Origin of the sequence: Candidatus Chloroploca mongolica, assembly GCF_004762035.2 — a bacterium.
In the GTDB taxonomy this organism is placed as follows: domain Bacteria; phylum Chloroflexota; class Chloroflexia; order Chloroflexales; family Chloroflexaceae; genus Chloroploca; species Chloroploca mongolica.
In genome coordinates this window covers 43117-100787 of record NZ_SIJK02000010.1, presented here as the reverse complement: position 1 = coordinate 100787, position 57671 = coordinate 43117, and the positions used below count along the sequence as shown (strand labels likewise).

The following is a 57671-nucleotide window of genomic DNA, read 5'->3' as shown; positions in this document are numbered from 1 at the left end:
CCCACATGTGCAACAATTCTGGATCGCTTTCACGTTGCGCAGCAGGTAAACGCTCAAGCCAGGCGCGAATACTATCACGGCGCGGCGTATCAATTAGCGGCCACGCCCGCCGACGCAAGGCACCCACCAGCGCCTCATCATTGCCAGCCACCGCATAATGGCTCATCGCGGCTTCAAGCATGCCCAGGCGCTCAAAGGCTTCTCCATACCGTTGATGCAGTGCCGCAAGAGTCTCGGGAGCAAAAAGTTGCTCGGCACGCTCGCGCAGCAGCATGCGCCACAAGGGATGGAACCGATAGGTATGCGTCGGCATCGCATGTGGCTCTACCTCAGCCAGCGGCAAGCCCATCTGCACACTTCGCTCAAGCAGATCCTGAGCATCAGTACGCTCTAATACGTCATCCAGCAGATGCACATCAAACTGTTCTGTCAACGCGGCGCGCGCAAGAAAATCGATCACCTCCGCCGACAGACTCCCAAGCACCTCAGACGCCAGGTAATCAAAGAGGCTGCGCTGATTGCTGTCAAGGTTGGTGAGATAGATCAGGCGTTGGGCTGGAGCCTGGCGTACCAGGGTACGCACAGCCATCTGGACACTCAACACCCAGCCTGCAGTCCGTTCAAGCAAGAGATCAAGTTCTTCATCGCTCAACGTCACCCCGACCCGCACCGCCAGTTCCGCCGTCTCGTCCCTGGTCAACAACAGATCACTCTGTTCAACCTCAACCAGCGCCCCTTCGGCACGCATCCGTAACAACGGGGGAATTTCAATCCGACGGCGCGAGGCAATCACCACATGCAGTGACGGAGGAGCCGCTCGAAGCAGATAGGCAAGCAGGGCATTCGTAATCGGGCCAGACGCAATCTGATGATAATCATCGATCACCAGAAAGCTCGGCATCGTCAGGTGATTCTGGAGATCACTCAACAACGCCCCGGCCACCAACGGCCAGTCGCGTTCCAGATCAGCCGCCGAGTGCAGAATACGCCACGACTCTTCACCAACATTGGGCAAGAGTCGTTGAAACGCCCGCACAAGATAGGCCAGCAACATCGCAGGGGCCTGATCATCGGTCTCAAGCCCCAGCCATGCTACCGCAGCCCCGGTTCGCCTGAGATCAGCAATCCACTGGGCCAGGAGCGTCGTTTTGCCATAGCCCGCCGGGGCCACCACCAGCGTCACCGGGCGCAAGCGCACCTCGGCAAGCAGCGCCTGAAGATCAGGCCGTAACAACGCGTGACTCCGTGGGGTAGGGGCGGTCAATTTCAGCGGGAGCAAAGCCATTCCAGCTGCAGCAGCTTGTTGAATATAGGCTACCTGGATCATATCTGTGTCACCCCACGCATCAGCACAACACCACCACTATCCAAAGCCCGAGCAGTTTATCCCACCAGCACCCTAACCCACAAATGCATCACGGAAACGCTCAAACCGTCCGGTATCATAGAGCACAAAAATACTACTCCCCCCGGTTGGCCGGTAATCAGGGGTCCAGATCATCAAGCCACGGTCAAAGAATTGGATCACCCCCAACTGACTACCTTTTAACTCCAACTCAGGGGTCGTTGGTATACCAAGTTGCTCGCGCACACCGCTCTTATGGAAATAGACCCGCCCAAAGCCGCGCACCGGCTGATTCGGGTCAGTCCCAGGGGTTGGTTCTGGCCCAAGATCAGCAACTTCCTGTGCCGACAACTGGGTATAGTTGCCCCCATTGCTACCATAAAAGACAAAAATATGGTCCCGCTTTATATCACGATTCGTGAGATCCCAGTAATACATGGTACCAGACTCAAAGAATTGTTGGGCAGCAATCCCGGCACTTTCAGGGGCAACTGGACAACCAAGCCCGGTGCGCACCCCTACATTCTCGGCATACAGTTTACCAAAACCCCTCACTGGCAAACCATTCGGGCAATCCGCCAGCGGTGTTGGCTCAACCTCAGTCGGCGTTGCGGGAACGTCGGTTGGTGTTGCTGGCACCTCAGTTGGAACCGGCGTGATCGTCGGCAGCGGCGTTGGGAGTGGCACCTCAGTCGGTGCCGGGGCAGGCGTTGGCTCGGGCGCACCGGTAGCCACAGGCACGCCTGTTGGCTCAGGCATACCCGTGGGCGCAGGCACGCCTGTTGGCTCAGGGGCCTCGGGCGATGGTTCGGCGGTTGAGGCAGGTTCCGTCACCGTTGCGAAGACTTCTGCTGTCGCCGCAGGAAGGGACGTTGCTTCACCAACAACTGGTGGCAGCGGGGGAGGAGTTCCCTGATCGGTCTGGGCAAAGACCGCCCAGAAGGCAAAGAGCCCCCCTCCGGCGAGCAAGGTCAGCATCACGACCAGGAATACCAGCAGCATCGCAGCCAACGAACCACGCGCCGGTGCCCCTGGCGGGCGCGCAACCCGCCGCTGCGCCGAGGGCCGCGTCAAGGCAATGCCCTGAGCATCGTCGCCTGTCCCCGATCCAGGCCGCGCATCCTGGTTCGGTGCCCGCTGTACGCCTGGGGCAACGAGCGTAGCCGCTTCACGGTCAGACGAGGCCAGCGGGGGCAGCCATCCAACTGGCGAGCCTACTCCGTCTCGTGGTGAAGCGCCACCGAACGTCGGTTGGTCAGACGCCAGCAAAGGCACAGCCAGAGCTTGTTTCAGGGCGGCAAAGAGCAATTTAACCGAAGCAAAGCGTTGCGCCGGGTCAGTTGCGGTTGCCTGGGCAACCACAGCATCAACCGCAGGCGACAACGCAGGATTCAAGCGCGAAGGGGCAGGCACCTGACCATAGAGATGGCCCATCAACACATCCTGAGTCGTCCCTTCAAAAGCCCGACGTCCCGTCAAGGCCCGAAAGATCACGATCCCAAGGGCATAGACATCAACCCGCACGTCAACAGCACGCCCAGCGATCTGCTCGGGGGCCATATAATCGGGCGTACCAAGCAACGTCCCGGTGGTTGTCAGACCAGGGGAGTCAAGTTGTCGTGCAATGCCAAAGTCAGTCAAGACCGCTCGCTGGCCTTCGGGTGTCGTACTAAGAAAAATATTGCCTGGTTTGATATCCCGATGGATCACACCACGCCGATGGGCATAGTCGAGGGCATCAACAAGCGGTTCCAGCAGTTGAACCAGCGTAGGCAGATCGACCGTACCAACTTCTTGCAGATACTCTTGCAGCGTACGCCCGGTCAACAACTGCATCGCAATATAGGTCAGCCCATTATGCTCACCGACATCGTACACCGCCACAATGCCAGGATGTTCCAGGCTCGCGGCGGTAACCGCCTCACGCGTAAAACGGGCCACCAGAGCCTGATCGTCGCCATACTGTGGATAGAGTAGCTTCAGCGCAACATCACGCTGCAACAGAGTATCGGTTGCACGATAGACCGCCGCCATACCCCCGCGGCCAAGCAACGCTTTTGTCTCATAGCGCCCAATGCGCTGATAAAGCAGTGATCCTACCATCACTGTACCTACCACTTGCCGGGCTATCGCCCTGCAACTCTGTGTTTGTGTTGAGGGCCTGCGGCCTCATACGAGTGAAGATTTTTGGGGCCTGCGGCCCCCAAACCCATCCCCACATACGTGGGGATAGAGGCGTACTCTATGTTACAATGAGAATTGTAACATAGAGCTTTCTATCCTATAATGAACGGTCTGATACATAAAGATTCGACAGACCTTTTCATCAGACAATCCTCATTGACAAGGTTCCCTCTATCCACGTATAGTGCGTAAGAGGGGCTATATGTGCCCTGACTATGGCTCAGGAGGTTTTGGTGTCGGTTGATTTTCCTTCATCCTCGCGTTCAACAACTGGTGATGGCCAGGATCAGTTGTATCGTATGACCGCCATTCCTGAGGGGGCCGACTGGTCGGCTGACCCTCAGGTGACAGCGCCGGAAACCAGAACCCGGCCAAAAGCCCGACCACCCCGTCGCCGTGGCCGAATGCTCATCGTAGCCCTGGTAGGCGTCTTGTTGCTTACCATTATTGGGACGAGCACCGGGCTTTATTTCTTGAATCAGAGCTACGACGGGCGCATCTATCCGAATGTCAGCATTCGTGGGGTGCAGGTCGGTGAATTGACTGTCGCAGAGGCTGAAGAGGTGATCCAAGCACGGTTTGCCTCGTTCCTGGCCCAGCCTGTGGTGCTTACCTATGGCGATCAGGCGTGGATGCCTACGATGGCCGAACTAGGTGTTCGCCTCGAGACAGAACGAGCCGTTACTGAGGCGATGGCACTTGGCCGCGATCAAGGGCTTTTTACCAACGTACGCTCTATCCTGGCGATCTATGATCAAGGTATGGAACTGCCGCTCCACGTGACGGTGAATCAGTCCAGGATGCAGGAATACCTGCTTGCTCGCGTCGCCGAGGTTGAGCAACCTGCCATTGATGCAACCCTGACCCTTAATGGAACGACCCTCGCGACCGAACCTTCAGCGACCGGTCAACAGGTACTGGTAGGAGATACGCTGCAAGAGATTACCGCAGCAATCCAGGCCCTTGATCCCCAGATGATCGCCCTGCGTACACGCACGCTCCAGCCAAGTTTGAGTGACGTAGCGGTGCAAGAGGCTCAGGCAACTATTGATGCATTGCTCGCTGCACCTTTGACCTTGACGGTTGAAGGATGGTCAACACCATTTGTCTGGTCACGCGAAGATATTGCGCGCCTGATTCGCATTGAACGGGTGAATGGGGCTGAAGGTGACACGCTCGTCGTTTCCCTCGATCAGGATCTCATCAAGGCGTCACTCGAGCAGATTGGCGCGACGACCGAAAAGCTTGGCCGCTATCCGCGGGTAGCCTGGAATGGTGGCGCTCTGCGCATTACCCGCGAAGGGACGAGTGGACAGCGCCTTGATACGGTGGTAGCGCAAGAAATGGTCACGAGTGCCTTGTTCAAGGCCGATGAGCAGCGCAATCTGAACCTGCCGATGCGCGAAACAGCCGCGCCAGTGACCGGTGCTAATCTTGGACAACTGGGCATTCGTGAGTTGCTGTCAGTTGGACGCAGTGATTTCAGTGGCTCGGCGGCCTACCGCATTACCAATATCCAGGCCGGGATGCGTCTGCTCGATGGGGTTCTGGTCGCCCCTGATGAAGAGTTCTCGTTCAATAAGACGATCGGGCGTATTGATGCCTCGAATGGTTTTGTTGAAGGCTATGCGATTGTCCGCAATCGTACGCAACTTGAATGGGGCGGCGGTATCTGCCAGGACTCGACCACGATGTTCCGGGCCGCCTTCTGGGCCGGCTTGCCCATTACCGAGCGCTGGGGCCATTCGTTCTATATTAGCTGGTATGACAAATACGGCTTCGGTGAGTATGGCAATGGACCAGGGATGGATGCCGCGATCTTCACCGGTGCCCTCGATTTCAAGTTCATTAACGATACAGGGAACTGGATCTTGATCCAGACCAATGTTGATACGAGCCGCTCGCTGGCCGAGGTGCGTATTTACGGCACCGATGACGGTCGCACGGTGCGTATGGCTGGCCCCGAAATTACGGATCGCCTGCCAGCCCCAACCGAGCCTGTCTATGTTGCGGTACCTGAACAACCACGGGGCCGCATGCGCCAGAGCGATACCGCACGCGGTGGCATGACGATTAACTTTACCCGCATTATCGAGCGCGATGGCGAGACCCTTGAGCGCCGTACGTTTGAAACGAAGTTCCGGCCCTGGCCTAATATTTTTGAAGCCAATCCTGCCGATCTTGGCCCGGATGGTCGTCCGCTCCCACGCGAGACGCCAACGCCTGAGCCCGAGGAGGTTCCCCCACCGCCGCCGGGCGAAGAGGTTCCCCCACCACTAGAACCGGCACCGGAACCGGCACCAGAACCTCCGCCAGCGCCAGAACCTCCGCCAGCACCAGAACCAACTCCCCTGCCCGAAGGATAGAAGGACAAAAAGAAAGGCTGCCGAGATGATCGTCTCGGCAGCCTTTCTTTTTGTCCTTCGGCTTGCTGTCTTACTCTTCACACAACTTCAACACCAGACGATAGACATCGGTTTCGCTGATAATGCCAACAAGCACATCGCCCTCAACCACTGGTAAACCACTCAGGTGTCGCTGAAGCAGGATTGACACCGCTTCTTTCATCGAGGCATCAGCAAGAACACTGACTGGTTGCTTTGTCATCACTTCCTCCACCACTGTGCCGGCCAGAGCAAAGCGTGCCTCGTGCCAACCTTTCTCGCTGCGTTGAAATGAGACAGCACCTTCGATATCGCTCCGCGTGATCATGCCAACAAGACGACCATCGGACTCAACCACCGGCAAGCGGTGAACGTTATGATCGCGCATGCGTTCGTACGCCTCGACAGCTGAGGTATCTGGCGCAACAACGATCGGTTGCTTTGTCATCCAATCGCGCACATATGACTTGTGGGCTTCCACTGACCACTCCTTTCAGTCTGTTGACACCATCATAAGTGTAGCACAAGGTGCGCTAGCTTCAGGCTTACACCGTCGTAAACTTATTTTTTCGGGTGAAGGTCGAAGTTGGGACGTCCACCGGGTCGCATCTGGAAGCTGCCCCGGCCTCGCCTGGTAACAGGTCGGGCGCTACGTACAGGTTTCCGGCTCTCACGCTGATTATCCTGTTGCAACGATCGATCCTGCTGCTGTGCTGGAACCTCGGGTGTATCTTGCCGGGATTGTTGAGGCGCGTGTTGTTCACCTGACGAGACGGTTGCTCGTTCAAGGTTCTCCGTACGCTCACTATATGCCTGCTTCCGCTCGTTACCACGCAACTCGGGACGAGGCTCGTTTGGCGCGGAGGCACCGCGCTCGTTCCGTCCCGGGCCACCGTAGCTCCGCTCACTCCGCTCGTATCCACGGCCACCACGCTCATCACGCCCGGCACCGTAACTGCGTCCGCCGCGCTCCTCGCCGCGTCCGCCGCGCTCGTCACGTCCCGGGCCACCATAACTGCGCTCGCTCCGCTCGTACCCACGGCCACCACGCTCATCACGCCCGGCACCGTAGCCGCGCTCGTCACCGCGTCCGCCGCGCTCGTCACGTCCCGGGCCACCGTAACTGCGTCCGCCGCGCTCGTCACCGCGTCCGCCGCGCTCGTCACGCCCCGGGCCAGCACCATAACTGCGTCCGCCACGCTCATCACGCCCCGGGCCACCGTAACTGCGTCCGCCGCGCTCCTCGCCGCGTCCGCCGCGCTCATCACGCCCCGGGCCAGCACCATAACTGCGTCCGCCGGGTTCGTCACGTCCCGGGCCACCGTAACTCCGTCCGCCACGCTCCTCGCCGCGTCCGCCGCGCTCATCACGCCCCGGGCCAGCACCATAACTGCGTCCGCCGGGTTCGTCACGTCCCGGGCCACCGTAACTCCGTCCGCCACGCTCCTCGCCGCGTCCGCCACGCTCCTCGCCGCGTCCGCCACGCTCGTCACGTCCGGGGCCACCGTAGCTCCGCTCGCTGCGCTCGTACCCACGACCGCCGCGCTCGTCACGCCCGGGGGCGTTGCTCCGCTCATCGCCGCGTCCGGGGCCACCATAGCTCCGCTCACTCCGCTCGTACCCACGACCGCCGCGCTCGTCACGCCCGGGGGCGTTGCTCCGCTCATCGCCGCGTCCGGGGCCACCGTAGCTGCGCTCACTCCGCTCGTACCCACGACCGCCACGCTCGTCACGCCCGGGGGCGTTGCTCCGCTCATCGCCGCGTCCGGGGCCACCGTAGCTGCGCTCACTCCGCTCGTACCCACGACCGCCACGCTCGTCACGCCCGGCACCATAGCCACGCTCATCGCCGCGTCCGCCGCGCTCATCGCCGCGTCCAGGGCCACCGTAGCTCCGCTCACTGCGCTCGTACCCACGGCCACCACGCTCATCACGCCCGGCACCATAGCCACGCTCATCGCCACGGCCGCCGCGCTCATCACGCCCAGGGCCACCGTAGCTCCGCTCGCTCCGCTCGTACCCACGGCCGCCGCGCTCATCGTCACGTCCGGGGCCACCATAGCTGCGGGCATCGCGCTGATCGCGACGAGCATGAGGCGAAGTCCGATCATCGTCATGCCGTTTGGCGGCACGATCTTCACGATCGCCAGAAACTTTCTTCACGCCAACCACACCCGCCGCACCCGCCGCAACCCCCGCAGCCGCACGACGCGATGAACCGGTCTCATCAGAATGCTCGGCCTCACGGTGCATCGAACGATCTTCCGCACGCGCCTCATCAGCAAATGATGTCGGCGGCACATGGGTGCGCAACTCGGCAATTTCTTCATCGGTAAGGGTACGATACTCACGGATGGGCAAAGTACCAAGAGTGAGTTTACCTTCGCGCACACGGATCAGGCGTCGCACCTCGTAGCCCAGCGTTTTTGCTGTTTCACGGATCTGACGTTTACGGCCTTCACGAAGCACTACAGAATACCAGACACCTTCCTCGGTTGTTTCGGCGAGAGCGACCTTGGCCGGAGCGGTCATTTCGCCCTGAAGCAACAACCCATTCCGCCAATCGCGGAGGGCAACGGTCTCGAGGGGACGATCAAGCAGAACGCGATATTCTTTCTCAACCTCAAAGCGGGGATGCGTCAAATGATGGGTTAGTTCACCATCATCAGTCAATAATAACAGCCCCTCACTATCAACATCAAGGCGGCCAACTGGAAAGATCCGTGCAGGCACTTGCACCAGATCGATTACCGTCGGGCGACCGTGGGGGTCTTCCACGGTTGAAACCACCCCGACCGGTTTATGTAACAACACATACGTACGACGACCGGGCTGCCGTACCGGCTCGCCATCAAGCATAATCACATCCTGTTCTGGATCAACCCTCAAACCTGGCTCTTGCACTACACGACCATTAACGGTCACCCGTCCGGCAGCAATCAACCCTTCGCTATCGCGACGCGAAGCAATGCCAGCACCCGCCAGCACTTTTTGCAGACGTTCTGCACCCAAAACACACCTTCTTCCGACCTTTTCAGGTCACGTCAAGAACGTGCTGGCCATCGCCGCGGCCTCACGCCGGGGCGCTCAGGCGAGCACACAGAGACATTGCTCTTTCTGGTTCGTTCGCAATGTACAATGTAGTATAGCATACTCATCCTGTTCCAGAAGAAGCGACCAATCCTCTGGTAGAGGAGGAAAAGTCAACCTGTATGAGCAACGACGCAATACCACTGACACTGAACTCCTTTCTCTCGACCTGGCTCTCCCAACAGCTTGCCAGAGGCCGGGTTCAGCAAGGTATGGTCGTTTCCACACAAGCCACCACCCTCTATGCCGATGTGAGCGGGTTTACGCAACTCACCAGTGCCTTTGCCGATCAACCCGACGGGGCAAGCCAACTGCATGACACGTTGAACCAGTATTACGCGACCTTGATTGACACCATCGGGGCTTATGGTGGGGATGTGACCTCAATTGCAGGTGACGCGCTGACCGCCTGGTGGCCTGAGATAAGTGATCGCGAACTCGGATGTACCTGTGGAAAAGCCTTACTCGACACGATCACGCAGCTTCCCGCGATCATAACGCCACATGGTTCGATCAAGCTACACCTGCGCATCGGCGTAAGCACGGGCTTGATCAACGGCCTCGTGGTAGGAACACCTGAATATGGCTGTCATTTCCTGCTGGCGGGGCCAGGACTCCGCGCTGCAATTGAAGCCAGGCAGACCTGTCCACCCAAGCAACTCCGGTACGCCCTTGCCCCGGAAGAAGCCGGTGAAGCCGAGCTTTCGCCCGAGTCAACAACACCCAGCATCGCATGGCACCACTTTCTGCCACGGCCAATCGCGCAACAGTTGGCTAGGAATCAACTCGTTGCAGGCTATCGCCGTTGCCTTCCGGTGTTTGCGGCCTTTGAAGTTCCCCCAAAGCTCGGCAACCTCCATCTGGTTGTGCGCGACGTTCAGGTCGTCGTTGCACGATGGGGTGGGGAACTCAACGAAATTGAGCTTGGGGATAAAGGGCCAATTTTTGTGCTCCTGTTTGGACGCAACGGTCTCCCCGAGCAAGGATCGTGCCAGGCGGTAGGATGCTGCCTTGAGTTGCGCCAACGCGGTCTGATTACATGCGCAGGCATCACGCTTGGGCAACTCTTTGTTGGGGCGGTGGGGAATACACGGCGGCGTGTCTATACGGCGCAGGGTGAAGAGATGAACCTGGCAGCCCATTTGATGCAACAGGCTCGCTCTGGTGACATTTTCGTTTCAGGACGGGTCCGTAGCGATATGATGGGTTGTTATCCGACCAGTGAGCCAGAGATGATCAGGACAAAAGGTCATCGTCAAGGCATTCCTGTGAATCGCGTTCTTGCATATGTGTTACCCTAAAAGTGAGAAGATTCTTGGGATGAGAAGATGAAAACATTACGTGAATTACTCGCCCATGTTGCGGTCGTCCAGATCATTGGCTCACTGGATCTCCCCATCGCTGGGTTGGCCTATGACTCGCGTCAGGTGGTGCCAGGAGGCCTCTTTGTCGCCATCGCAGGCCACCATGTTGATGGGCATGCCTACATTTTACAGGCACTTGCCCGTGGGGCGCGGGCTATCGTCGTTGATGCACGTCATCAGAGTGAGCATGCCTTGGAGGGTGCCACTCTGATCAAAGTGATTGATAGTCGGGTGGCCCTGGCACCCCTGGCAGCGGCTTTTTACGACTATCCCGCAACCCGGTTGCGCACGATCGGAGTGACGGGAACCAAAGGCAAGAGCACCACCACCGATCTCGTAAGTCAGCTACTTGATGCGTGTGGCAAGACGACCGGGCTCATCAGTACGGTTGATTTCAAAATAGGGAACCGCCGCTGGGCAAATACTACCCGTCAGAGCACGCCCGAGGCCCCTGATGTCCAGGCATTATTGACCGAGATGGTAGCGAACGGGTGTGATACAGCGGTCATCGAGGCAACGTCTCACGCCTTGTCAGCCAGTTGGAACCGCCTGAGCGGATGCTATTTTGATGTGGCTGTCTTTCTTAATCTCAGCCACGAGCACCTCGATTATCATGGCACGTTTGAGCAGTATCGCGCCGACAAAGCCCGCCTTTTTGCCATGCTCGATGAACCAGAGGTTGGAGAGACCCGATCCACGAGCCTGTCCTGGGCCATTGTCAATGCTGATGATCCACAGCACCAGTTTTTCCTTGAGGAGGCTCCGGCGAAGGCACACCAACTCACCTACGGCATCCTCAAACCGGCTGAGGTCAAAGGCACCATTGTGCGCAGTGGGCCGACCGGCTCGCTCGTACACGTGTGTACCCCGTGGGGTGAAGGCGAATTGAGTTTGCGGTTACCGGGCACCTTCAACATCAGTAACGCGCTAGCCGCCCTCAGTGTCACGCTCAGTCAGGAGGTGCCCCTGGAACAAGCGCTGGCCGCCCTCAGCACCACCCATGCCCCGCGTGGGCGCATGGAACCAGTTGAATTAGGCCAACCATTTGAAATCATTGTTGATTATGCGCACAGCCCAGGTTCGTTCGAGCAGGTGATGGGCATGCTCCGCCCCCTCGTGACGGGGCGGATGATTGCGGTCTTTGGCAGCGCTGGCGAACGTGATATCGCCAAACGTAGCCTCCAGGGCGCGATTGCCGGGCGTTACTGTGACCTGCTGATCCTCACCGATGAAGATCCACGTGGCGAAGACCGCGAAGCAATCATCGAAGAGATTGCCGCAGGGGCCCGTCAGGCGGGTCTGCGCCCCAATGAAGGGTATCTGAGCATCCCCGATCGTGCGCAGGCGCTGCGTACCGCGCTGGCCCGAGCATGCCCAGGCGACCTGGTTTTGCTGCTTGGCAAAGGACACGAAGGTAACATTATCTACGCCGATCATGCCATCCCGTGGCATGAAGCAGCCGAGGCACAGCAAGCGCTACGCGAACTTGGGTATGGACTTACTGAAGCATGAGAGGGAGAAACGCGTTGATCGAATACCGTTTGCTGGGCCGCACCGGGGTGCGCGTAGCGCCAATCTGTATTGGAACGATGAATTTTGGCAATCCAACCCCAGAGGATGAAGCAGTACGCATGCTTGATTGGGCGTTTGATGCCGGACTCAATTTCTTTGATACGGCGAACAGCTACAACGCCGGCGAAAGTGAAGCGATTATCGGTCGCGCCCTGGCCGCCAGCGGACGGCGCCACGAGGTTATCCTGGCAACCAAAGCCCACTATCCCACCGGGCCAGGCCCAAACGAGCGCGGCAATTCCCGCTTGCACCTGCTACGAGCCTGCGAGGATTCGTTGCGGCGCTTGAAGACCGACTATATCGATCTCTATCAGATCCATCGGCCTGATCCCACCGTGCCGGTCGAAGAGACCCTAGGCGTCCTGACCGATCTGGTGCGCCAGGGCAAAGTACGCTACATTGGCTGCTCGACGCATCCCGCCTGGCGCGTGATGGAAGCACTGATGATCAGCGAGATGAAGGGGTTGGCGCGTTATGTCTCGGAGCAACCGCCGTACAACCTGCTTGATCGGCGGATCGAAAATGAATTGGTGCCGCTATGCCAGGCGCACAATCTTGCGCTCATGCCCTGGTCACCAATGGCGCAGGGGGTACTGGCCGGGCGCTACCACGATGCCCAAGCCGTACCAACCGACTCACGGGCGGCCTTACGGGGAGGCATCTACGCCGAGCGAGTGACGGCTGCTGGCGTCGAGATAGGCAAGCGTTTTGTCGCCCTGGCCGAAGCACACAGCATTGCCCCGGCCCACCTGGCCTTGCTCTGGGTCAAAGATCAGCCAGGCATCACGGCACCAATCTTCGGCCCGCGCACCCTGGCGCAACTCGAAGCGATGCTCCCAGTGGCGACCATGCAACTCAGCGACGAGCTCCGCGCCGCCTGTGACGAACTGGTACCGCCGGGCACCGCCGTCGTCAACTTTCACAATACGAGTGGCTGGATGCGGATGCGTGTCACCTAAGCTCACGCGAAGGCGCAAAGGGTTACGCTCACATACGCTAAAAACTTTGCGCCTTTGCGTCAAAAAACCAGTCTTATGTGCCAAGCATTGGCTCTAGCTCTACCACTCGCCCGGCGGCGGCACGGGTGAGGCGGTCACGGATCGCCAGGGCAAGCCCAATCGCCCCCAGATCACGGGCAAGGATCAAGGTCGGTTGACGCTGATCAAGGGCACGGAGCGCCGCATAGAGGTGGCGGGCGATCTGGGAAACATCACCTGCTGGCCCAAGTGGTTCACAATCAACCTCAAGATCAGCCAGGGCAGCCGCATCTTCATCAGGCACCAGCAACCCCACCCGATGCCCCAGGGCAAGCTCGGCACACACACGCTCGCGCAACCAGATCTGCATCGCCTCGGGTGAACCACGCACAAACCAGAGCGGCGTCACCGGGGCGTAGTGGCGTTCGAGGAGGCCAGGCGAGGCAAGGCCGGCGCCTGATCCTGCGGGCTGACGTTGACCAACAAGCACCGAACCAAGTCGATCGCGCAGGGCTTCGAGACTGATTCCACCGGGGCGAAGCAGCGTCGGGATCGGCGTCGTCAGATCGAGCACCGTCGACTCAACCCCAATCATCGTTGGCCCACCATCAAGGATCGCGTCAATGCGCCCATCAAGATCAGCAAGCACATGCGCCGCCGTTGTCGGACTCGTATAACCAAAACGATTCGCGCTCGGAGCGGCAATCGGCAGGCCAACCTCCCTCAGTAACGCACGCGCCACTGGATGCGCCGGAATGCGCACCGCCACTGTTGGACGACCAGCGGTCACTGAAAGGGGAATATCAGGGCCACGTGGCACAATCAGCGTCAACGGACCCGGCCAGAAAGCCTCGGCAAGCAGCGTCACCGACACAGGCAGCGCCGTTGTGACCCGGGGAAGCTCAGCGACATCAGCGAGATGCACAATGAGCGGATCCTCGGCGGGACGACCCTTGGCCGCAAAAATACGGGCCACAGCCGCCTCATCAAGCGCCGACCCACCGAGGCCATACACCGTCTCGGTAGGAAAGGCCACCAGCCAACCGGCCCGCAACAGCGCAGCGGCTGTCGCAAGACCATCGGCATCAACCGGCAAGATTCGGGTCAGATTGCGCATGGCAGAAAACTACGGGCGTCCATAGCCCAGGGCACGGGCGATGGTACTCATCATGGCACGTTCATCGAGGCTCATCGACTGCGCAGCGACACCAAAGAGCCCCGCTTCATTGTGAGCCCAAGCAACGTGTTCAGCAAGGTTGATCACAAACTCACGGTAGGCGTCCAGTTCTTCAGGCGTCGCACGCTCGCGCAGCAGCGCAACGGCGCGATCACAGAGATACACCGCCTCTTCGACAATGCTGGCATAGGCATACCGTGCACCACCACTCTCGGTTCGGCGCTCGGGATCAAGCCAGGCCACAATCTCAGCGCCAAGTTCAATCTGGGCAAAATGCTCACCAGCAGCACGCCACCCCTTCAGCATTGCTGCGGCCTCGCTGCGACCGCCGCCAGGCGAAGCCAGCGCCACCGCAGCGCCGGCGGCGAGCGGAGCATCGCCAAGCAACGCCCACTCAGCCGCATCGAAACTCTCGCGTCGCGTCATACTCACCTCCAGGCTATCCGTGAAGCAAAAACCGTTACGATGGGGAAACCCATCATAACGGTTTTACGGGTGTGGAGCCAATGAGGGGGCTCGAACCCCTGACCTGCTGTTTACGAAACAGCTGCTCTACCAACTGAGCTACATTGGCATGCGGATGACACGGCCACAAGCATAAAGATTGTAGCGGTAAATGCGATGCCTGTCAAGCCGTCTACTGTAACAACGCAACTGAATGCACAGCTTTCGCGTCACCTTCCCAGGCATTTTCACCTGGCCTGGTGTGCTATAATCAAAATACTATCTATACGCCGCGATCAACGATCACGATCGGGCGTCAGGGAGGGTCTGTGCACGAGGAGACACCAGTTCTCTTCAATTTTCCTTCATCGAAACCCGATAGCACGCTGTACGATTCCTCTCCCGTAGAGCGCGATCTGATCGTGTTGCCGCTTTCTGATACTGTGCTCTTTCCACACATGCTGGCCCCGATCTTTCTGGTGGACGATGCAGCACTTGCGGCGACCGACCTGGCCCTCGACGGGGATCGTACCGTCCTGGCCCTGGCCCGCCGTGAGCTCACCCTCGGAACGACTGGGCTCAATGATCTCTACACAATCGGGGTAGAGGCCGTTATTCAGCGTTCGCGCAAAATGCCTGATGGGACGACCAGTGTGGTGCTCGAAGGTCGACGGCGCATGCGTATTGTAAGTGCGCTCGATCACGACCAGGCGCTGCGCGTACGCGCGGTCGCCATTGAACATCACGGTGAACACACAATCGCCATCGAAGCGATGATGCGTGCGGTGCGGTCGCTCTTCGAGAAGGTTGTGCGTCTGTCACGCACGTTGCCCGATGATGCCTATATGATGGCCTTGAATGTCGATGACCCCGGCGGACTGGCCGATCTTATTGCGTCAACCCTGCCGATCAGCATCGCTAATCGCCAGCAGATTCTTGAAACAGTTGATCCCGAAGAACGCCTCCATCGCATCAGTACCCTGCTCACGCAAGAGCTTGATCTGCTTGAGTTGGAGAGCCGGATCCAATCTCAGGTACAAAAAGAAGTTGACCGGAGTCAGCGCGAGTTCTTCTTGCGTGAACAACTCAAGGTGATCCAGCGTGAGCTTGGGCAAGAAGATCCGACCCAGCGTGAAATGGCCTCGTTGCGGTCACGCATGGCGGCAACGCATCTTCCTGTCAAGGCCCGCGCACGGGCCGAAGAGGAGCTTGGTCGCCTCGAGGCAATGTCGCCGGTAACGCCTGAATATGCGGTCATCCGCACATATGTTGAGTGGATCCTGAATTTGCCATGGTCAATCACCACTGAGGAAGCGATTGATCTGCGCAAGGCAGCCAAGGTGCTTGATGAACATCACCATGGGCTCGCCAAGGTGAAGGATCGCATTCTTGAGTTTATTGCCGTCCGGCAGTTGGCCGGTCATAATCAGCGCGCCCCCATCCTCTGCCTTGTAGGACCACCAGGCGTCGGGAAGACTAGCCTCGGGCGCAGCATTGCGGAAGCTATTGGCTGCGCATTTGTGCGCTTGAGCCTCGGCGGCGTACGCGATGAGGCCGAAATTCGCGGCCATCGGCGCACGTATATCGGCGCTATGCCCGGACGTATTCTCCAACGGATGAAAGAAGCCGGAACGCTGAATCCCGTCTTTATGCTCGATGAAGTCGATAAACTCGGGGCCGATTTCCGCGGCGATCCCGCTGATGCTCTGCTGGAAGTCCTTGATCCTGAACAAAATTCATCGTTTTCCGATCATTATCTCGATCTACCCTTCGATCTTTCACGGGTCTTTTTTGTCACAACAGCCAACTATCTTGATGACATCCCCGAGCCGTTGCTCGACCGTATGGAAGTGATTACCCTCCCTGGCTATACCGAAGACGAGAAATTACAGATTGCCCGCCGTTTTCTCGTACCACGCCAGCAGGTTGCGAGCGGGCTTGTTGATACCCCGCTACGCTTTGGGCAACCAACCCTGACGACCCTCATACGTAGCTACACCTATGAAGCAGGGGTGCGTAACCTCGAGCGTGAAATCGGATCGATCTGTCGCAAGACGGCGCGCCGCATTGCGGAAGGCCGGACGTATCCACGGGTGATTACACCAAAATTGGTCGAGAAGTTGCTCGGGCCGCCGCGTTATGAGACGAATACCGCCGAGAGCAGTGCGCAGATCGGGCTGGCGACAGGCATGGTTTACACCGGTGCTGGTGGCGATACGATGCCGGTTGAAGTGTCGTTGATGGAGGGTAAAGGGGTGCTGACGCTGACCGGCCAACTTGGTGAGGTGATGCAAGAGTCAGCGCAGGCGGCACTGTCGTATACGCGAGCCAATGCGGCAGCACTGGGCATTGATGTACGGCGCTTCGAGAAGATCGATATTCATATCCACGTCCCTGAAGGGGCCACCCCGAAAGAGGGGCCTTCAGCAGGGATGACCATTGCTGTCGCGCTGATCTCGGCGCTGACCGGGCGCACAGTACGCCATGATCTTGCCATGACCGGCGAAATCACGCTGCGGGGCAATGTCTTGCCAATCGGCGGCGTCAAAGAGAAACTGCTCGGCGCATTGCGGGCAGGCATTACCGAGGTCATCTTGCCACAAAAGAATAGCCGTGATCTGGTCGAAGTTCCTGCAACGACCCGCTCGCGCCTGACGATCCACCTCGTCAACCATCTTGACCAGGTACTTGAGCTTGTCCTTGGCCCGCCCCCACCTGAACCCGAAAAACGAACCATTCGCTCGGTACTGGCTCGTTCCCGCTAACGCGATAGCAAGAAGAGAGGGCGTGCCAACCACGTAGCTGCGCTACGTGGTTGGCACGCCAGGGCGATTGCATCTTCCGTGTATGCACCCCGCAAGGGCACCCGCAAGGGGTGCCCGTACACCGGATCCGGCCCTGTAGGGGCACCCCTTGCGGGTGCCCTGATAGAGCGTATTTTTGTATCCGGTTTCGTATGATGCAATCGCCCTAGTTGGCCCGCACGCTCTGCTTGGCAAGCCACTAATCAAGCAGCAGATTATCAATCAAACGCACACTGCCGAGGCGTGCCGCAAGTGAAATCAGCGCCCCACGCGATCCGATCGTGTCGAGTTCGAGCAAGGTCAGCGGATCGGCAAGACTGATATACTCTGGTTTCACGAGTGGTTCACTTGCCAGGAGAGCGGCGATCTGCTGACGCAAGTGCGTTGCATCGCGTTCACCCGCCTGATAGGCCTGCGCGGCCGCACGCAACGCACGGTAGATCACGGGCGCAACCGCTCGTTGCTCACTGGTAAGGTAGGTATTGCGACTGCTCATCGCTAACCCGTCGGGTTCACGGACAGTAGGCGCGACGACAATCGTAGTGGGTATGTTCAGGTCACGCACCATCTGGCGTACCACAACCGTCTGTTGCGCGTCTTTCTGCCCAAAATAGGCCTGCGTCGGTTGCACAATGTTGAGGAGCTTGCAAACCACCGTTGCCACCCCGCGAAAATGGGCCGGGCGGGCCGCGCCTTCAAGCACTTCATCGGCGGCAGGCAACACGACATAGGTACCAAAGCCTTCGGGATACATCTCGCCTGGGGCAGGCGTAAAGACCAGGTCAACCCCTTCGGCTTCGAGCATGCGCAGATCGCGTTCGGGATCCCGCGGGTAACGCGAAAAATCTTCGCGCGGGCTAAACTGCGTCGGGTTGACAAAGATACTCACCGCCACAGCGCCACATTCTTCACGCGCACGGCGAACAAGACTAAGGTGCCCCTCGTGAAGATAGCCCATCGTCGGGACAAGGCCGATCTGGTCAAACTTGGCCCGCGCCGTACGTACGGCGTCAATTGTTGTCAATACGTGCATGCGTTGCTATCCTAGCCTTACGGCTTTCCTGCAGTGCTCTGGCTCAGGGCCGCCTGCAGCTCAGCCTCATCCATGCGTGCGCTATGCTCGGCCCCGGGGAAGGTACCTTCACGAACTTCGGTCGCATACGTTTGCAACGCAGCCTCCACGGTCTCCACCAGACTCGCGTAGCGTTTGGCGTGGCGGGGCTTGAAATCACTGTAGAGACCGAGCATATCGTGCCAGACCTGCACCTGACCCGAGCAGTGAACGCCGGCCCCAATGCCAATGGTGGGGATGCGCAGGTGGGTCGTGATTTCACGCGCCAGCGGGGCAGGTACCAATTCAAGCACAACCCCAAACGCACCTGCCGCTTCAAGGGCGAGAGCATCGTCAATCAAGCGTGCAGCCCCTGAAGATGTTTTGCCCTGAACACGGGTACCAATTTGATGCACCGACTGCGGTGTAAAGCCGATATGCCCCATCACAGGAATGCCCAGGTTCACCAGACGCCGCACAATCGGGGCAACCTCGGCGCCTCCTTCGAGTTTGACCGCGTGAGCGCCACACTCCTGCATAATGCGGCCGGCGCTCTGAATGGCCTGGTCAACCGTTGTATAGGTCAGAAACGGCAGATCGCCGATCACCAGAGCCTGACGGCTACCGCGTACAACAGCTTTGATATGATGGATCATGTCATCGAGCGTGACATGCACCGTTGAGTCATAGCCGAGCACCACCATGCCGAGCGAATCGCCCACGAGAATCATGGGAATCCCCGCCCGATCGGCCATCTGGGCCGAAGTATAATCGTAGGCAGTCACCATCGGGATACGTTCACCCCGGTCTTTGAGCTTCTGAATATCAAGGATGTTTGTTCGCATATAACCTCCTGCCAGGGGCGTGAGCTTGCGCAGCCTGTGTGCGCAGACCCGGCTCATTATTGTAACATAGGGTAGATGCGTTCCGACAGAGGCTTGACGGTTTCGCATGTAGACCTGCTGCTGGCAGCACAAAAGGCCAGCAAAACTGGCCTTTGGCACTGCCACGAGTGTGGTTAGGCTGAGGCGGGGATCTCTTCTGGCTCGTTCGTGAGATCGCGCAAGGTGTTGAGATCGCGGATGCGCTCGGTAAAGAGAATGCCTTGCAGATGGTCAATTTCGTGTTGAAGTGCCCAGCCGAGCAACCCGTCAGCCTTGCGCAAACGGCGCGTTTTACCACTCAATTCCTGGTACTCGACCGTCACCCAGGTCTGGCGGGGTACCTGACCAAACCAACCAGGCAGACTCAGACAACCTTCATCACGCATGATCTCTTCACCACTCGTTTTGACAATTTTGGGATTGCAGAGTACGTAGCGCTGAGCGGGAGCAACCTCGACTTCGGTGCCATCCTCTTGCTGCTCGTATTCAGGTGGGACTTCAATAATGCAGAGTTGAATGGGCAGGCCGACCTGCGGCGCCGCCAGGCCAACCCCATTGGCAGCCTCCATGGTCTCAAACATATCACCAACGAGTTGCTTGAGCGTCCGATCAGGAAGCTTGACTGGACGACAGTTCGTCTTCAGAACTTTTTTGTCTTCTGGATGATCAATGCGAAAAATACGACGCTGTGCCATAGGTTTCTTTCTTCTGGCTTGCTATAGCAACCCTAACAGGTTTAGTGGTTGTGTGCTGGCTCGCGACTACGCCGCGAGCCAGCACACAGCACCTTCACAAATGATGAAGGGCTTCTGCATAACATTATAACATGCAAAATCACGGGACTGCAGCCTGCTAGTCGCTCACTGGTGCTGGCCCAAAAGTCACAGCACATGCACCGGATCAACATCAATGCTCCAACCCTGCGTGGGGCCAAGGGTGTCGAGCAGCCAGGCAAGCGCTCTGGCGTCAACGGTGAGCGGAATGCGCACAATGAGGTGCCAGCGCCAACGCCCACGGATCTGCTGGATAAAGGCTGGTGCTGGGCCGATGAGACTCCAGTTTTCCAGACGCTGGCTGGTGATGAGGTTCTGCAGGCGTTCGGCAAGTTGTTCGGCGGCCCGCCTGGCGGCCGGTTCACCAGAACTGGCATAGACAAAACGCACCAAACGGCTAAACGGAGGGTAGCCGATTTCACGCCGATAGGCGATTTCCTGGATAAAAAAGGCCCGATAGTCGTGCTCCTGGGCGGCGAGCAAGGCGTAATGCTCGGGATTGTAGGTCTGAATGACCACTTCCGCCCCAGACGTGCGGCGCCCCGCCCGGCCTGCCACCTGGGTCAGCAGTTGAAACGCCCGCTCGCCACTGCGAAAATCGGGCAGGTGCAGACCGGTGTCGGCGGCAACAACGCCGACGAGGGCAACAAAGGGAAGATCGAGGCCCTTGGCGATCATCTGGGTGCCCACCAGGATATCAACCTCGCGCCGCAAGAGCAGGTCTAGCATGCGCCCATGGGCTCCTTTGCCGCTGGCTGTGTCGCGATCCCAGCGCAGGACACGCGCCGCAGGAAGCAATTCGGCGACCGCTTCGGCGACGCGCTGGGTGCCAACGCCAAAGCGGCGAATTCGTGTGCTCATGCATTGGGGGCAGACCAGCGGCACCGCTCCGCGACTCCCGCACGAATGGCAGATCAGGATTGAGGCAGGTTGCGCCGCTTGCGCAGCCTCGTGTGAGGGGCGTTCATTGACAGGGGAGAGTGGCGGTTCATCTTCGTAATGCAGCGTCATCGGGCCACTGCACACGCCACAATTGACCACATACCCACAGTCACGACACATCACAAAACTGGCCGCTCCACGCCGATTGAGAAAGAGGATGCTCTGATCGCCCCGCTCAACCGTCGCGATCAGGCTCTGTTGCAAGACCCGGCTAAAGATCGAGCGGTTGCCCTGTTGCAATTCGTGACGCATGTCAATGAGGCGCACCGGCGGCAACAGCAACGGGGCTGAACGGGCTTGCGCGTTGGGGCCAAGGCCACTGACCCGTTCACGCAATTCGAGCAGCCGATACGTGCCTTGCGTAGCCCGATGATAGCTTTCCACTGCGGGCGTTGCACTCCCGAGAATGACGACACTTTTGGTCAAGGTTGCGAGGTGCAGCGCACAATCACGGGCATGGTAACGCGGGGCCGCATCGTGTTTATAGGTGAGCTCGTGTTCTTCATCAATCACAATCAGGCCCAGATCCGGCAGGGGGGCAAAGACCGCCGAACGCGACCCAATGGCAAGGCGAGCCTCGCCGCGCCGCAAGCGACGCCACTCGTCGTAGCGTTCACCGAGGCTCAAACCGCTGTGCAACACGGCGATCTGGCCCGGAAAACGCGCCGCAAACCGGCGCACAAGCTGCGTCGTCAGGGCAATCTCAGGTACCAGCACCAAAGCCTGATGCCCAAGCCGGAGCGCCCGCGCAATCGTGCGCAGGTAGATTTCGGTCTTCCCACTCCCAGTGATGCCATGCAACAAAAAGACCGCTGAACCCTCGGGATCTTCAATTTCCGTGACAATCGCTTCATACGCAGTACGTTGATCCGGACTCAACACCGGAGGCTGATCAGGTACCACATAATCACCGGCCAGCGGATCGCGCCGCACCTCGCGCTGCTCAAGGGCAATCAGGCCGCGTTGCTCTAACATTCGCAAGAGCGCGGCATTGGTGCCGGTTGCGGCATAGATCGCGCTGACCGGCAAAGCGACGGGCGAAGCCTCATCAGCAATGGATGCGGGCGGCTCGCCCGCCGTTGGGTACACGGGCGGGTTGTGCTCCCCAGTTGCTTCAGCCGGTGAAGCAGGGGATGGCAAAGCAAAGCCTGCTTGATCAGCCATCCACTCGATCACGGCGGCCTGCCTGGGGGCACGACGCAGGGTTTCCAGCGTGGGGACGAGTTGCGCTGGGGCAATGGCGAGTTGAGCAAAACGTACCGTGCGAGGCCGCGCCCCCGGCGGTGTCTGCGCCGTCCCAGACGCAACGAGGCCTCGTTCATAGAGGGCGCGATAGATGGTGCGTAGTTCGCTGTCGGCACCACGCAAGGCCGCCCGCAAATCACGTTCACGCTGCTCGCCATGCAGCCGCAAGTAGTAGAGTACCGAGCGCTCACCTTCGGGCAGGCTGCCAAGATCCACCAGCATGCCGGCTGGCGTCGCCCGCCAGGTCAACTCGGCCTCCTGGCTCACCCCCGGCGGTAACAAGAGACTCAAGGCGTCGTAGAGAGGCGCACGATAGGTCGTGGCAACCCATTGGGCCAGTTCCAGGCCCACCGGGGTCAGGTAGCCTTCAGGATCACCCAGCGCATCCAGTTCGCGCAGCCCGGTAGCTTCACCTCCAGCAGGGGCAACCCGCAAGACAACGCCCTGCACCCGACGACGACGTAACGGCACCCAGACAAGGCGTCCGGGCGCAATCAACGCCTGGAGTGCAGGCGGCACGAGGTAGGTGAGCACAGGGCTCTTATCGAGGCCCAGACGCGCCCTGAGGGCCACGTCGGCAATCAGCGACGGCATCTGAATGTATCCCTAGACACGAAGAAGTGGCATCAGTCACCAGACAACCTGGCAACTGATGCCACCATCATACACCAGAACGAACGATCAGCGCTTGATCAACGGCACAAAGACCTTGTTATCCAATTGTGGCCGCTCACCAAGGTTTCGATCGCCCGTATTCGAGCTATAACTCTGCCCGGTCGTGGCGATCAAGGCAAAGGGTTGCGAGCCAAAGACCGCATTGAGTGCAGTTGCCCGTACGATGATGCGGTAGGTACCGGCAGCCGGATTCTCGATCCGAACGCCCTCGACATTGTTGATCTGATCAGCCTGGCCATTGCCGAGGAACTGCGTCTGATCGGGGGCAATCACAACCAGATCGAGATTATTGACGAGGGTTCGGGCGGCACTCGCCTGTGCCGGCGGATCAGTCCAGACTAGGGTCACATAGAGCCCATTGCCACTCGGCGGAGGCTCGGTGCCACCACCACCTCCACCGCCACCAGTGATCTGGAACTGCGCGCTCGCCTGGCGTTGGCCCTGGGTTGCGCGTAGCGTGTAGGTTCCCGGCGGAATGTTCGGATTGGTCGTCAGGGCAACCTCAAAGGTTCCATCAGGCCCAGCCGCAAGCTGACCGATAGCCTCGCCATCAAGATCAAACTGGATCGCCTGGGATGGCGCAAAGCCGCGGCCCTGGAAGACAAAGCCCGAGCCCGGCGCACCGGTCTGAGGGGCAACGGTCATCACCGGTTGATCGCCGCTGACAGCGGTCACCTGGAACTGCGCCGAGGCAGTGCGACCGGCGCTATCGGTGAGTGCGACTTGATAGGTGCCAGCCGGGGTATTCGAGGCGGTGCGCAGGGTGACACCAAGCTCGCCATTGACATTGCTGCCCACCGTACCAAGATTCTGGCCATTCACAGCCAACGTGATATTGCCATCGTTGGGGCTAAAGCCCGCCCCGGTGAGCCCAAACTCGGTGCCGGCAGGCCCGGTCGAAGGCGTAATCGTGACTTCGGGCGTCACACCCCCAACAATGGTCAGCGTGGTACCCGCCGTTCGACTCGCCACATCGCTCATCACCACTGTCCGCTGTCCAGGCGCAATATCAGCGTCGGTCTGCAAATAGGCCAGCACATCGCCGCGTGCATCGGCATAGACCGTGCCAAGGACATTCTCCGGGCTGGCACAACTCGTATTGCAGACCTGCACCGGGAAATAGGGTACCGCATTGATCGCCGCCAGCATAAAGGTCGAGCCAGGAGGACCCGCCGCAGGCACCGCCTCCATCGCCATATCGGGATAGTCGATCTGCAAGAGCACATCGTCAACGAAGGCTGACATATGCGGTGACGCACCATCACCATTGGTAAAGAGGGCAAGGTAGCCCGACATACCGGCAAGTGCCGCACGCTGATCGGCAGTAAAGGCGACTTGGACTTGATAGATCGTCAAGGGATCGAGGCCGGTACCATCGCTACACGCCGACATCCCGGCGATCACAGCCCCTGACGGATCGAGCAACGCAAAGCAGAATTGATCGAATCCAAGATCAAAGTTCGCCATCGCAAAGAGGAACTGTACGGCACTGGCGTTGGCACTATCAATGGTGCGCGGGAAACTGACCGGGTAGAAGATCGCATCATTGACCGGGGTGCCGCCAAGCCAGATCGAGGCATCGCCATTGATCACTGGCTCGCCAAGCGCACGACTGGTGCGCAACGGGGCCCCCTGGCCCAGCCAAAGTTGATTGAAGACCTGCCAACCTGGATCTTCAAAATCACCCCCAAGCACCACATTGTAGGCAAATGCACTGGTGGTAGGGCTATCCTCCGCCGGCGTGATCTGCAGGTTCAAGGCACCCTGGCCCGTGATCGCTGGCACGGCAAGCGGGCTATTCAGACCAGGCAGACCAGTTTTATCGGTACCCGTGCTGTCGGGAATAGGCGAAGTGACCGGCGGCTGATCGTAACCTGGCACCGTCTGGAGGCTCACGTCACCAGCGCCAAAACGCATACGACCCTGGACAGCAGGAGTGCCACTGGCAGTCAGATAAGCGGCAGGGTTTTCGGTCAGCACAGGCGACGGTGACTGGACAAAGAGCGTACCGGCAGGTGTGCTCCCGGCGACCTGCACCGTGAACTCACGCTCTTGTCCATTGGTCAGGCCACTGCGATTATCCTCAAAAACGGCGTAATTGGCCTCAAGAATATTCTTGAGATCAACCCGGCCCCAGCCGCTATCAAAGTTGGGCAAGGCCCCAGGCATACGGGCCGTCCCGTGAATGAGCAACGCCTTGAGCAACGCGGCACTCGGATCGGCCACCCCACGTTCGCCCGTCACCCACTCACGTACCTGCGTCGCAACCCCGGCGGTCAGCGGTGTCGCCATCGACGTTCCACTCGAATAGGCATACGGCACCCCGGGGGCCACTGGCTCAAGGCCAGACGCCTGAGCACCGAGCACCGACAGAATGTTGGTGCCAGGGGCCACAAGGTCAGGCTTCAGCCGCCCATCAGCCGTTGGCCCACGCGACGAAAAATCGGCGACCTGATTGGGATTATCCGAGGAAGATCCAAGCGCAGGGCGATTATTCTCCGAAGCCCCGACGGTCAAGGTATTCTTAGCGGAACCAGGCGAGCCAATTGTCTGCGCGCCATTGCGCCCGGCATTGCCCGCCGAGTAGAGCACCAGATAATTCTGGTTGCGCCAGATATAGTCATCAACCACCATCGAGTTCTGGGTATAGGCCCCCTGCGCATTCGAACCCCAACTATTGGTCGAGATGCGGGCACCATTCTCATAGCCGAGGGCAATATAATTCCCATTGACCGGCACACATTGAATACCCGTCGAACCATCAGTATTCATCGCCATAAAGACCATGCGCGCCTTTGGTGCCGGGCCAGCCTCTGAGGTTCCATACTGATTATTGGCCGGCACTGCACCCGACTGCGAGCCATTGCCCAGCACCGAACCAGCGACGTGGGTACCGTGACCATTCAGGTCGGTCCAGGATGTTTTCGCGGCACACTGCGGTGCCCCTGGCAGCATCTCACTGGGGGCAAAGGCTCGCACCAGGCTGCCCTGGAAATCCGGGCTCAACTGACTGACATTATTTCCCTGGCCGACACTCAACCCCGAGTCAGAGATCGCGACAATCTGGCCCGCGCCATACAGCCCGCGGCTCTGCCAGATCGCCTCGACGCCCATGATCCTGCGGCCCTCGGCATTGGTCAGTTCAGGCACCAGATAGGGCTCGATCCAGGCAATCGCGGGATGGGCAGCAAGCTCGGCGAGGCTGGCAAGAGGAAGCGTCGCCCGTACAACAGCACCCGTCGCAAGCGCAGCACTATCCTCGATCACGGCGCCCTGGCCGCGCAAAAACATGCGCAAGGCGGGCAACGACTCGCCCGGATGCGCAATGATCGTCACCTGGCTGCGTGCATCGGCAAGTTGTGGGCCAGTCATCACGGCAGTCATTGCCGGGGCAAGTTTATAGGCCGGTTGATACGCTCCGAGCCAACGCACCGCATACATGGCACGCACCTTCGCCACATCCTCCGGCGCAATGCGCATCACGTGCGTATGCTCGGGCAGATAACCGAGCACCTCGGCCCCAAGGCGTTCAAGCTGAGCCAGCCAGTCCGCCTGCACTGGCCCAGTAAACTGGACAAGATAGTACGGATTTTCGCCACCCTGTACCGCGCTCAAGAGCGGGCTATGGGGTTCACGATCAACAAGTGGATCAAAGACACCAGCCTGGAGATAGATCGGCTGCTGAAACGCAGGCTGCCGACTCTCTGCGACCGAAACCATGCCTACCATCAGCAGGATGGCAAAAAAGAGGGCCAGAGATGTAGTGAAGCGCCGCATAATATTCCTCCTCTACAAAGGATCTTGCTCGATCAACACTCCTTCGCGATAAGCCGCAACCAGTTTTCGCAGGTCTTCGAGTTGACCACGGAGCAACGTACCCGTATCGGTATCACCAATCAGCAGACGGCGAGGAAAGGTCTGAACATACTCGGTGTGGGGCGTCGGGTCATGGCCGGTGCGGATCATCGCTTCGGCACTGGTAAAAGCTTCGTGGGCGGCAAGAATCAAGACGTGCGAGCTACCAACTAGGGTATAACCCGCGATCCCCGTCTCGTGCTGGTAGGCCTCGCTCATGCCGCCATCAATGATGATGAGCTTGCCATTCGCCAGCAGCGGACGCTCACCACGCCTGGTCTTGACTGGCGTGTGACCGTTAATAATATGACCGTGTTCGGGATCAGCTCCGAACGCGGCCAGCACTCGTCTACAAAAAACCTCATCGTCACGCAACGCATAATAGGGTCCCTTGGGTTCTTCATGCGACGCAGGATCGGCAATGACATACCGCTCGAACGTCGCCATCCGCAGACGCCCATAGAGGGGCGAATGCTCACCACACCAGAGATACCAGAGGGCATCCTGTCCAGCCCGGCGCAACTGTGGATCGCGGTTAAAGAAGGCTTCACGCGCCATTTGTTCATAGCGGGTCAGCAGGGCGGGGCCAGCGAGTTCTTCACCACCAAGGAGAAAGTGAATAAAATTACCCCCTTCATCCACCGGCAGACAACCGTGGAATTTCAGGTTGCCGTCGTGAACCTGGAACATATTGCCATAGCTATAAAGAAAGCGGATATGCCGTTGCAAGCGTGTACTCTGTTGAAACTGGGCACAGAGATCGGCAATCACCTCGGCCTCGCCAGGGGTCAGAACCGAACGATCACGCCCGCCCATCGTCGGCCAGTTTGCATCAAGCAACTGATAGGTACGCCCCTCGATCCTTGCCGTCCCGGCGGCAAGATCCAGGCCATCCAGAATCAACCGGTGCTCCATCTGGTATTCAGGATGGCGTCGGATGATCTGGGCTTCAAGTTTGAATTGAATGGCGGCAATCGCTTTGTGCATCCGGGCGAGCGCTGCGGGGGTATAATCTTCAATTGGCGAAGCGACTTTGGGGCGAAAGGCGTGACACGGGTCATGGCTGTATACGGTATCGGCGAAACGGCTGAGTTCGCGCAAATTAATGCCATAGCCATCAATCAGGGTTGAGAGCGTGCTATAACGCAGGGCAACGCGCACCACATTAGCCACGAGAGCCGGGCAACCACTCGCTGCACCCATCCATGAGACATCGTGATTGCCCCACTGGATCGAGACATAGTGGTAACGCATCAGACGATCCATGACCTTCTCGGCAGCCGGGCCACGGTCGTAGATATCACCAATGACATAGAGACGATCAATGACCAGGCTACGGATGAGATCCGCCAGCATTACAATGAAAGTCTCACCTTCACCTAGCTCAACAATCGTCGCTACGATGCTCCGATAATACTGTTCCTTCTGGGCTGTCTCGGCGACTTCGCTCTCGCTCAATAGCTCTTCAAGCACATAGGCACGCTGGGAGTCGAGCCGTTTCCGCACTTTGCTCCGCGTGTATTTCTGGGCTGACGTACGGGCTACCCGTGCCAGCCGCACAATCGTCTCGGCAATCCAGGTCGCTGGCTGATCAAGTGTAGGCAAGGTCGCTCGGAGCTTCTGCTCGGGATGATAGACGAGAAGCGCCAGTTCGATCTGTTCCTGATCAGTCAGTTCACCTTCAAAGGTCTGAGCAAGCTTGCGCCTCACCGCACCCGAGGCATGGCGCAGAATATGGTCAAACTGATCATAAGCCCCATGAATATCCGAGAGATAGTGGTCGGTTCCCTTGGGCAAGGCCATAATCGCGTAGAGATTGATCATCTCGTTGTGGGCAGCTGTAATGGAGGGGAAGCGACGACTGAGCAACTGCAAAAGCCTGAGTTCCTGGTCACTGTAGCTCATAGGGGTTGATCTCGTTGAGGTGAGGGAGAATTTTTACCATTGTACCAAATCCTTGCAGGATTTGGTACAAGGTACGGCTGCTTCGCCAGGGCATGAGCAAAGTCATTGGGATTGTCCCTCATCAGCCGATGGGGTACAATGCCTCTAGCATAACCAAACCACGTTTGTACGCTGCGGCCAGCCTTCTATGGCTGCCACCACAGTTGAGAATGATCCTATGCCTCGTCTCTCCTTTGTGTATCCTGAGATGCTCTGGTTGCTGGGCTTGATCGGGTTGATGGTGGCAATTGCTGTGCTCACCCCACGCCGCCTGGCCCCGTGGCGTTTTTGGTCAAGCCTGACCGTGCGCACGCTCATCGCCCTTGCCCTCGTTCTTGCGATCGCAGGGGTGCAGCTGGTACTTCCAGTCAATCGGCTGACGACCGTCTTTTTGCTCGATGGCAGCGACTCGCTCTCGGCATCGGCGCGAGCGCAGGCCGAGACGTTTATGCAGGAGGCATTGCAGGCGATGCCCGAGCGTGATCGGGCAGCAATTGTGGTCTTTGGCGGCAATGCCCTAGTCGAACGGACACCCAGCGAAGAACAACGCCTCGGACGGATCAGTTCGGTGCCAATTGCTACCCGTAGCAATCTTGAACAGGCAATCCAACTCGGCCTCGCTCTCTTTCCCGCCGATGCTTCGCGGCGCCTCGTCTTGCTCTCGGATGGGGGTGAGAATGCCGGACGCGCCGTTGATGCGGCGCGCCTCGCGGCAAGTCGTGGCATTCCAATTGAAGTCGTGGCGTTAACCATCGGTGCCGGTGAAGCCGAGGCGCTCGTTGCTAGCGTCGAAGCCCCGGCTCAGGTGCGTGAGGGCCAGGTGGCAACGGTTGTTGCTATGATCGAGAGCAATGTGGCGCAACAGGCGACGGTGCGGTTGATCGGCGATGGGGGCACGATCAGCGAACAACAACTCGCCCTGCAACCCGGTCTGACCGAGGTGACGTTTGCCGTCGAGATTGCTGGCAATGGCTTTCAACGCTTCCGTGTGCAGATCGAGCCCGAACGCGATGGGCGAGCACAGAATAATGAAGCCGCTGCGCTCATTCAAGTCCAGGGGCCACCACGGATCCTCGTTGTGGCGCAAGATCAGGCTGATGCGCAACCGCTCGTCAGCGCCCTTGAAGCCACCAATATGAATCCCGAGGTACTTTCGCCAGCGATGATGCCCTCGGATCTGGCGGGAATGATCACCTATGATGCGGTTATTCTCGTCAATACACCTGCACGCACCTTGCCTGTGGGCGCTATGCGCGCCTTGCCAGGGTATGTGCGCGACCTCGGACGCGGCTTGATGATGATTGGTGGGGGCGATAGTTTTGGCGTTGGCGGCTACGGTCGCACGCCGATCGAAGAGACGATGCCCGTCTATATGGATGTGCGCAACCGCGAAGAACGCCCCGATCTCGCGATGGTCTTTGTGATTGATAAATCAGGTTCAATGGATGCTTGCCACTGCAGCAGCCCCGATATGAGCAGTAACCCTTCGCAACTTGGCGGGGTGCGCAAAGTTGATATTGCCAAAGAAGCGGTCGCGCAAGCCTCAGCCCTGCTTGGGCCACAAGATACCCTTGGCATTGTCACCTTTGATAGTCGGGCCTTCGATACGCTGCCCGCAACCACTGGGGCCTCGCTTGATCAGATTCTCGATGCGCTGGCAGGCGTTGAGCCGCGTGGGGCCACCAATATTCGTTCTGGCTTGATCCAGGCCGAAGCAATGTTGCAACAGGTTGATGCCCGGCTCAAACACGTCGTGCTGCTCACCGATGGTTGGGGCACCGGTGGGGATCAGTTGGAGATCGCTGCCCGGATGCGTGAACAGGGCATGACCCTGACCACAATTGCCGCCGGAAGTGGGTCGGCCACCTTCCTCGAAAATCTCGCCACTACTGGCGGCGGCCGTTACTATTTCGCCGAAGATATTACCACTGTGCCGCAGATCTTCGTCCAAGAGACGATCAGCGCCGTGGGCAACTATATTGTCGAACGCCCATTTACCCCGGTGATGATCGGCAGTAGCCCGGTGCTCAATGGGCTCGGCAGCTTGCCTCCGCTCTACGGGTTCAATGGCAGTACCCTGAAGAATAGCGCTCGCGTCTTGTTGGAGACCGATGATGCCCAACCGCTGCTGGCAACATGGCAGTATGGCCTCGGACGCAGCGCTGCCTGGTTGAGCGATACCAAAGGGAAATGGGCCATTGACTGGATGTCCTGGGAGGGTTTTCCGCGTTTTGCAGGGCAGGTCGTGGGTGATATCTTGCCCGTCCGTGGCGGCCAGGAGATCAGCACCGATCTGCTCGTCGCCGGCGGCGAGACGATGATCCGCCTGAATGCAGGGCCAGGCCAGGAAAACCTGGCCGTCACGGCAACCTTGATTGGCACCGATGGCTCACGGCGTGCCGTGCCGTTACCCCAGGTTGGGGCCTTGACCTATCAGGGCCGTGTCGAAAGCCCAACCCCTGGCACGTATCTTGTCCAGATCAGTGGTGCTGCCGCCGAGCGCGTTGTCCTGCAAGAGATGGCGGGCCTGGTTGTACCCTACTCATCGGAATATCGTGGCGGCCAGGGGAATCCGGCCCTACTCGACGAACTGGCCGCCCTGACCGGGGGCCAGCGCCTGAGCGAGCCTGCCGACGCTTTTCTGCCGGTCGCAGGGCGCGTCACCCAGGCCCGCGAAATCGGGCTGAGTCTGCTCTTGCTCGCCCTTATGCTGCTCCCCTTTGACATCGCCCTCCGTCGGTTGATGCTGCAACCCGGCGACCTCCCCTTCAGCCAGTTCTGGCGTTCACGGCAGCAGCGGGCTGCCGCTCAACGCGCCGCCGCCGAGGTTGCCCCACCCGACCCGACGCTCGCACGGCTCCAGCAGGCTAAGGCACGGGCCAGCACGCGCATCCGAGGTGCCAGCCAGTCAACCGACGCAGAGGCCCCTGACGACGATCCCCTCGAACGCCTGCGGGCCGCCAAAGAACGCGCCCGCAAACGCACCACCGGCGAAGAATAAACGCCGTGGCCGATGGACAGCAAAGCTGTCCATCGGCCACGGCATTGGGCGTATCGCTTTAAATACGTTCTTTGGCTCGGTGCAAACGCCATGTCCTGGTTAATAGGGTCAGCCCAAGCATCAGCACCCCAATCAGCGGGACACCCGTGCTTGTTTCAGGCAACGGCGAGGTCTCACCTGGGGGTTTGCCGCCTGGTTCAGATGTTGGCTGCGGATCGGGTTGACCACCTGCTGGCGGGGTCGTGACCGGTGTAGGCGATGGCGCACCCGGAGCTGGCGTGCTGGTTGGCACGGCGGTGGCCCCTGGTGGGACAGGCGATGGCCCCGGATCGGGGGTACTGGTTGGATCAACTGTTGGCGTAAAGGTCGGTCCAACCGTCGGTGGCGTGCTGCCAACAACCTGCACCGAAACAATGTTCGAGAAGAGCTCTTGCGGTCGTCCGGCATAGGTGAGTTGCCCCTGCGCCACCAGCAACGTACCAGCCGTGACGCTCGTCTTGATGCGGGTATTGATGGTGAGTTCGACACTCTCACCGGGTTGCAGCACTTCGACCGCATGACGGATTTCGTTCCCGGTGATGGTCGGATCAGTGCCGCGGTCGGCCCGTGCGCCAAGCACTTCAAGATTGCTTGGCAAGAGCGTCCGCATGTTCACCGTTCGCAGATCGTTGGCACCTCCTGCAGCAGCAGAGCGCGTATTGCGCACAACCAGGGTGTAATTGATGATCTGACCAGGATAAGCACTCCCCCAGTCACTTGCCATGCGGAAGAAGACATCGCTTCCTGTCTGGTTTCCCCCAAGCCCTGGCGAAGGAGTCACCGCAGTAGTGGCGGTGACTTGAACGGGCGTGCTTGTCGCAGCACTGCTTCCCCCGGTACTCCCCCCACCAGAAGGTGGTCGTGGTGCCGCCGTTGGGCGGATCACCGTCGGGCCAGGTGGAGGTGGGGCCGGCGTTGGCGGCTCGGTTGGCACGGCAGGCTGAGGTGTTGGCGGAGCCGGCGGGGCTATCGGCAATGACGTGGCTGGTGGCGCAGGTTCACCAGCAGGCGGAACAACGACCGGCGGTACCGTCGGATCAACGCCTGGAGGCGTGGTGGGCACAACCACTGGAGGCGTGGTCGGTGAAGGCAGCAATGGCGTCGTAGGCGACGGACCAACGGGCGTCGTGGGCGACGGACCAACGGGCGTCGTGGGCGACGGCACTACAGGCGTCGTCGGGAAAGGATAGGCCGCTGTAGGCGACGGGCCAACAGGGGTAGTCGAAGGCCCAGGCGTGCCTCCAAGAACCCTGATCGAAGCCCCACTTGTCTCGGCACCCGGTGCGGTCGCAACATTGTTAATCGTCGTCCCAACCGCAGCACTCGGGCGAACCCGCACTTGCAAAGTGATCGACGCAGAGTTGCCACTGTTCACCGTCAGATCACAGACAATCGTCTGACCGCCGCTACATGAACCACCACGAGCATCAAGCCCGAGGAATTCAAGGTTGGCATCAAGATTGTCTTGCAACCGTACCGCCTGATTCGCCGTGCTCGTCGAAACAACCGAGATGTTGTAACTGAACTGTTGCCCCTGGGCAACCTGCGACGATGAGGCAATCTTGAAAATAGTGATGCCGGTTGGCGGCACGTCACTGGTGGGACTCGGCACCACCGTAGGAATCACCGTAAAGGTTGCTGTTGGTGAAACTGGCTCAGCCGTTGGCGTCGGCGACCCTGGCTCAGCCGTGGCCGTCGGCGACCCTGGCTCAGCCGTTGGCGTCGGCGACCCTGGCTCAGCCGTTGGCGTCGGCGACCCTGGCTCAGCCGTTGGCGTCGGCGACCCTGGCTCAGTCGTTGGCGTAGCAGGTTCACCTGTACTTGTGGCACTGGGTGTCCCGGCCAACGGAGTATTAGTCGGCGTCAGGGTTGGCCCTTGATTTGTCCCCGTACCCGAAGGTGAAGGCTGAGGAGAAATCGGATCAGTGGTTGGTGTCAAATCAGGCAGTGGTGTCTCAGTTGGTGGTGGTAGCGGCGTATTCGTAGGCGGAAACGCAAGATCAGGCGTCGCCGTAGGATTCTCCTGCGCCGGAGCAACCGGCGCGAAAACAAGGCGCGTCGCTTCGGCGTAGAGCGGAAAGGCGATCATCACAATGCTGAGGACAATCAGGCTGATCTCCCATACCGTCCAGCGAACAGGCCCGCGACCACGGCCTGGTTGAGAGGGGCGTCCCCGTGCAGGAGGTTTCATATTATCTCCTCGGCTCAAGACAGAGGGCTTACATCAATTAAATCGGCAACGACAATCAAACGCTGTGTATCCCAGTTGGTACAAGTAATCAAGGTCAAAACTGGCATAGAAGTCGGATCCATCACTTCAACTTGATGCGGCCAAACATTGTGGGTATGGCGCACCTGGTAAGTATAGCGCCAGTTACTCGTTTCAATGACAACCTGATCACCGGGCTTGAGGCGCCCAAGGTGCCGAAACACAGCCCCTCTGAGCCCAGCGTGCCCCGAGAGCACCGTATTGCCTACCTCACCGGGCAGCGCACTGCCATGATGAAAGCCAGCCGCGTACTCGGCTACTTCCCATTCATTATTGCGCACAAAGACTTCATAGACCTCCATCTCGGCCCCAAGTGAGGGCATCAAGAGGCGTTGCGGACGTGGATCATCAGCCACCGGGGGCGCACGCATCATCTGCGGCACGAGAAACTGGTCATCGGACGCAAACGACGACGGCTCTTCATCCCGATGAATAAAGGGCAGGGGAGCGACCGGCAGCGCCTCTGATGGAACAGATGGCATCGGCGTGCTGAGTGCGGGGGCAGAGGTGCGATCGAGCTCCACCTGGCTCGCTGCAACAGGTTGGGTCTGGCGCAACACATAGAGCCAATCGCGACCATAGCCATCGAGCAACCAGTAGCCAAACGCCACAAAAGCCGCCACGATGAGCACCCGCTCAACGACAAAAAGGGCACGGTCAACCCCGTTACGCAAAAGATAGCCGCGCAGGGCCTCATTACGCTGCTGTGAGACAGAACGCACCCGTGCCGCACGCAGACTCTCACGGCGACTCGGCACGTCACTGGTGAGCAACGTACTCAGGAGCTGAGCATCTTGATCATCCGGCCGAGCGACCGGCGAGGCAACAATTCGCGGCATGGAAACGCCTGGCTGATGAGGTTGAAGACAAGGTGATGGCCTGTCGCCTTGTCTTTCGTCGTGGTAATGATTATACAACCAGGTGTGTACAGATGCAATAGGAGCGCATGAAAATCACGATCTTGTAAGTGCTTGCATCAGACGTGTAAGCCCATCGGCAAACTGAGTCGGCTCGGTCAGGGCAGAAATGAGGAGATGCGTGCCCGCTGCTTCGCCATAAAAATAGCCTGGATGGACCAGCACCCCATGCGCAAGCAAGTGCAACACCAGCGCATCTTCATCCTCCCAGCCGTGTACCGCCGGAAAGAGGTAGTAGCCACCATCAGGCGGGCGAAGCGTGATCTGAGGAGCCTGACGAATCGTTGCGAAAAACAGGTCAAGGTTGGCGCGTACCCGGGCAACCATTGCGTTGACAAAATCCATACCCTGGGCAAAGAGGGCAGGTGCAAGATACTGGGTCAGGCTGTTGGCCCCCAGAAAGGTATCGTTCAACAATTCGAGCCGAGGGAGAAAGTGGCGCGCCGGTGGATTGAGTGCGATCCAACCCAGTTTGAGATCAGGTAGGGCAAAGAACTTCGAGATACCATTCAGGGTAAAGACCGGCAATTCAGGATGCAACGCGGCGAGCGGTGGCACGTGGGGTTGGGCATACGTAAAGGCGGCAAAGACCTCATCACAAATGAGTGGCAACCCAAGTTCGCGCAGCACCGCCACTGGTTGCTGGATCACCGAGCCAGTAGGATTATGCGGCGAAATGAGGAGAATGGCACGGGTACGCTGGTCAACTGCATCACGGAGTGAGGCCTCATCGATACGCCAGCCGTCTTCTTCACAGAGTTGATAGGGGCGCAACTCAAGCTTGCGTAAGGCGGCCAGGTATTCGAAGAGCGGATAGCAAAGACCAGGGGCGAGCAGGTTGTCCCCCGGATCAGCAAGCAGTGCAAAAAGCAAGGCGTAGGCTTCGCTCGTACTGGCCGTGATGAAGAGATCATCAAGGGTCAGGTGCAGCGCCGGCGTACGCCCCGCATAATAAGCCACCACCGCAGCACGGGCAGTCACACTGCCATGCGGGTCAGGCGCATAACGTCGCGACGCCCAGAAGCCCTCGGCAGCCTGCTGCAGCACCTGGGGTGGAAAGATGAGCCCGTGTTCCGTCGGATTGCTACTGCTGAGATCAAGGTAGCCCCCGGACGCCTGCTGGTGCAGGCGGGCCAGTTCCAACTCATTCGGGCTCAGATCGAGATCGTCATAGACGCCCGGCATTAGCGATGCACCGTCTGCACCAATTGACGCCAGAAATCGTCCATCTGCCCGGGGACAAAAGGGATATAGAGAGCAACGCGATCAAGGAGACCCTCGTAGCGTGCGCGCAGCGCCGCCCCAAGATCGGCAGGGTCAGCCTCAACCGCAAAGGTTGCGACCATCTCATCAGTGATCAGTGCGGGCATCTCTGTCCAGCGCTGCTGACTGGCGAGTTGCGAGAGTTGCTCACCGACGCCCCCCCACCCGTGGCATTCGAGCACCGGGCGATACGACGGCGTTGAACCATAGAAAGCAAGCTGCTGACGCACAAAATGGCGCAACTGCTCGCGCTGCTTGGGTTCGGCACCAGTAATCACAAAGCTACTGCCTGCCAGCATACAGGCCGAAGGATCGCGACCCGCTTTCGCTGCGCCAGCGGCCACCTGAGGGCGCAAAACCTCGGTGAGATAGCGCGCACTATTGAGGGGATGGGCATGAAAGCCATCGCAGAGCTCACCCGCAAGTTGGGCAAGGCCGCTATTGACGCCGGCAATATAGATCGGAATCATCGGATGCTCGATCGGGCCGGGGTTAAAGAAGGGCGACATCAGCGTATGCTGATAGAACTCACCGCGATACCGCAGGGGTCCCCCAGTTTGCCAGCACGTCCAGATCGCCCTGAGCGCAAGGATATAATCACGGAGGCGCGCAACCGGCTGATCAAAATTGGCACTGAAGCGACGCTCAATATGGGCACGCACCTGCGTCCCAAGCCCAAGCACAAAGCGTCCCTGGCTATAGGCTGCGAGATCCCAGGCAAGCTGGGCCGTAATCATCGGGCTACGGGGAAACGCAATCGCAACAGCGGTACCAAGCGTCATACGGCTGGTATGTTCAGCCGCCAGCACCAGAGGCAAAAAGCCATTATGCCCGGTCTCGGGCGTCCAGAGAGCAGCAAAACCAATCGACTCGGCGGCGCGGGCAAGTTCAACAGCGGTAGGCAAAGGATTCGCATCTACCGGAACAGCAACATCAAGCAACATAGCTTGCTCCTATGGGCGAATGCGTCGTAGCAACGCCGTCAGGCGGTCGTAATCATCTTTGAGCAGACCGGCCACTTCGCGTCCAGCGCGAAGCAGGTAGGGTTCGCCATCGGGGCGCACACGGGCAAAGCCACGAATCGAGGCAGCCAGCAGCTCGTCACCGGGGATCTGGGCAGCAAAGAGCACCCCGCGAAAAAAACTGGTCACCTCACTAAAGCGGATCATCTCAATAGAGGTTGCGGCATAAACTGAATAATGCACAGGCGGAGGCTGAGGAGGCAAATAGTGGCAGATTTGACCATCCGCAACATAGCCAACGGTCAACGCCGAAAACTCGGTTTGCAACACCTCAGCGAGGTCAGGATGTTCGGCATAGATCTCCTCGTCAAACAACTCACGCCCGCTATAGGTACGCCCACGTACGAGCGCACGGCCCCCAGGATCTTTGCTACTGGTACGAATCTCATAGACGAGACCATAGACTTCGAGGGTGGGATCGCGGGTCACCGCCCGCACCAGAGAACCAAAAGGCGGTGCCTCGAGCAACTCATAGGCGCCTGCGGTAAAACGGGTCGTTGACGCTTCAATCACTTCGCCGATGCGTTGCATCTGGGGTACCACTTAAACACAAACACAAGACGGGAGGTAACTACCCCCCGTCTCGCATGAGAGAGGCCCGGTAGCCCCGAGGACTCTACCGAAAAGCTGCGTGATCACCTGCACTGGAGCGGGCGACAGGAGCTAATAACGGTCGCCATAGCCACCACGGCCGCCACGGCCGCCGCCGCCACCACCACCGCCGTAACCACCGCCGCCGCCGCCGCCGTAACCACCACGGCCACCGCCACCGCCACCGCCACGGCTGCCACGGTCACGATCCTCAGACTCGTTCACCCGGATCGGACGGCCATTCAACTCCTGGCCATCAGTTGCCCGGATCACGGTATTGACATCATCAACTTCAATCTCAACAAACCCAAACCCACGTGAGCGGCCCGTATCGCGATCAGTGATCACACGAGCGCTCTGCACATCCCCGTGGGGTGCAAAGACTTGCGCTAGATCTTCGTCACCGACACTCCAGGGCAGATTCCCAACAAACAGCTTGACCAGCATCAAAACTACTCCTCTGCGTCTCTACGCAGTGTTGACCGACGTACGGCACCAGACACCGTCGTCTAAAACCCTACTTCCCTATCACCTTCCGTACCACCGGCAGCCAGCATAACGGCTGTCGCACTCCGGCCATCACAACGTAACACACCCTTCGAGCGAAGAAGTTCCCGCGACCGCTCAGGGGACTAATCAGGAGTCTCTGATGCAAGTCTGGCAGCTATGCAACGTTGGCAAACACCGCAATCATAGCATATTTTTCAAGAATAGCAAGACCTGAATGGGTACAGAATCCACAGATATGAAAAAACTCAACAAGTAGCACAGGCTTCTGCCTGAGCACCTATTGAGTCACTCCAGAATCGGACGGCCGACACAGGCTCAGCCTTGTTCAAGAATGGTCAGCCATGAGTTCAGCCTGAAGTGCCGCGATTGCCACGCGCACTTGGCGTTCACGCTCTTCGAGCGTTGTTGCCATCGCCCGCGCTGCCGAAAGTTGGGCTGCCAGCGCACCCGAAATAGTCCCCGCTGGCACCTGTACCTGCTCACGTTCAAGACGTCGGACGGCCTGCCGTGCTCGCTCGGTGCTGGGAGCCAACGCATTGAGGCGCAGGCGCAACGCATCGAGACGCCGCTCGAAATAGACTTTGTTCATAAAGATGCAAGCTCCATAACCCAGCCTCACCCGAAAGCATGAGGCCGAACTACTACCGTCCCGCAGAAGTGCCACGCCGCATTCCGGGTTTGTTAGGTAAAGTATATCACATCTTTTGTATTTTGCACAGGTTTTTTCAAGATCATGTCAATAATTTGCAAAATCTTCGGCGTCATCTTCGTCGACACCAAACAGACGCATCCATTCTTCAATTTCTGCCGCCGTCAGAGGGCGATCATTGCGTTTGTCATGGAGCGAGGCCCGCGGCTGATCGAGTGCGGCCAGACGGCGCGCAAATGCTTGCGCCGAGATAACCGGAATGCGCTGGGCCTGGGCAACCCCAATCACCGCCCGATCAGAACTGACAACCAGCCATTCATCACGCCGTTTGATCCCTCGGATACGCCGGATCAACTGGGTATCGGCATCAGACGGCGAACGCGCAAAATGGGCTTCCACACCATAGCCATTCAGATTATCGGGGTGCCCATAGACGCCACCATCAAAGACGACCACGATTTTGCGCCCACGGCGGCGCGTGGCATAGCGCCGCAAGAGCATCACCAGACGCGCCTCGTCATCGGGGTCGGCGAGGCTGAAACCAGGCAATTGACCAATCAGGTTGTGTCCATCAATAAGGATCGGCATATTGCATTGTACCATCAGGAGCCGGTTGTAACGCAACACTCAGACCGATCAAGGCGTCCTATGCATAGTGAAGATGCTTTAATACGAGGTGTGCTGTGCAAGACAATCCTGAACCGCAATCCTCTTCAGTGTCAGAAGAAAGCTATGACCGACGCGGTGAGCAGGCTCGACGCTGGGGGGTTCTGCTGCTCGTCATCGGTGTGATCTGGCTCGTTTTTGCGCTCAGCGCCCGCAACTGGCCCGGGAACTTTATCCTCAGCACCGCTGAACGTAGTCAGGTGATGCTTGAGCAACGCTATGAGGCTAGCACCGTGGTGATCCGTGGCGCCAATGACCAGGTGCAACTGGTGGGCATTGCGGGCAATCAGATCGAGGTCAATGCACTACGCCGAGGCTTTGGCTTCACCGAACAGTCAGCAAGTCGGGCGCTGGATCGCCTCGAATTGCAGGATTCACTCGAGAATGGCACGCTCACCCTCGAAGTACGTCGTTCACCATGGAATGGCCTCTCCTTCGGGCGCTCGCCCTATATCGAATTCCTCATCGGGGTACCCGAGGGGGTGCAGGTGCAGACTGAATTGGTGAGTGGCGATGTACAGGTCGAGGGAGTGCAGGGTGAATTGACCTTGACGACCGTCAGTGGCGATCTTACCGTCACCAATACCAGTGGCCCCATCCAGATCAGCAATACGTCGGGCGATCTGATCGTGCAGAATCATCGTGGCAAGCTGCACCTCAATGGGGTCAGTGGCGATGTGGAGATCAGTGGTCAACTTGATGATCCCTTTGTCCGTACCGTCAGTGGCGATGTCGAGGTTGATGGAGCAACCGGACTGGTCGATGTACAGACGATTTCGGGTGATATACAGATCAACGGCCAGGGGCCAATGCGTTTGCAGCTTGAAAATACCAGTGGCGACATCGATGTCCGCACCGCATTGATGCCAGGGTCGGCGCATACCATCAGCAATGCGTCAGGTAGTATTACGGTACGCCTGGCTGAGAGCGCGAATCTCCGCCTTGAGGCCACCACTACGAGCGGTTCGGTGGCGACAAATATTGATGGCCTTGCGCTTGAACGGCGTAGTTTGCGTGGTACGCTGGGCACCGGCGAGACACGTTTGACGATCACGACTGCCTCTGGCAACATTTCGGTTGAGACGCTAGAATAAACGTCATGACCGTGCTGCGCGAAAACCGCTAGCTATGTGGCGGTTTTCGTGCAGCACGAAAACTGGGAACCGCAGGCAAGCTTTTGAGGGACGCGAGCGATGTTTGTTGTTGGAACCGCAGGCCATGTCGATCACGGGAAATCCACGCTGGTGAAAGCCTTGACGGGCATCGATCCCGATCGCTGGGAAGAAGAACAACGTCGCCAGATGACCATTGATCTCGGGTTTGCCTGGTTGACCCTCCCCGGCGGACGTAGGGTCAGCGTGGTGGATGTGCCTGGACACGAGCGTTTTATCAAGAATATGCTCGCTGGCGTCGGCGGACTCGATGCGGCCCTGCTGATCATCGCCGCCGATGAGTCACTGATGCCCCAGACTCGCGAACATCTGGCGATCCTCGATCTGCTTGATGTCCGTCATGGGGTGGTGGTGCTGACCAAGGCCGATCTGGTTGATGCCGAGTGGCTGGCGCTGGTGCGCGAGGAGGTCACGAGTGAACTGGCCGGAACAAGCCTCGCTGACGCTCCGCTGGTGGCTGTTTCCGCCCGAACTGGGGCAGGGCTTGATCAGCTCCGGCAGACGCTGGAACAGGTGCTACAGAGCCTGCCTCCCCGTGCGAAGGCCGACGGCATTCCTCGCTTGCCAGTTGATCGGTCGTTCACAATTGGCGGCTTTGGCACCGTCGTGACAGGCACCCTCCGCGATGGCTCGTTACGGGTTGGTGACGAGGTTGTTGTCTTGCCTTCCGGGTTGACCGGGCGCATTCGTGGTCTGCAGATCCATTATGATAAGGTTGAAGCGGTTGCGCCTGGGACGCGCATCGCGGTGAATCTAGCCGGTATTCATCATAGCGAGGTCAAGCGTGGTGATGTCCTGGTGCCCCCCGGGACGTTGCAGCCAACGCGGTTGATCGATCTGCACCTGCGCGTTCTCCCTGATGCGCCGGGGCCACTCGAACAGAATTGCAGCCTCGATCTCTTCACTGGCGCAAGTGAGGTGCCCTGTCGCCTGACCCTGCTTGATACCGAGCAACTCGCGCCTGGCAGCAGCGGGTGGGCCCAGGTACGCCTCGAAGCTCCAGTCGTCGTCGTGCGTGATGACCATTGCATCCTGCGCATTGCCTCGCCGAGCCGCACCGTCGCCGGGGGCATGGTCGTTGATCCGTTTCCGGTGCGCCACCGGCGCTTTCGCACCGAGGTCATCGCCGCCCTCGAGACGCTGGCTCGCGGCGACCCCGCCGAACTGGTGCTTCAGACGCTCGGCACTGATCCGCCTCGCCCCTGGGACGAGGTCGCCAGAGCGGTGGGCCTGCCCGACGAGCAGATGCGCTCGTTGGTCAGCGATCTCGTGGCGAGCGGACGGGTGCTGACGATACCGGCTCTTCATATAGGTGAAAAAGCCGCCCCCTTCGCCGACGTGTTGCTGGTGACACCCGCAGGCTGGCAGGTGCTCGCGACTCGTCTCGTGCCACCGATGCGCGCCTATCATACGCGCTTTCCGCTGCGCCAAGGGATGCCCCGCGAAGAACTTCGCCAAAAATTGCGCCTCGCGCCGCGCCTGATCGGTGGCATCGTTGACGAGGCCATCCGGTGCCAGATCGTTGCCGCCGACGAAACAAGCGTCTGGCTGGTGGGACACGACCCGCAACTCGCGGCGCATCAGCAACGTGCGGTGGAAACGACGCTCGCAGCGATGCGGCGCACCCCGTACAGTCCGCCCCTCCCCGATCTTGACCCCGAAGTGCTGGCATGGGTGGTTCAACAGCAGATGCTCGTGCGCATTGCCCCTGACCTCTACCTCCTCCCCGAAACCTATGCCGAACTGGTCAACTGGGTGCTCACGATGCTGCAGGCCGAGGGCAGCCTGACAGTAGGGCAGTTGCGCGACCACTTTGGCAGCACCCGCCGTTATGCGCTGGCCCTGCTTGAGCATCTCGACGAGCGCAAACTGACGCGCCGCGTCGGCGAACGACGCGAGCTCGCGTGATGTGGTAGACTATGCCGTGTGGCAACGGGCTGACAAGGGAGCAAGGCATGGACACGTTCGGGGAACCTGGTGAAGCGTTTGCGGCCCATTTTGGCAGCGAACCCGCGATGCTGGTGCGCGCACCTGGGCGTGTCAATCTGATTGGTGAGCATACCGATTATAACGATGGCTTTGTCTTGCCGATGGCGATTGACCGGGCTACCCTTGTTGTGGCCCGGCCCCGTAGCGACCAGATTGTGCGAGTCTATAGCACCAGTATGCAGGCCGAAGACCAATTCAGCCTGGAGGCGCTCGAACGAAGCCAGGCGCACCCATGGAGCAACTATATTCGTGGGGTGCTCAAGTCGATGCTTGCCCGCGATCTGCATCTACAGGGGGCGGATCTGCTGATCACCGGCGATCTGCCGGTCGGTGGCGGGCTTTCTTCATCGGCGTCCCTGGCGATCGGGGTTGGCTACACTTTTCAGTTGCTCAACGATCTCAACTTGCTCGGCGAAGAACTGGCGCTGCTAGCCCAGGGGGCCGAACAGAGTTTTGTGGGTACCCAGTGCGGCATTATGGATCAGTTCATTGTCACGCTCGGGCGGGCAGGCCACGCGATGTTGCTCGATTGTCGCGATCTGAGCTATCGTACCATCCCGTTGCCCACCGAGGCCAGGGTGGTTGTCTGTGATAGCGGGGTGCGGCATCAACTCGTCGCTTCGGCGTACAACGAACGGCGCGAGGCCTGCCACGAAGCCGTACGGCGTTTGCGCACCCGTCTGCCCAGGCTGATGGCGCTCCGCGATCTCACACCGGCACAATTGCAGGAACACGCCGATCTGCTCACGGGGAAACTGCTGCCCAGGGTACGCCATGTTGTCAGCGAGATCAGTCGCACGGTTCATGCCGCCGCAGCGATGGAACACGACGATCTGGCAAGCTTTGGGCAACTGATGAACGCCTCGCACGCAAGCCTGCGCGACGATTATGAGGTGAGCATTGCCGAGCTTGATACCCTGGTTGAACTGGCCTGCGCCTTGCCAGGCTGCTACGGTTCACGCATGACCGGGGGCGGCTTTGGAGGCAGCACCGTCAGCCTGGTGGCCCACGATGCGGTTTCAGCCTTTGCAACCGAACTACGGGCGGGATACCAGGCGCGCACCGGGCGCGAAGCACACACCCTGGTCTGCACACCCGCCGAGGGCGTCCGCCTGATTGCTGTTACCTGATGCGCCAATACATGGCGCTTTGCAAGATGAAAGCCGTACCTATGCCCCAGATCACCCCGCAACAAGACCAGGCTTTCCGCCGTCGCCTCGAAATTGGCGGAGCCTTTTCGCGTGTTCTGATCCCGCTGAGCCTTGGGATCACGCGACGCGCCCTGCTCCGCGCTGGCGTGAGCAGCCACGAACGCCGGCTGGCAGGCATTCTGAGCCACTACTACTACGCGCCTGCGCACCGCAAAGCGGTGACGAGCCACCCGCTGGTGCTTATTCACGGCATTGCCGATAATGCACTGACCTGGGCGTTCACCATGCGCGGCATGACCAAAATCGGATCCGTCTATGCGGTTGATCTCCCCGGCTTCGGCCAGAGTGGCTACCCACCGGGGCGTCGTTTTGCCACGATTGCCGAGCAGGTAGCCGTGATCCAGGCCCTGATCCGCGAGGTAATCGGCCAACCCGCAATCCTGGTGGGCAATTCGATGGGCGGATGGGTCGCGGCGCGAGTCGCCGAACTATCGCCTGAGTTGACTCGTGGCATCGTCTTGCTTGATCCTGGTGGAGCGCAACTGAACGGACGACCTTCGTGGGAGCATTTTGTTGCAACCGTGAGCGTTCCCGATTTTGTGACGGTACGTCGTATCTACCGCCAGATGTTTGGGCGCGTTCCGCTGGCGCTCTATCTGGGCCAAGCCAGCTTTCGCGATCTCTTCGCACGCGATGCCGTGCGCCAATTTATTGAGGCGGCGAGCGAAGACGACTTCTTCACCTCCGAAGACCTGCAAAGCATCAGCACCCCAACCATGCTCATCTGGGGTGACCGCGACCGTTTTTTACCCGAAGGATCATTTGAGTTCTTCCGTGACAACATGCCGCGTGCCGAATTGCACGTCCTCAAAGGATCCGGCCACCTGCCCCAACGCGAACAACCGCGACGACTTGTCCGCCTTGTGCGTTCATTTGCCCTCAAGCAGGGCGTGCCTTCCAGCGGGAAGTAGGGGCCTGCGGCCCACACGTAGCTCTGCTGTGTTCAAAAAAAAGCCAGCTACGCTGGCTTTTTTCTGAACACAGCAAGAGGTTTGAGGCATCAGCCTTCATAAGGAAAAAAGATGAAAATTCACGCGCACACCCTCGCCAACGGCATGCTCGTCTTGATCCGCGAAGTTCATAGCGCCCCAGTCGCCACCAGTTGGATCTGGTATCGCGTGGGGAGTCGCAACGAGCCAACGGGTCAAACGGGAATTTCGCACTGGGTTGAGCATATGCTCTTTAAGGGGACGCCAGCCGTGCCCAGGGGGGAACTTGATCGCCTGATTGCCCGCAATGGCGGTACCTTCAACGGGTTTACCTGGGTGGATTATACGGCCTACTACGAGACTTTGCCGGCAGATCGCATCGAACTCGCCCTGCGTCTCGAAGCTGACCGCATGGTCAATGCTCTCTTTGAACCTGACGAAGTTGAAAGCGAACGCACGGTCATCATCGCCGAGCTCGAAGGGGCCGCGAACTACCCGGAAACGTGGCTCGATGAGGCGGTGAAGGCCAGTGCGTTCACGGCTCACCCGTACCGTCACCCGGTCATTGGCTACAAAAGCGATCTCCTCGCGATGACCCGTGACGAACTCTACACCTATTACCAGACCTTCTATATGCCCAAGAATGCGGTGCTGGTGATCGTCGGCGACGTTGACACCGACACCATCCTGCGTCAGGCCGAAACCCATTTTGGGTCACTGCCGTCAGGGCCGTCCCTGCCTTTGGTACGCGCAGTCGAACCAGAACCCCAGGGTGAACGGCGCGTTGTGATCCGCCGCCCCGGGCCCGCCCAATATGTGCAGATCGGTTTTCTTGCGCCTGATTGCCATCACCCCGACTTTGCCGCTACGGTGGTGCTTGATGCCGTGTTGAGCGGGGCAAAAGCGCCCAGTTTTATGGGCGGCGGCGCTCCGACCAACCGGAGTGCCCGGATCTACCAGGCCCTTGTCGAGACCGAGTTGGCTGCCGCCGCGTGGAGCAGTTTTATGCCCACCCGCGACCCCTATCTCTTTGAACTGAGTGCCATTGTGAGTGAAGCACATAGCGCCGAAGAGGTCGAAGCGGCGCTGCTGCACGAACTGGTGAAGATCCAGCAGGACGGCATCACACCCAACGAACTCGCACGGGTACTCAAGCAGATGCGGGCCCAGATTGCCTATAGCCTCGAAAGCGTGACCAATCAAGCCTTGCAAATCGGCATGTGGGAAGTACTCGACAGCTACCAGCGCGGCGAGACCCTGCTCGAAGAACTTGCCGCTGTCGAGGCTGCCGACGTGCAACGTATCGCGCAGACCTATCTGACCAGTAAGCGGAGTGTGACCGGGTTTTTTCTGCCTACATCAGAGGGGCTAGAGGACTCTCTGACGTAGGCGGATGAAGGGGGGCTGCGGCCCTACCTCTCTTCGGAAGATGACTCCGCCAGGATTTTGGGTAGCATCTGAGCGAGGATGAGGGTGCTCAGGGCAGACTGTTCGCCGTTGTTGCCCTGGATAAAAACTGGGCGTGGTGCGTTGCGCACGAGGGCTTCGGCGACCTGGATGCGCCGGAGGGCCAGTTCGTACTGCAGGACAGCGCGATTATCCTGATACGCTTGACCAAGATATTCGAGGCCGCGGGCTTCATTTTCGGCCTGCTTGAGGGTGGCCCGCCCGCGGGCCTCGATCTCCCAGCGCACGCGTTGCGCCTCGGTCTCTTTCTGCTGAATGGCACGCGCCACATCTTCACGAGCTTTGTTGATCGCAGCTCGTACCTCAACGAGGCGGGCATCACGCACCTTTTTGGCCCGCTCGATCTCCATCAGCAGGCTATCGGCGCGCTGACGACGTACCAGTTCCCATTCGCGGGCATAGGCTTCGAGTTCCTTCGAAACACGCTCACGCGTCGCAAGGTGCTGCTGGTACTGGTCGGGCAACTGCACATCGGGGATGTTCGCGCCGGTAATGCGCACACCATAGCGGGCCAACAGACGATTCAGGCTCTGTTGCATATCGCCAACATCCGAGCCGCGCAGGTCATAGGCTCGCTCGGTTTCAACCTGACGTGAACGCTGCCGGATCGCATCCTGTACCGCGCTACTGAGCACCATATCGAAATTGCTTGCCCCAATATTGCGCACAAAAGCGACTGGATCCTCGATGCGGAATTTCAGGAAGAATTCAATCGACTTGAGCGGCACATTTTCGCGGGTCGGGCTCGAAAGCACCGGGGCCGTATAGGGGATTTCGGTGCTTGTATCCACAACGGCCTCAACCTTCTCCCAGGGCCACCAGAGATAGTGCAACCCAGGATCGAGCGTACCAACAATGCGGCCCCAGCGCGAATAGACTGCCGTGGTACCCTGTTCGATCTCGATCATCGCCGTACGCCAGAGCGTCACCCCGGCGATCAAGAGGAACAGCAACGCAAGCGGAGCGGTGAGAATAGCCAACGCAAGGCCACCAAACAGGGCAACCCCTACAAAATAAAGACCTGCGGCCAACCAGGCCAGCCACACCGCACGCCGCCGATCCTTAGGAATGACCACCGGCACCACCTGGCCGCCCTCACCCGAGCGAAGCAACTCACGAATATGCCCCCAGGTAGCGACGGCCTCGCGCACTTTGGAAAAATCACGTCGTGGTTCAGTCACTGGACTCACCTCCTCCAGGCAGGGGAGCCATCGCCGTCGTTGTCTCATCGGCAATCAACTGGCGCAACTGCGCATTCCTGGTCTTGATACGAGCCTTGATCTCATTGAGGCGCCGGGTAATCGCCTGAACTTCCTCGGGGCTATAGAGCGGATCATCGGTAATGCCAAGCATCTTGCGGGCGGTCTCAAGAAAATCAATCACCTGATGATCGCCACCCGTCTGGATCACCTGGGGCAAATGCTCAGCGACGGCTTCGAGGCGGTCGAGCACCTCACGCTGATAGCGGTACTGCAGAATCGCGGGATGGGCAGCGGCACCAACGGCACGAATATCGAGCGCCTGCGCCTCGAGCAGCGCAGCATTCGCCCGGGCCGCACTCTCGGCCTCACTCAACAACTGACTGGCATAAGCACTGGCGCGATAGCTCTCTTTTTCGCCTGCCGTATCAATTTGCGCCTGATAGGTTGCAATCTCGGCGCGAATCGCCGAAAGCTGCTCACGGAGACCAGCGAGCTCGCGGTTGAGATCGCCTTCGTCCTGTTCTTTGCGCAACTGCAACTCGTACTGATAGGTATACGCCTCTTTCGCGACCCGCACCATCTCGGGGGCCGCAAGATCCATGCGATACTCTTGGCTTGACGGCTCGGCGTGGGTAATATTCGCATTGACAAAACGCACCGCCGGCAGAAACTGCTGATTCAGCGTATCAATGACCGTCTGGGTACTCTCGCCGACGAGATCATAGATCGCGGCGGCCTTCTGCTCGTAGATCAAGGCACGGGTCACTTCGCTGACGGCGCTCTGCAACTTTTCTTGAAAGCCGCGTGCGCCCCCGAGGGTAAAGATAAACGCAGGCGGATCCTCGATTTTGAACTGCAAAAAAAGATCAACCGACGCATTGACGCGACTGGCCGTCGGGGCCTCACGGATCGGGGCATTGTAGGGATACTCACGGGTCGTATTGACGATATAGCTCACCCGCGCAAAGGGATCGAGGATCATCGTACGACCGGCGGGGGCCACCCGTTCGAGCTTACCAAAGCGAGTAATCAGGGCCTGACACCCATCGGGCACCATCACATAGCTATTGCGCCAGAGATTGTAGGCGACATAGCCAAAGAGCACGAGCCAATAGTGGGGGCCAAAGAGCGCCCACCCCAGATTGCCCTGCCCAAAAACAAGATTGGTTGCCGCATCAACCAGCGCCGTCATCGCCAACCCAACGACCCCAAGCAAAGCAAAGAAACCGGCGATCAGCACCCAGAAGAGCGACCGTGGATCACGCGGGATCACGACGGGCGAGATGACATTCGTAAACTGACCCGACGCAATATCACGCTGGGGAAAACTACGATTCACCGTCTCGGCAGCCTCATCGAGTGGCGTCGTCATCTGCTCGATACGGGTACCTGCCGATTCACCCGCACTGCGGGGCGACAGGAAATCAGCCGCGTCAAGGCGAAACTGCTCGATCTGCTCAGTACCGATCAGATCCTGAGCAAGATCGAGCACACGCCGTGCGTTTGTGTTTGTCATAAAACCTCACATCCACACATCCAGGCTCAGCCATCGGCTGCGGCGCGCAGAAACTTCCGCACAGCCTTTTCAAAAGCATACGGGCGTTCATCCATTGGATTATGCAACGCACCAGAAACCTGATGATAGATGGCACCGGGGATCAATTCAGCGAGGCGGTGGGAATTCGCCGGAGGCACCAGGCTATCAAATTGACCTGAGAGCACAAGCGTAGGTACCGTAATCCGGGCGAGGCGATCACCAGTCTGGGTCGCAAAGAGCGAACGATAGACACGGTGCAAGCCTTCAGGTTCAAACATCGCCAGATAGGACGAACGGCGCAACCAGGGGCGAATCCAGCCTCCTCCGTGTTCGTGGGGAATGCGGAGACCGAGGGGGCGCGCACGACGCCCAATCAACTGGGTCAGGCGCAACAGCCCCCAACCAAGTTGTGGCAAGAGATAGACTCGGGCATAGATAGGCATCAGATGGGCATCAACCGCCGCATCCACGAGCACCAAGCGCTGGACAAGGTCGGGATGCGCCAGGGTCAACTCGGCAGCAATCGCCCCGCCCATCGAATGGCCCATCAAGATAATCTCGGTCAGACCGAGATCGGCGCAAAACTGGGCCACAACATCGGCGAGCAGCGGAATCGTGTGCGCGCCTGCCAATGGGGAATCGCCGTGACCGGGAACATCCAGGGCAAAACAACGGTGATCACGCCCCAGGCCACGCAGCGTGCTCCACCAGAGTTCCTTGAACGCCCCCCAGCCGTGCAGCATCACGACGGGCGGCCCAGTCTCACCGGCACAGAGATAGGCAAGGCGAGGATGGGGATGCAGGCACGCCTGGATTGCGGACGGAGGCCGATCCGCCCGTGGAACACGGACATTGTTGTCATTGAGAGCAGCCATACGCTGCATTATAACAAGCCTGGCTTCCGCTCTCCATCATGATTAACCGTGCAAAAGTATTGCAAAATATTGACAGACAGTGTACAATAGAAAAAAAGACAACGGTAGGGTTGTGATTTCGAAAGAACTTCCTTATAATACTCACGCAACCACCACCACCACCTTCATCAGCAACAGAGGATCGTTCGAAGTTCAGCCTGATGAGACCATCGGACTGGTACCAGGGAAGGGATGGTATGCCCGTTCAACTTACGATGTGCAGGTTCTGCATTCGCAGCCGACCTGAAGTGCAGCGCACCGTTGCCCAACTCGTCAAAGAGTTTCCGAACCAGGTCGAAGTTGAAGAACTCGACTGCATGGCAGCATGTGACGATGTGCCAGCCATTATGATCGAAACTGACTATCACCCACAGGTTGCGCCCTGTGAGCTAGCTCGCCTCATCCGCGAGCGTCTGACCCCTCAGGCAACTTCGGCGCACCCTGTTGGGGTACCCGCCCCATCCCCACCTGCATAGGGGGCATCAAGGCCTCCAGAAACACAAAAAGGCCAGTTTTGCTGGCCTTTTTGTGTTTCGCACATAGCCCGGTGTATGCTCAGGCCAACGTCGCGCTGGCGAGATCAGGGCGATTCGTAATAATCCCCTGGACACCCAGGGCCGCAAGTTGGCGCATACGCTGAGGCGCATCAACGGTCCAGACATTGACCTGATAGCCAGCCTTGCACACAAGAGGAATAATCCGGTCAACGAGGGGCAATTCGTGCGAGGGATGCCATGCGGCGACAGCGAAGCGACGCAGGGCCAGAAAAGGCCAAAACTCGCGGAGGCGTACATCAGGGCGATAGGTACGGGTTCCCATCAAATACGCCCGGCGCAACACCGGATCCGCCGTTTGCACCTCACGCAGAGCGGCAGGGGCAAATGAAGAGACGATCACCTGATCAACGAGGCGGGCCTGACGCACCAGATGGGCACACTGCCTTCCTGTACCGACAGCCTTGAGTTCAATGTTCAGGGCAATGCCGGTCGTAGCGGCAAAAGCAAGCACCTCCTCGAGGATGGGGACACGTTCGCCGCCGATATCTAGCGCTTGCAATTCGGCCAAACGACACGTCGCAACCGGACGCGGGCGGCCATCCCAGCGCTCGGTTGTATCATCGTGAAAGACCGCAAGGAACCCATCGGCGGTGGGTTGCACATCCAGTTCGATCATCCCGGCCCCCTGACGATAGGCCAGTTCGAACGCAGCCATCGTATTCTCGGGTGCATAGGCTGAGGCACCACGATGGGCAATAATCAGTGGCATAGGCATAAGGCGCACAAAAAGACCATGAAGGTGTAACGTAGTAAAAATCGAACGCAACACACTTCATGGTCTTAAAATATATTGAGAAGGCCGCTAAACCGACAACTCGGCAGAAGCGGCAATTGCCAATTCAGCCTGCCGAGCCTCTTCATCAAGCATCGGATTCAACATGCGCTGCATCGCCATCACGTGTGCGCAGGTTCCCCACGTCTGAAAGAATGCACAATCGCAAGTCCAGTGGCCTTCGCGCAGAACCACTTCGTGCTTGCTATTGCCACCGTTAAAGTTCGCACGCAACTCGATAAATTTCACCCGATCAGGTTCAGCAGCATAACGGCGGGCCTTTTCAATCTTGCCGATCAGATCTGATTGCATTTCGTGCCTCCTGTACTTCCTGAACTCCCATTGTCCAGATATGCGGAGCGTAAACAAAACAACAGGGGCGGCAGCAGGACATTATCCCGCGCCGCCCCTTAGGAAATCAGCTCTTTTGTCAGTTTTGCCCCCATGGTGGCTCCTTGATCAAAAGTTAAGCAACCCTTAACATAAACTTATTATACGAGTGTGCGAGGGGCACGTCAAGGAGCAATTCAACGACCATAGAGGAAAGCCATCCAGCTTTCTAATGAGCGACAACGCCTCGCTAGACGACAGAATAATCAGTGAAGATTTGCGCATTAAACGGTTGGCCGACGTTAACTTTGACGCATACGGCGGGCGAGATCGAGAATGCGTTGCCCATACTCAGTCCCAGGAACAGCCCAGATACCATTGAGACCAATGATCGTCGGGGCGATGCCACGGATCTGCGCAGCGAGTGGTCTAACGGCGAGCGCATAGTCAATCAATTCACGCTGATAGGGTGTCGCCGCCCAATCAGGCAAGGCATAGGCAAGGAGGCGCCCCAGATGTGCCCGCACCGAGAAGCTATCCCAGGCGGCAAAACTCGCCCCTTCGCGCCAGCGGGTTCCATCCCAGGCCCAGTTAACCCCAGGAGGATTCTCGGGAGTGCCATCACGCATGGCTCCGGTGACGGCAATACCAGCAGGATTACGGCGCGGACGATCACACCACCACGAGGTCAGGCTGCCTGTTTCATGGGCGCACTGCGCAAGTGCAAGAAACCAGTCAACCCCAGCTTCGTTGCCAATCCGCTCATAGGCCCCGACAATCTGCAACAGATCGTAATGAGTATAGATTGTTGAACGCGCATGGAACCATGCGATTGCTTGATCAAACCGCCCCGACGGGCCAGCAACGATCCAGCCCTCATCATTGGGCCAGGGTCCCGAATGTGTGTCAGCAGGTTGCAGCACCAACGGCAGATAGGCTTGATGAGACGAAGCTGAAGCAGCATCTGCCGTACGATGCTGTACCACTGCGCCCATTGCCCCTGCGGTGAGCATCAAGCGGAGAAACTGTCGTCGCGTTGTCATAGGATGAGCCTCTAGCTATCTCTTTGATCCAAGGATATGTATTGAATCAAACGTCTCACGAGGCTCAACCTGGATGATAAGAAGCTGGTAGCTGGCTCAATACACCTGCCGGTGGGGTTTTGCGGGCCGCAGGATCCAAGAAGCTTGCGTATACTGACGCAAACAGCCAACTGCGCTGGCTGTTTGCGTCAGTATACGCATAGGCTTTCAGATCGAGACCCCGGCAAAAAGATCTGTTTCATGCAGATTGGCTTCAGGCTCGGGATAGGCGCGCATAAAGGTATCACGGCCCCCAAAGAGGCGGGCAAAGATGGCAAAGAAGCTGCCCCCAAAATTGGTTCCGCCCTGACTCGCGTGGCACCGCGCTGCGGCCATGCGCGCCTGGGCCATCGGGAGGTAGTCGATCTGGGCGTGTACCGGGAAATCGACTTCGGCGAGCGAGGCAAGGTCAACATCGTGGTTCCGTCCAAACCGGCGTGGATCACGACCAAAGAGGGGCATAAGCCGCACAAAGATGCGCAAGAGACGACGGGGAATCGTTTGAAAGTAGAGTTTTTGTGGCTGCCAGGGAGGCAGATCCCCAGGGAAGCGGGCAGGATCGCCAGCAGCATAGAACGCAGCGACGGTCGCCTGATGAATAGCAATATGATCCGGATGCCGGTAGCCGCCAATCGGATCAAAGGTAACAACAACATGGGGGCGTAAGCGGCGGATATGCTGAACCACCCGGTCTGTCACCTGTTCAAGTGGTTGTGCGGCCAACGCCTCGGGATGGTCGTTCGCAGGGGTATCGGGCATCCCCGAGTCACGATAGCCGAGCAGCGTGACACTGGTCAACCCAAGTGCTTGCGCAGCACAGGCAAGTTCCGCCTCGCGGCGTGCGGCAAGTGACGGATAGCCAACCAGAAACTCGGGGTCAGCCGCACCCTCTTCGCCACCAGTGGCACAGATCAGGTGAACATGCGCCCCCATCCATGCATAGGCGGCCAGCGTCCCGCCGATCCCAAACGACTCGTCATCAGGATGCGCGAGCACGGCAAGCAAGGTTGGGCGAAAACCATCTGTGTTTGGTGACGTGGACATTCTTTTACTTTCTTCTTTTTGATCAGGGCTGATGGTTATTCAGAATGGATCAGGGAGTGCCGACTTCAGTCGGCTTAGCAAGAAGCCGACTGAAGTCGGCACTCCCATAGGCGCATGTTCATGCTTCATATCAGCGGTGAAAACTCGTGCGTAGGCTGCGAAAGACGGCTCACGTTACTGCCCGTTTTCCCCAGCCTACGCACGCTTCCGGAGTCGACAGCCCGTCACAAAATACGTTTCCCCAACGCCGAGAGCGCCAGATCGACGGCGAGGGCAGCAGTAGCGTTCCGTTCATCGAGAATCGGGTTGACTTCAACAAGATCGAGGCTGCGCATACCACCGGCGTGGGCAATGATTTCGAGCGCGAGATGGGCCTCACGACGCGAAATGCCACCCGCCACCGGCGTGCCAACCCCGGGGGCCTCGCGGGGATCGATGACATCAAGATCAAAGCTGACGTGAAAGCCACCGGTACCTTGCTGGGCAATCGCGACGGCGGCCTCAATGACCGCCGCCATACCTCGGCGATCAATGTCGTGCATGGTGAAGACATGGATCGAGGCATGGAGCAACGCTTCGCGCTCGAGCGGATCGAGATCGCGCACGCCAACGAGGGCAACGTGCCCCGGCTGGATCGCCGGGGTTCGCCCGGCAAGCCCGGTCAACAACGGATGTCCACGCCCCGTCAGGGCAGCCAGCGGCATCCCGTGGATGTTGCCGCTGAGGGTCGTCTCGGCGGTATTGAAATCGGCGTGAGCATCAATCCAGATAAGACCGGGGGCACAACCACGCGCACTGCCACTGGCCGAGCCGAGCGAGAGGCTATGATCCCCGCCGAGGATGAGCGGTAAAAAGCCGTCGGCAATGCTCGCCTCAACCGTAGCAGCCAGGGTCGCACACACCTCGGCAATTGGCTCGAGATACCGCAGGCACTCACCAGGGGCCGGTGGCGCACTCGTCTCGACCATCGGCGTAACAAGGTTACCAAGATCAACAATCGGATAGCCAAGATCCTCGATGCGCCGACGCAGGGCCGTATAACGCATCGCACTTGGGCCCATGTCAACGCCACGTCGTCCAGCCCCCAGGTCAAGCGGTACCCCAATAAGGGCGATTTTCTCAGGCTTCATTCGCACTGGCAGCTGGCTCAAGCGGCAACCCCTCAGGCACACCAAATCGCACTTCGAGCACACCATTGCGGAAGACTGCTCGGCGCGCAGGACGTTCGGCAAGGGTCATCGGCAGGATCATATCGCGCCGGAAGTTGCCAATTTCGATAAAGAGCTCATCGCCACGCTTAGTCATCGCGACTTTGCCAATTTCGACGTGCGGCAGGGGCAGACGCATCACATACTCTTCGCCCTCACGCACAATCTCCTGAGTCTTGCCCCGAAACTGCACTTTGACCGGGTCGGTCTCACCAAAAAGGGCCCGGCCAACCATCGAAAGATCGTCAACACCAGCAAGATCACGGGCATAGTGGGGGCTTTCCCAGATCGGCAGTGGTTGAAAAATATCGTAAGCCATCTGGCGATAGCCCTGCTGGATACGGGCGAGTTCCTGCATAAAAGCGCCCTCGGCCTGGTCAACCGGCAAAACCCGGTTGAGAACCACCCCGTCGACCGGATAGCCAAAGAGCGCAAGGTACGTCGCCGCACGCTGGGCCTCTTTGATCACCATGCGTTCAGGGTTGATGACGAGGCGATACGAGCTGATTTCAGGATCAATCAGCGTTTCACGCAAGGCTTCGACCCCTTTCGAGAGGCGCTCGAGGGTCGCAAACATATCGGTTGCCGGAATCAACTGCTTGACGAGGGGGCGGGCAGCCTTCAGCGTTTGCGGCTCCCAGTCCATCACCCGCGCAGCATACCAGGTAAAGGTTTCAGGCATCGTCAAAAGGCGAACCGTCTCGCCGGTCGGGGCGGCATCAACCACCACAACATCAAACTCGCCCGTTTTGGCCTGGCGACGAATATGGAGCAAACTGACAACCTCTTCCATTCCTGGAATGATTGCCAACTCTTCGGCAGCAACTTCGTCGACCCCGCGCCGCCGCAGCAAGGTTGACAGGTAGCTACGCAACTCGCCCCAATGCTCACGCACCTCGTCAAGCACATTAATCTCCTGGCCCCAGAGACGATCAGTCAAAGGGGTAGGACTAGAACCAAGAGGCGCATCGAGGGCATCAGCAAGGCTGTGCGCAACATCAGTACTGACAACAAGGGTACGATAACCTAACTCGGCGGCCCGGACGGCCGTAGCGGCGGCTGTGGTCGTCTTGCCAACCCCGCCTTTGCCAAGATAGAGGATGAGCCGCATATGTGTTATTCTCTCTCTCCACTAAGATACAATGGAAGTGCTTGCTCTCTTCATTTGACGCTTCTTCTATTGTACGTGTTGCATAAGAGGGCGTCAAACGTGATTGACAGTGCGTGAGAGGCTGTGCTACCCTGAAGGTGTATATCGTTCGTTCAACGCGGAGAGGCGCACGGAGTGCTGACTGATCTCTATTTGATTCGTCACGGTGAACCCGCACGCAAAGCTGATGTCCCCTATCAGACACTGCCTGGACCTGACCTTTCACCACGCGGGCGCGAAGAGGCGCGTCAGGCAGCGTCGTTTCTTGCTACAATGGGCCTGGAACATCTCTTTGTCTCGCCGTTTGCCCGCACCACCCAGACGGCCGAGGTACTTGTCGAATACCTGAATATCCCTGTTACCTTTACTGGTCTCGTGCAGGAGCATGGCCCCCACGAGCCGTTCGAGCAGGTGCGTGAGCGCCTCCGCGAGTTACTGGCGGCCACACAGGACTCACCCTATCAACGCATCGGTCTGGTGACGCACGGTTCACCGATCCGGGCACTGTTACTCGAAATGAGCAGTGAAAAGATCGATCTGAGCAAGCATGTCTATGCGGGAGGGAACCCCGCCCCCACCTGTGGCATCTGGCATATTCACCGTGTTGACGAACATACGCAGCGTTTTGAACTCATCTTTCGACCATCATGAGCAAGGAAGAGCCAGCCATCCCAAATAGTCTGCTTGAGGCGCTGCGCACAGCCCAGCATGTTGTTGTGCTTACCGGGGCAGGTATTTCAGCCGAGAGTGGCATTCCGACCTTTCGCGATGCGCAGACGGGCCTCTGGGCGCAGTACAGTGCCGAAGAACTCGCCACTCCCGAAGCCTTTCAACGCAATCCGCGCCTCGTCTGGGACTGGTATGCGTGGCGACGACAGACGGTTGCTGCAGCCAGGCCGAACGCTGGTCATCTTGCGCTAGCTCGTCTCGAAACCCTTGTCCCGACCTTTACCCTGATTACACAGAATGTTGATGGCTTGCACGCAGCCGCCGGAAGCCGCGAGCCAATCGAGTTGCATGGGAATATCATGCGCGTACGCTGTGCGCTCGAGGCGACGCGGTATACGACCTGGAGCGAGGATGGCACGTTGCCGCCACCCTGTCCAACCTGTGGCGCACCCCTGCGCCCCGATGTCGTCTGGTTTGGCGAACAATTGCCCGTCATTGCCCTCGAGCGAGCCTGGGCCGCCGCCGCAACCTGTGATGTCATGCTCTCGATCGGCACCTCGGGGCTGGTAGAGCCAGCCGCGTCGCTGCCACGGCTCGCCTACAACCGCGGGGCAACCGTCGCGGTGCTAAACCTCGATGTCACCCCACACAACGAAGAACGACTCTATCTCCTCAACGGCCAGGCGGGAAGCCTGCTGCCAGCGCTGGTGGCCGCCCTGGAGCAAAAGGGGTAAAACCCGGGGAAACCTGCCAGGTGTGCGCCGAGACAGCGCTCCGCTACCCCCAGGATCCTTAAAACCC

The 57671-nt window shown here is 59.0% G+C and carries 43 protein-coding genes and 1 tRNA gene (1 of these 44 running past the window's edge); 14 read left to right on the top strand and 30 right to left on the bottom strand.

The features are described from left to right. Both EYB53_RS07810 and EYB53_RS07805 read right to left on the bottom strand, forming a co-directional pair. A protein-coding gene (locus EYB53_RS07810; protein ID WP_135477645.1) for an AfsR/SARP family transcriptional regulator crosses the window boundary here: on the bottom strand, window positions 1–1327 show its 5' end (the start). Its footprint begins 2189 nt before the window's first position; the window shows 1327 of its 3516 coding nt (coding positions 1–1327); the start codon lies at window positions 1325–1327; its stop codon lies off the left edge, out of view. Between the two features lie 72 nt (window positions 1328–1399). Beyond that, the gene (locus tag EYB53_RS07805) at window positions 1400–3448 is read right to left on the bottom strand and encodes a serine/threonine-protein kinase (protein WP_135477644.1); all 2049 of its coding nucleotides are present in this window, start codon (window positions 3446–3448) and stop codon (window positions 1400–1402) included. 314 nt (window positions 3449–3762) lie between these two features. Between EYB53_RS07805 and EYB53_RS07800 the strand changes: the two genes are divergently transcribed. Next, window positions 3763–5895 carry a VanW family protein gene (locus tag EYB53_RS07800; protein ID WP_371879083.1) on the top strand — a complete coding sequence of 711 codons (2133 nt, stop codon included), beginning with the start codon at window positions 3763–3765 and terminating at the stop codon, window positions 5893–5895. Window positions 5896–5965: 70 nt separating this feature from the next. On the opposite strand, the gene EYB53_RS07795 is transcribed toward EYB53_RS07800, so the two are convergent. Both EYB53_RS07795 and EYB53_RS07790 read right to left on the bottom strand, forming a co-directional pair. Then, window positions 5966–6394, bottom strand: coding sequence for a CBS domain-containing protein (locus tag EYB53_RS07795; protein WP_371879082.1), 429 nt, complete (start codon window positions 6392–6394; stop codon window positions 5966–5968). 80 nt (window positions 6395–6474) lie between these two features. Continuing rightward, window positions 6475–8925: a pseudouridine synthase gene (locus tag EYB53_RS07790; protein WP_135477643.1), complete on the bottom strand. Its 2451-nt coding sequence runs from the start codon at window positions 8923–8925 to the stop codon at window positions 6475–6477. A 200-nt stretch (window positions 8926–9125) separates the two neighbouring features. On the opposite strand from EYB53_RS07790, the gene EYB53_RS07785 reads away from it, so the two are divergent. Genes EYB53_RS07785 through EYB53_RS07775 form a run of 3 tightly spaced genes read left to right on the top strand, consistent with a single transcriptional unit; the run spans window position 9126 to window position 12898 of the window. Then, window positions 9126–10304 carry an adenylate/guanylate cyclase domain-containing protein gene (locus EYB53_RS07785; RefSeq protein ID WP_135477642.1) on the top strand — a complete coding sequence of 393 codons (1179 nt, stop codon included), beginning with the start codon at window positions 9126–9128 and terminating at the stop codon, window positions 10302–10304. A 27-nt stretch (window positions 10305–10331) separates the two neighbouring features. Further along, window positions 10332–11879 (top strand): UDP-N-acetylmuramoyl-L-alanyl-D-glutamate--2,6-diaminopimelate ligase, encoded by a 1548-nt coding sequence (locus EYB53_RS07780; protein WP_135477641.1) that lies wholly within the window; start codon window positions 10332–10334, stop codon window positions 11877–11879. A 14-nt stretch (window positions 11880–11893) separates the two neighbouring features. Beyond that, on the top strand, window positions 11894–12898 hold the full coding sequence (locus tag EYB53_RS07775) for an aldo/keto reductase (protein WP_254150956.1): 1005 nt from the start codon (window positions 11894–11896) through the stop codon (window positions 12896–12898). A gap of 73 nt (window positions 12899–12971) precedes the next feature. Here the strand turns inward: EYB53_RS07775 and EYB53_RS07770 are convergent, their stop codons facing one another. The 3 genes from EYB53_RS07770 to EYB53_RS07760 form a co-directional block, all read right to left on the bottom strand. Continuing rightward, window positions 12972–14033: an L-threonylcarbamoyladenylate synthase gene (locus tag EYB53_RS07770; RefSeq protein WP_135477639.1), complete on the bottom strand. Its 1062-nt coding sequence runs from the start codon at window positions 14031–14033 to the stop codon at window positions 12972–12974. 9 nt (window positions 14034–14042) lie between these two features. Then, on the bottom strand, window positions 14043–14519 hold the full coding sequence (locus EYB53_RS07765) for a hypothetical protein (RefSeq protein WP_135477638.1): 477 nt from the start codon (window positions 14517–14519) through the stop codon (window positions 14043–14045). A 72-nt stretch (window positions 14520–14591) separates the two neighbouring features. Further along, window positions 14592–14667: transfer RNA gene (locus tag EYB53_RS07760), tRNA-Thr, on the bottom strand. Window positions 14668–14866: 199 nt separating this feature from the next. On the opposite strand from EYB53_RS07760, the gene lon reads away from it, so the two are divergent. After that, on the top strand, window positions 14867–17302 hold the full coding sequence (lon, locus tag EYB53_RS07755) for an endopeptidase La (RefSeq protein WP_371879081.1): 2436 nt from the start codon (window positions 14867–14869) through the stop codon (window positions 17300–17302). Between the two features lie 238 nt (window positions 17303–17540). On the opposite strand, the gene panC is transcribed toward lon, so the two are convergent. The 6 genes from panC to EYB53_RS07725 form a co-directional block, all read right to left on the bottom strand. Further along, the gene (panC, locus tag EYB53_RS07750; RefSeq protein ID WP_135477637.1) at window positions 17541–18374 is read right to left on the bottom strand and encodes a pantoate--beta-alanine ligase; all 834 of its coding nucleotides are present in this window, start codon (window positions 18372–18374) and stop codon (window positions 17541–17543) included. A 17-nt stretch (window positions 18375–18391) separates the two neighbouring features. Continuing rightward, on the bottom strand, window positions 18392–19237 hold the full coding sequence (panB, locus tag EYB53_RS07745) for a 3-methyl-2-oxobutanoate hydroxymethyltransferase (protein WP_135477636.1): 846 nt from the start codon (window positions 19235–19237) through the stop codon (window positions 18392–18394). A 173-nt stretch (window positions 19238–19410) separates the two neighbouring features. After that, window positions 19411–19971 (bottom strand): peptide deformylase, encoded by a 561-nt coding sequence (gene def, locus EYB53_RS07740; protein ID WP_135477635.1) that lies wholly within the window; start codon window positions 19969–19971, stop codon window positions 19411–19413. 186 nt (window positions 19972–20157) lie between these two features. Then, the gene (gene priA, locus EYB53_RS07735) at window positions 20158–22830 is read right to left on the bottom strand and encodes a replication restart helicase PriA (protein ID WP_135477634.1); all 2673 of its coding nucleotides are present in this window, start codon (window positions 22828–22830) and stop codon (window positions 20158–20160) included. Window positions 22831–22917: 87 nt separating this feature from the next. Continuing rightward, the gene (locus EYB53_RS07730) at window positions 22918–26688 is read right to left on the bottom strand and encodes a S8 family serine peptidase (RefSeq protein WP_135477633.1); all 3771 of its coding nucleotides are present in this window, start codon (window positions 26686–26688) and stop codon (window positions 22918–22920) included. 12 nt (window positions 26689–26700) lie between these two features. Next, window positions 26701–28671 carry a fructose-1,6-bisphosphatase gene (locus EYB53_RS07725; protein WP_135477632.1) on the bottom strand — a complete coding sequence of 657 codons (1971 nt, stop codon included), beginning with the start codon at window positions 28669–28671 and terminating at the stop codon, window positions 26701–26703. A 217-nt stretch (window positions 28672–28888) separates the two neighbouring features. Here EYB53_RS07725 and EYB53_RS07720 point away from each other — a divergent pair, with 217 nt between their 5' ends. Next, on the top strand, window positions 28889–31711 hold the full coding sequence (locus EYB53_RS07720; protein WP_135477631.1) for a VWA domain-containing protein: 2823 nt from the start codon (window positions 28889–28891) through the stop codon (window positions 31709–31711). A 58-nt stretch (window positions 31712–31769) separates the two neighbouring features. On the opposite strand, the gene tasC is transcribed toward EYB53_RS07720, so the two are convergent. The 8 genes from tasC to EYB53_RS07680 all read right to left on the bottom strand — a co-directional run bounded on the left by tasC (window position 31770) and on the right by EYB53_RS07680 (window position 39559). Continuing rightward, window positions 31770–33941: a sortase-dependent surface protein TasC gene (gene tasC / locus EYB53_RS07715; protein WP_167857306.1), complete on the bottom strand. Its 2172-nt coding sequence runs from the start codon at window positions 33939–33941 to the stop codon at window positions 31770–31772. A 14-nt stretch (window positions 33942–33955) separates the two neighbouring features. After that, on the bottom strand, window positions 33956–34858 hold the full coding sequence (gene srt, locus EYB53_RS07710; RefSeq protein WP_135477628.1) for a dedicated sortase: 903 nt from the start codon (window positions 34856–34858) through the stop codon (window positions 33956–33958). 114 nt (window positions 34859–34972) lie between these two features. Then, complete coding sequence (locus EYB53_RS07705; RefSeq protein WP_135477627.1) at window positions 34973–36121, bottom strand: pyridoxal phosphate-dependent aminotransferase; 1149 nt, start codon at window positions 36119–36121, stop codon at window positions 34973–34975. Then, window positions 36121–37143, bottom strand: coding sequence for an LLM class F420-dependent oxidoreductase (locus tag EYB53_RS07700; RefSeq protein WP_135477626.1), 1023 nt, complete (start codon window positions 37141–37143; stop codon window positions 36121–36123). The genes EYB53_RS07705 and EYB53_RS07700 overlap by 1 nt, the downstream gene beginning before the upstream one ends. Window positions 37144–37152: 9 nt before the next feature. Continuing rightward, window positions 37153–37752, bottom strand: a complete 600-nt coding sequence (locus EYB53_RS07695; RefSeq protein ID WP_135477625.1) for an HAS-barrel domain-containing protein — start codon at window positions 37750–37752, stop codon at window positions 37153–37155. A gap of 132 nt (window positions 37753–37884) precedes the next feature. Continuing rightward, a complete protein-coding gene (locus EYB53_RS07690) occupies window positions 37885–38259 on the bottom strand; it encodes an RNA recognition motif domain-containing protein (RefSeq protein WP_135477624.1) in 375 nt (124 codons plus the stop codon). A gap of 388 nt (window positions 38260–38647) precedes the next feature. Further along, window positions 38648–38911, bottom strand: a complete 264-nt coding sequence (locus EYB53_RS07685) for a hypothetical protein (protein WP_135477623.1) — start codon at window positions 38909–38911, stop codon at window positions 38648–38650. 147 nt (window positions 38912–39058) lie between these two features. After that, complete coding sequence (locus EYB53_RS07680) at window positions 39059–39559, bottom strand: NYN domain-containing protein (RefSeq protein ID WP_135477622.1); 501 nt, start codon at window positions 39557–39559, stop codon at window positions 39059–39061. A 95-nt stretch (window positions 39560–39654) separates the two neighbouring features. On the opposite strand from EYB53_RS07680, the gene EYB53_RS07675 reads away from it, so the two are divergent. From EYB53_RS07675 to EYB53_RS07655, 5 genes are all read left to right on the top strand, one after another. Continuing rightward, complete coding sequence (locus tag EYB53_RS07675) at window positions 39655–40731, top strand: DUF4097 family beta strand repeat-containing protein (protein WP_135477621.1); 1077 nt, start codon at window positions 39655–39657, stop codon at window positions 40729–40731. Window positions 40732–40830: 99 nt separating this feature from the next. After that, window positions 40831–42717: a selenocysteine-specific translation elongation factor gene (gene selB / locus EYB53_RS07670; protein WP_135477620.1), complete on the top strand. Its 1887-nt coding sequence runs from the start codon at window positions 40831–40833 to the stop codon at window positions 42715–42717. Window positions 42718–42764: 47 nt separating this feature from the next. Next, window positions 42765–43928, top strand: a complete 1164-nt coding sequence (gene galK / locus EYB53_RS07665; protein ID WP_135477619.1) for a galactokinase — start codon at window positions 42765–42767, stop codon at window positions 43926–43928. A 41-nt stretch (window positions 43929–43969) separates the two neighbouring features. Continuing rightward, the gene (locus tag EYB53_RS07660; protein WP_135477674.1) at window positions 43970–44920 is read left to right on the top strand and encodes an alpha/beta fold hydrolase; all 951 of its coding nucleotides are present in this window, start codon (window positions 43970–43972) and stop codon (window positions 44918–44920) included. 111 nt (window positions 44921–45031) lie between these two features. Next, window positions 45032–46327 carry a M16 family metallopeptidase gene (locus EYB53_RS07655; protein ID WP_135477618.1) on the top strand — a complete coding sequence of 432 codons (1296 nt, stop codon included), beginning with the start codon at window positions 45032–45034 and terminating at the stop codon, window positions 46325–46327. A 23-nt stretch (window positions 46328–46350) separates the two neighbouring features. Here EYB53_RS07655 and EYB53_RS07650 read toward each other — a convergent pair whose 3' ends face one another. Genes EYB53_RS07650 through EYB53_RS07640 form a run of 3 tightly spaced genes read right to left on the bottom strand, consistent with a single transcriptional unit; the run spans window position 46351 to window position 50019 of the window. Then, a complete protein-coding gene (locus tag EYB53_RS07650; RefSeq protein WP_135477617.1) occupies window positions 46351–47586 on the bottom strand; it encodes an SPFH domain-containing protein in 1236 nt (411 codons plus the stop codon). Beyond that, window positions 47579–49123 (bottom strand): SPFH domain-containing protein, encoded by a 1545-nt coding sequence (locus EYB53_RS07645; RefSeq protein ID WP_135477616.1) that lies wholly within the window; start codon window positions 49121–49123, stop codon window positions 47579–47581. Before EYB53_RS07645 ends, EYB53_RS07650 begins: the two co-directional genes overlap by 8 nt. Before the next feature lie 26 nt (window positions 49124–49149). Continuing rightward, window positions 49150–50019, bottom strand: a complete 870-nt coding sequence (locus tag EYB53_RS07640) for an alpha/beta fold hydrolase (RefSeq protein WP_135477615.1) — start codon at window positions 50017–50019, stop codon at window positions 49150–49152. Between the two features lie 236 nt (window positions 50020–50255). Between EYB53_RS07640 and EYB53_RS07635 the strand changes: the two genes are divergently transcribed. Beyond that, entirely contained in the window at window positions 50256–50534 is a 279-nt protein-coding gene (locus EYB53_RS07635) for an NAD(P)H-dependent oxidoreductase subunit E (RefSeq protein ID WP_135477614.1), read from the top strand. Window positions 50535–50613: 79 nt separating this feature from the next. On the opposite strand, the gene EYB53_RS07630 is transcribed toward EYB53_RS07635, so the two are convergent. From EYB53_RS07630 to EYB53_RS07605, 6 genes are all read right to left on the bottom strand, one after another. Then, window positions 50614–51330: a glycerophosphodiester phosphodiesterase gene (locus EYB53_RS07630; protein ID WP_254150955.1), complete on the bottom strand. Its 717-nt coding sequence runs from the start codon at window positions 51328–51330 to the stop codon at window positions 50614–50616. Window positions 51331–51417: 87 nt separating this feature from the next. Then, on the bottom strand, window positions 51418–51699 hold the full coding sequence (locus EYB53_RS07625) for a hypothetical protein (RefSeq protein WP_135477613.1): 282 nt from the start codon (window positions 51697–51699) through the stop codon (window positions 51418–51420). 320 nt (window positions 51700–52019) lie between these two features. Continuing rightward, window positions 52020–52760, bottom strand: coding sequence for a glucosaminidase domain-containing protein (locus EYB53_RS07620; RefSeq protein WP_135477612.1), 741 nt, complete (start codon window positions 52758–52760; stop codon window positions 52020–52022). Window positions 52761–52967: 207 nt separating this feature from the next. Next, on the bottom strand, window positions 52968–53843 hold the full coding sequence (locus tag EYB53_RS07615) for a PIG-L family deacetylase (RefSeq protein ID WP_135477611.1): 876 nt from the start codon (window positions 53841–53843) through the stop codon (window positions 52968–52970). A 224-nt stretch (window positions 53844–54067) separates the two neighbouring features. After that, window positions 54068–54973, bottom strand: a complete 906-nt coding sequence (gene rocF / locus EYB53_RS07610) for an arginase (protein ID WP_135477610.1) — start codon at window positions 54971–54973, stop codon at window positions 54068–54070. Further along, window positions 54963–56162: an ArsA family ATPase gene (locus EYB53_RS07605; RefSeq protein ID WP_135477609.1), complete on the bottom strand. Its 1200-nt coding sequence runs from the start codon at window positions 56160–56162 to the stop codon at window positions 54963–54965. Before EYB53_RS07605 ends, rocF begins: the two co-directional genes overlap by 11 nt. Before the next feature lie 174 nt (window positions 56163–56336). Between EYB53_RS07605 and EYB53_RS07600 the strand changes: the two genes are divergently transcribed. Both EYB53_RS07600 and EYB53_RS07595 read left to right on the top strand, forming a co-directional pair. After that, complete coding sequence (locus EYB53_RS07600; RefSeq protein WP_135477608.1) at window positions 56337–56852, top strand: histidine phosphatase family protein; 516 nt, start codon at window positions 56337–56339, stop codon at window positions 56850–56852. Continuing rightward, window positions 56849–57604 carry an SIR2 family NAD-dependent protein deacylase gene (locus tag EYB53_RS07595; protein ID WP_135477607.1) on the top strand — a complete coding sequence of 252 codons (756 nt, stop codon included), beginning with the start codon at window positions 56849–56851 and terminating at the stop codon, window positions 57602–57604. Before EYB53_RS07600 ends, EYB53_RS07595 begins: the two co-directional genes overlap by 4 nt. Window positions 57605–57671: the final 67 nt, after the last annotated feature.

Coding starts and splice junctions, on each gene's coding strand:
- EYB53_RS07805 (WP_135477644.1), bottom strand. CDS start 3,448: ATGGTAGGATCACTGCTTTATCAGCGCATTGGGCGCTATGAGACAAAA.
- EYB53_RS07785 (WP_135477642.1), top strand. CDS start 9,126: ATGAGCAACGACGCAATACCACTGACACTGAACTCCTTTCTCTCGACC.
- EYB53_RS07780 (WP_135477641.1), top strand. CDS start 10,332: ATGAAAACATTACGTGAATTACTCGCCCATGTTGCGGTCGTCCAGATC.
- EYB53_RS07770 (WP_135477639.1), bottom strand. CDS start 14,033: ATGCGCAATCTGACCCGAATCTTGCCGGTTGATGCCGATGGTCTTGCG.
- EYB53_RS07765 (WP_135477638.1), bottom strand. CDS start 14,519: ATGACGCGACGCGAGAGTTTCGATGCGGCTGAGTGGGCGTTGCTTGGC.
- panC (WP_135477637.1), bottom strand. CDS start 18,374: ATGCACGTATTGACAACAATTGACGCCGTACGTACGGCGCGGGCCAAG.
- panB (WP_135477636.1), bottom strand. CDS start 19,237: ATGCGAACAAACATCCTTGATATTCAGAAGCTCAAAGACCGGGGTGAA.
- def (WP_135477635.1), bottom strand. CDS start 19,971: ATGGCACAGCGTCGTATTTTTCGCATTGATCATCCAGAAGACAAAAAA.
- priA (WP_135477634.1), bottom strand. CDS start 22,830: ATGCCGTCGCTGATTGCCGACGTGGCCCTCAGGGCGCGTCTGGGCCTC.
- EYB53_RS07730 (WP_135477633.1), bottom strand. CDS start 26,688: ATGCGGCGCTTCACTACATCTCTGGCCCTCTTTTTTGCCATCCTGCTG.
- EYB53_RS07725 (WP_135477632.1), bottom strand. CDS start 28,671: ATGAGCTACAGTGACCAGGAACTCAGGCTTTTGCAGTTGCTCAGTCGT.
- EYB53_RS07720 (WP_135477631.1), top strand. CDS start 28,889: ATGCCTCGTCTCTCCTTTGTGTATCCTGAGATGCTCTGGTTGCTGGGC.
- tasC (WP_167857306.1), bottom strand. CDS start 33,941: ATGAAACCTCCTGCACGGGGACGCCCCTCTCAACCAGGCCGTGGTCGC.
- srt (WP_135477628.1), bottom strand. CDS start 34,858: ATGCCGCGAATTGTTGCCTCGCCGGTCGCTCGGCCGGATGATCAAGAT.
- EYB53_RS07705 (WP_135477627.1), bottom strand. CDS start 36,121: ATGCCGGGCGTCTATGACGATCTCGATCTGAGCCCGAATGAGTTGGAA.
- EYB53_RS07700 (WP_135477626.1), bottom strand. CDS start 37,143: ATGTTGCTTGATGTTGCTGTTCCGGTAGATGCGAATCCTTTGCCTACC.
- EYB53_RS07695 (WP_135477625.1), bottom strand. CDS start 37,752: ATGCAACGCATCGGCGAAGTGATTGAAGCGTCAACGACCCGTTTTACC.
- EYB53_RS07690 (WP_135477624.1), bottom strand. CDS start 38,259: ATGCTGGTCAAGCTGTTTGTTGGGAATCTGCCCTGGAGTGTCGGTGAC.
- EYB53_RS07685 (WP_135477623.1), bottom strand. CDS start 38,911: ATGAACAAAGTCTATTTCGAGCGGCGTCTCGATGCGTTGCGCCTGCGC.
- EYB53_RS07680 (WP_135477622.1), bottom strand. CDS start 39,559: ATGCCGATCCTTATTGATGGACACAACCTGATTGGTCAATTGCCTGGT.
- selB (WP_135477620.1), top strand. CDS start 40,831: ATGTTTGTTGTTGGAACCGCAGGCCATGTCGATCACGGGAAATCCACG.
- galK (WP_135477619.1), top strand. CDS start 42,765: ATGGACACGTTCGGGGAACCTGGTGAAGCGTTTGCGGCCCATTTTGGC.
- EYB53_RS07660 (WP_135477674.1), top strand. CDS start 43,970: ATGCCCCAGATCACCCCGCAACAAGACCAGGCTTTCCGCCGTCGCCTC.
- EYB53_RS07655 (WP_135477618.1), top strand. CDS start 45,032: ATGAAAATTCACGCGCACACCCTCGCCAACGGCATGCTCGTCTTGATC.
- EYB53_RS07645 (WP_135477616.1), bottom strand. CDS start 49,123: ATGACAAACACAAACGCACGGCGTGTGCTCGATCTTGCTCAGGATCTG.
- EYB53_RS07640 (WP_135477615.1), bottom strand. CDS start 50,019: ATGGCTGCTCTCAATGACAACAATGTCCGTGTTCCACGGGCGGATCGG.
- EYB53_RS07635 (WP_135477614.1), top strand. CDS start 50,256: ATGCCCGTTCAACTTACGATGTGCAGGTTCTGCATTCGCAGCCGACCT.
- EYB53_RS07630 (WP_254150955.1), bottom strand. CDS start 51,330: ATGCCTATGCCACTGATTATTGCCCATCGTGGTGCCTCAGCCTATGCA.
- EYB53_RS07625 (WP_135477613.1), bottom strand. CDS start 51,699: ATGCAATCAGATCTGATCGGCAAGATTGAAAAGGCCCGCCGTTATGCT.
- EYB53_RS07620 (WP_135477612.1), bottom strand. CDS start 52,760: ATGACAACGCGACGACAGTTTCTCCGCTTGATGCTCACCGCAGGGGCA.
- EYB53_RS07615 (WP_135477611.1), bottom strand. CDS start 53,843: ATGTCCACGTCACCAAACACAGATGGTTTTCGCCCAACCTTGCTTGCC.
- rocF (WP_135477610.1), bottom strand. CDS start 54,973: ATGAAGCCTGAGAAAATCGCCCTTATTGGGGTACCGCTTGACCTGGGG.
- EYB53_RS07605 (WP_135477609.1), bottom strand. CDS start 56,162: ATGCGGCTCATCCTCTATCTTGGCAAAGGCGGGGTTGGCAAGACGACC.
- EYB53_RS07595 (WP_135477607.1), top strand. CDS start 56,849: ATGAGCAAGGAAGAGCCAGCCATCCCAAATAGTCTGCTTGAGGCGCTG.